The 56728-nt window shown below is 66.6% G+C and carries 51 protein-coding genes and 1 pseudogene (2 of these 52 only partly in view); 21 read left to right on the top strand and 31 right to left on the bottom strand.

Annotated elements, in window-relative coordinates; genetic code table 11:
* Both ybaL and BES08_RS32990 read left to right on the top strand, forming a co-directional pair.
* Positions 1-224, top strand: the end of a protein-coding gene (gene ybaL / locus BES08_RS16950; RefSeq protein ID WP_008833586.1) for a YbaL family putative K(+) efflux transporter. The gene continues 1456 nt to the left of window position 1, outside the view; 224 of the gene's 1680 nt are visible here — the last part of the coding sequence; the start codon falls outside the window, past its left edge; the stop codon is at positions 222-224.
* Positions 221-364: a hypothetical protein gene (locus tag BES08_RS32990; RefSeq protein WP_155986379.1), complete on the top strand. Its 144-nt coding sequence runs from the start codon at positions 221-223 to the stop codon at positions 362-364. The genes ybaL and BES08_RS32990 overlap by 4 nt, the downstream gene beginning before the upstream one ends.
* 52 nt (positions 365-416) lie before the next feature.
* On the opposite strand, the gene BES08_RS16945 is transcribed toward BES08_RS32990, so the two are convergent.
* The 7 genes from BES08_RS16945 to BES08_RS16920 all read right to left on the bottom strand — a co-directional run bounded on the left by BES08_RS16945 (position 417) and on the right by BES08_RS16920 (position 4288).
* Positions 417-719 carry a helix-turn-helix domain-containing protein gene (locus BES08_RS16945; RefSeq protein ID WP_172705224.1) on the bottom strand — a complete coding sequence of 101 codons (303 nt, stop codon included), beginning with the start codon at positions 717-719 and terminating at the stop codon, positions 417-419.
* Entirely contained in the window at positions 685-888 is a 204-nt protein-coding gene (locus BES08_RS31890; RefSeq protein WP_231958067.1) for a BrnT family toxin, read from the bottom strand. Before BES08_RS31890 ends, BES08_RS16945 begins: the two co-directional genes overlap by 35 nt.
* A gap of 132 nt (positions 889-1020) precedes the next feature.
* Positions 1021-1461: a thioredoxin TrxC gene (gene trxC, locus BES08_RS16940; RefSeq protein ID WP_037522416.1), complete on the bottom strand. Its 441-nt coding sequence runs from the start codon at positions 1459-1461 to the stop codon at positions 1021-1023.
* Between the two features lie 38 nt (positions 1462-1499).
* Positions 1500-2048 (bottom strand): pseudouridine synthase, encoded by a 549-nt coding sequence (locus BES08_RS16935; RefSeq protein ID WP_008833582.1) that lies wholly within the window; start codon positions 2046-2048, stop codon positions 1500-1502.
* Positions 2049-2052: 4 nt separating this feature from the next.
* Positions 2053-2964, bottom strand: a complete 912-nt coding sequence (locus BES08_RS16930; protein ID WP_036528044.1) for a DMT family transporter — start codon at positions 2962-2964, stop codon at positions 2053-2055.
* Positions 2965-3041: 77 nt separating this feature from the next.
* Positions 3042-4028 carry a TerC family protein gene (locus tag BES08_RS16925; protein ID WP_008833219.1) on the bottom strand — a complete coding sequence of 329 codons (987 nt, stop codon included), beginning with the start codon at positions 4026-4028 and terminating at the stop codon, positions 3042-3044.
* A gap of 77 nt (positions 4029-4105) precedes the next feature.
* The gene (locus BES08_RS16920; RefSeq protein WP_008833220.1) at positions 4106-4288 is read right to left on the bottom strand and encodes an HP1242/YdcH family protein; all 183 of its coding nucleotides are present in this window, start codon (positions 4286-4288) and stop codon (positions 4106-4108) included.
* A 404-nt stretch (positions 4289-4692) separates the two neighbouring features.
* On the opposite strand from BES08_RS16920, the gene BES08_RS16915 reads away from it, so the two are divergent.
* The 3 genes from BES08_RS16915 to BES08_RS16905 are packed head-to-tail and all read left to right on the top strand — an operon-like array spanning position 4693 to position 6084.
* On the top strand, positions 4693-5604 hold the full coding sequence (locus tag BES08_RS16915; RefSeq protein ID WP_036528040.1) for an SPFH domain-containing protein: 912 nt from the start codon (positions 4693-4695) through the stop codon (positions 5602-5604).
* Between the two features lie 7 nt (positions 5605-5611).
* Positions 5612-5815: a type II toxin-antitoxin system antitoxin gene (locus BES08_RS16910; RefSeq protein ID WP_069709010.1), complete on the top strand. Its 204-nt coding sequence runs from the start codon at positions 5612-5614 to the stop codon at positions 5813-5815.
* Between the two features lie 2 nt (positions 5816-5817).
* On the top strand, positions 5818-6084 hold the full coding sequence (locus tag BES08_RS16905) for a hypothetical protein (protein ID WP_008832624.1): 267 nt from the start codon (positions 5818-5820) through the stop codon (positions 6082-6084).
* A 213-nt stretch (positions 6085-6297) separates the two neighbouring features.
* Here BES08_RS16905 and BES08_RS16900 read toward each other — a convergent pair whose 3' ends face one another.
* The 5 genes and pseudogenes from BES08_RS16900 to BES08_RS16885 form a co-directional block, all read right to left on the bottom strand.
* Complete coding sequence (locus BES08_RS16900) at positions 6298-7161, bottom strand: dienelactone hydrolase family protein (protein WP_069709009.1); 864 nt, start codon at positions 7159-7161, stop codon at positions 6298-6300.
* 51 nt (positions 7162-7212) lie between these two features.
* Positions 7213-7479 carry a VOC family protein gene (locus tag BES08_RS16895; protein ID WP_231958065.1) on the bottom strand — a complete coding sequence of 89 codons (267 nt, stop codon included), beginning with the start codon at positions 7477-7479 and terminating at the stop codon, positions 7213-7215.
* Positions 7480-7552: 73 nt separating this feature from the next.
* Positions 7553-7615, bottom strand: a pseudogene (locus BES08_RS34630) (VOC family protein); the annotation flags it as partial.
* Between the two features lie 148 nt (positions 7616-7763).
* Positions 7764-8618, bottom strand: a complete 855-nt coding sequence (gene purU / locus BES08_RS16890; protein WP_008832621.1) for a formyltetrahydrofolate deformylase — start codon at positions 8616-8618, stop codon at positions 7764-7766.
* An 11-nt stretch (positions 8619-8629) separates the two neighbouring features.
* Entirely contained in the window at positions 8630-9655 is a 1026-nt protein-coding gene (locus BES08_RS16885) for an NAD(P)H-dependent flavin oxidoreductase (protein ID WP_008832620.1), read from the bottom strand.
* Positions 9656-9801: 146 nt separating this feature from the next.
* Between BES08_RS16885 and BES08_RS16880 the strand changes: the two genes are divergently transcribed.
* Together BES08_RS16880 and BES08_RS16875 are read left to right on the top strand one after the other, a co-directional pair.
* A complete protein-coding gene (locus BES08_RS16880) occupies positions 9802-10164 on the top strand; it encodes a hypothetical protein (protein WP_069709008.1) in 363 nt (120 codons plus the stop codon).
* Between the two features lie 147 nt (positions 10165-10311).
* On the top strand, positions 10312-11835 hold the full coding sequence (locus tag BES08_RS16875; RefSeq protein ID WP_069709007.1) for a catalase: 1524 nt from the start codon (positions 10312-10314) through the stop codon (positions 11833-11835).
* A gap of 185 nt (positions 11836-12020) precedes the next feature.
* Here BES08_RS16875 and BES08_RS16870 read toward each other — a convergent pair whose 3' ends face one another.
* Both BES08_RS16870 and BES08_RS16865 read right to left on the bottom strand, forming a co-directional pair.
* Entirely contained in the window at positions 12021-14327 is a 2307-nt protein-coding gene (locus BES08_RS16870; RefSeq protein ID WP_231958063.1) for a glycoside hydrolase family 3 N-terminal domain-containing protein, read from the bottom strand.
* 170 nt (positions 14328-14497) lie between these two features.
* Entirely contained in the window at positions 14498-15757 is a 1260-nt protein-coding gene (locus BES08_RS16865; RefSeq protein ID WP_008832616.1) for an aspartate kinase, read from the bottom strand.
* Positions 15758-15840: 83 nt separating this feature from the next.
* Between BES08_RS16865 and ubiG the strand changes: the two genes are divergently transcribed.
* Positions 15841-16590, top strand: a complete 750-nt coding sequence (gene ubiG, locus BES08_RS16860; protein WP_069709006.1) for a bifunctional 2-polyprenyl-6-hydroxyphenol methylase/3-demethylubiquinol 3-O-methyltransferase UbiG — start codon at positions 15841-15843, stop codon at positions 16588-16590.
* A 151-nt stretch (positions 16591-16741) separates the two neighbouring features.
* On the opposite strand, the gene BES08_RS16855 is transcribed toward ubiG, so the two are convergent.
* From BES08_RS16855 to BES08_RS16840, 4 genes are all read right to left on the bottom strand, one after another.
* On the bottom strand, positions 16742-17260 hold the full coding sequence (locus tag BES08_RS16855) for an ATP/GTP-binding protein (RefSeq protein WP_069709005.1): 519 nt from the start codon (positions 17258-17260) through the stop codon (positions 16742-16744).
* Complete coding sequence (gene pnuC, locus BES08_RS16850; RefSeq protein WP_069709004.1) at positions 17257-17832, bottom strand: nicotinamide riboside transporter PnuC; 576 nt, start codon at positions 17830-17832, stop codon at positions 17257-17259. Before pnuC ends, BES08_RS16855 begins: the two co-directional genes overlap by 4 nt.
* A gap of 28 nt (positions 17833-17860) precedes the next feature.
* Positions 17861-18208 (bottom strand): arsenate reductase, encoded by a 348-nt coding sequence (locus tag BES08_RS16845; RefSeq protein ID WP_069709003.1) that lies wholly within the window; start codon positions 18206-18208, stop codon positions 17861-17863.
* Between the two features lie 111 nt (positions 18209-18319).
* Positions 18320-18640, bottom strand: coding sequence for an antibiotic biosynthesis monooxygenase family protein (locus BES08_RS16840; protein ID WP_008830561.1), 321 nt, complete (start codon positions 18638-18640; stop codon positions 18320-18322).
* 156 nt (positions 18641-18796) lie between these two features.
* Between BES08_RS16840 and aroC the strand changes: the two genes are divergently transcribed.
* From aroC to ahpF, 4 genes are all read left to right on the top strand, one after another.
* On the top strand, positions 18797-19876 hold the full coding sequence (aroC, locus tag BES08_RS16835) for a chorismate synthase (protein ID WP_069709002.1): 1080 nt from the start codon (positions 18797-18799) through the stop codon (positions 19874-19876).
* 133 nt (positions 19877-20009) lie between these two features.
* On the top strand, positions 20010-20468 hold the full coding sequence (locus BES08_RS16830; RefSeq protein ID WP_069709001.1) for a YaiI/YqxD family protein: 459 nt from the start codon (positions 20010-20012) through the stop codon (positions 20466-20468).
* 266 nt (positions 20469-20734) lie between these two features.
* Positions 20735-21301, top strand: a complete 567-nt coding sequence (gene ahpC / locus BES08_RS16825; protein ID WP_008831739.1) for an alkyl hydroperoxide reductase subunit C — start codon at positions 20735-20737, stop codon at positions 21299-21301.
* Positions 21302-21497: 196 nt separating this feature from the next.
* On the top strand, positions 21498-23099 hold the full coding sequence (gene ahpF, locus BES08_RS16820) for an alkyl hydroperoxide reductase subunit F (RefSeq protein WP_069709000.1): 1602 nt from the start codon (positions 21498-21500) through the stop codon (positions 23097-23099).
* Positions 23100-23428: 329 nt separating this feature from the next.
* Here the strand turns inward: ahpF and BES08_RS16815 are convergent, their stop codons facing one another.
* The 3 genes from BES08_RS16815 to BES08_RS16805 are packed head-to-tail and all read right to left on the bottom strand — an operon-like array spanning position 23429 to position 27447.
* Positions 23429-24907, bottom strand: coding sequence for an FGGY family carbohydrate kinase (locus BES08_RS16815; RefSeq protein WP_069708999.1), 1479 nt, complete (start codon positions 24905-24907; stop codon positions 23429-23431).
* Between the two features lie 4 nt (positions 24908-24911).
* A complete protein-coding gene (locus tag BES08_RS16810) occupies positions 24912-26372 on the bottom strand; it encodes a glycerol-3-phosphate dehydrogenase (RefSeq protein WP_069708998.1) in 1461 nt (486 codons plus the stop codon).
* 7 nt (positions 26373-26379) lie between these two features.
* The gene (locus BES08_RS16805; protein WP_083274721.1) at positions 26380-27447 is read right to left on the bottom strand and encodes a YeiH family protein; all 1068 of its coding nucleotides are present in this window, start codon (positions 27445-27447) and stop codon (positions 26380-26382) included.
* Between the two features lie 166 nt (positions 27448-27613).
* Here BES08_RS16805 and BES08_RS16800 point away from each other — a divergent pair, with 166 nt between their 5' ends.
* Complete coding sequence (locus BES08_RS16800; RefSeq protein ID WP_069708996.1) at positions 27614-28876, top strand: MFS transporter; 1263 nt, start codon at positions 27614-27616, stop codon at positions 28874-28876.
* A gap of 862 nt (positions 28877-29738) precedes the next feature.
* On the opposite strand, the gene BES08_RS16795 is transcribed toward BES08_RS16800, so the two are convergent.
* Positions 29739-32042 carry a TonB-dependent receptor gene (locus tag BES08_RS16795; protein ID WP_069708995.1) on the bottom strand — a complete coding sequence of 768 codons (2304 nt, stop codon included), beginning with the start codon at positions 32040-32042 and terminating at the stop codon, positions 29739-29741.
* Positions 32043-32196: 154 nt separating this feature from the next.
* Here BES08_RS16795 and BES08_RS16790 point away from each other — a divergent pair, with 154 nt between their 5' ends.
* The 4 genes from BES08_RS16790 (at position 32197) to BES08_RS16775 (ending at position 37358) form a co-directional block, all read left to right on the top strand.
* Positions 32197-34209 carry an alpha-glucosidase gene (locus BES08_RS16790; protein WP_197524403.1) on the top strand — a complete coding sequence of 671 codons (2013 nt, stop codon included), beginning with the start codon at positions 32197-32199 and terminating at the stop codon, positions 34207-34209.
* A gap of 145 nt (positions 34210-34354) precedes the next feature.
* Complete coding sequence (locus tag BES08_RS16785) at positions 34355-35371, top strand: LacI family DNA-binding transcriptional regulator (RefSeq protein ID WP_069708994.1); 1017 nt, start codon at positions 34355-34357, stop codon at positions 35369-35371.
* An 11-nt stretch (positions 35372-35382) separates the two neighbouring features.
* Positions 35383-36288 carry an aldo/keto reductase gene (locus BES08_RS16780; protein WP_069708993.1) on the top strand — a complete coding sequence of 302 codons (906 nt, stop codon included), beginning with the start codon at positions 35383-35385 and terminating at the stop codon, positions 36286-36288.
* Positions 36285-37358 (top strand): LLM class flavin-dependent oxidoreductase, encoded by a 1074-nt coding sequence (locus BES08_RS16775; protein ID WP_069708992.1) that lies wholly within the window; start codon positions 36285-36287, stop codon positions 37356-37358. Before BES08_RS16780 ends, BES08_RS16775 begins: the two co-directional genes overlap by 4 nt.
* A gap of 142 nt (positions 37359-37500) precedes the next feature.
* Here BES08_RS16775 and BES08_RS16770 read toward each other — a convergent pair whose 3' ends face one another.
* The 4 genes from BES08_RS16770 to BES08_RS16755 form a co-directional block, all read right to left on the bottom strand.
* Positions 37501-39765 (bottom strand): NADP-dependent malic enzyme, encoded by a 2265-nt coding sequence (locus BES08_RS16770; protein WP_008832097.1) that lies wholly within the window; start codon positions 39763-39765, stop codon positions 37501-37503.
* A 235-nt stretch (positions 39766-40000) separates the two neighbouring features.
* On the bottom strand, positions 40001-41452 hold the full coding sequence (locus BES08_RS16765) for an efflux transporter outer membrane subunit (RefSeq protein WP_008832096.1): 1452 nt from the start codon (positions 41450-41452) through the stop codon (positions 40001-40003).
* 2 nt (positions 41453-41454) lie between these two features.
* Positions 41455-44643 carry an efflux RND transporter permease subunit gene (locus BES08_RS16760; RefSeq protein ID WP_036526138.1) on the bottom strand — a complete coding sequence of 1063 codons (3189 nt, stop codon included), beginning with the start codon at positions 44641-44643 and terminating at the stop codon, positions 41455-41457.
* A 6-nt stretch (positions 44644-44649) separates the two neighbouring features.
* The gene (locus BES08_RS16755; protein WP_069708991.1) at positions 44650-45822 is read right to left on the bottom strand and encodes an efflux RND transporter periplasmic adaptor subunit; all 1173 of its coding nucleotides are present in this window, start codon (positions 45820-45822) and stop codon (positions 44650-44652) included.
* Positions 45823-45923: 101 nt separating this feature from the next.
* Between BES08_RS16755 and BES08_RS16750 the strand changes: the two genes are divergently transcribed.
* Positions 45924-46538: a TetR/AcrR family transcriptional regulator gene (locus BES08_RS16750; RefSeq protein WP_069708990.1), complete on the top strand. Its 615-nt coding sequence runs from the start codon at positions 45924-45926 to the stop codon at positions 46536-46538.
* 143 nt (positions 46539-46681) lie between these two features.
* Entirely contained in the window at positions 46682-46945 is a 264-nt protein-coding gene (locus BES08_RS16745; RefSeq protein ID WP_008828719.1) for a hypothetical protein, read from the top strand.
* 44 nt (positions 46946-46989) lie between these two features.
* Here BES08_RS16745 and BES08_RS16740 read toward each other — a convergent pair whose 3' ends face one another.
* The 4 genes from BES08_RS16740 to BES08_RS16725 are packed head-to-tail and all read right to left on the bottom strand — an operon-like array spanning position 46990 to position 50808.
* Positions 46990-48141: a glycosyltransferase gene (locus BES08_RS16740; RefSeq protein WP_069708989.1), complete on the bottom strand. Its 1152-nt coding sequence runs from the start codon at positions 48139-48141 to the stop codon at positions 46990-46992.
* A gap of 11 nt (positions 48142-48152) precedes the next feature.
* On the bottom strand, positions 48153-48644 hold the full coding sequence (locus BES08_RS16735; RefSeq protein ID WP_069709314.1) for a DUF2141 domain-containing protein: 492 nt from the start codon (positions 48642-48644) through the stop codon (positions 48153-48155).
* Between the two features lie 14 nt (positions 48645-48658).
* Positions 48659-49597 (bottom strand): hypothetical protein, encoded by a 939-nt coding sequence (locus BES08_RS16730; protein WP_036526239.1) that lies wholly within the window; start codon positions 49595-49597, stop codon positions 48659-48661.
* A gap of 20 nt (positions 49598-49617) precedes the next feature.
* Positions 49618-50808, bottom strand: a complete 1191-nt coding sequence (locus tag BES08_RS16725; RefSeq protein ID WP_083274769.1) for a glycosyltransferase — start codon at positions 50806-50808, stop codon at positions 49618-49620.
* A 346-nt stretch (positions 50809-51154) separates the two neighbouring features.
* On the opposite strand from BES08_RS16725, the gene BES08_RS16720 reads away from it, so the two are divergent.
* Together BES08_RS16720 and BES08_RS16715 are read left to right on the top strand one after the other, a co-directional pair.
* Positions 51155-53497, top strand: a complete 2343-nt coding sequence (locus BES08_RS16720; protein ID WP_069708987.1) for a TonB-dependent receptor — start codon at positions 51155-51157, stop codon at positions 53495-53497.
* A gap of 92 nt (positions 53498-53589) precedes the next feature.
* On the top strand, positions 53590-55317 hold the full coding sequence (locus tag BES08_RS16715; protein ID WP_069708986.1) for an alkaline phosphatase D family protein: 1728 nt from the start codon (positions 53590-53592) through the stop codon (positions 55315-55317).
* A 91-nt stretch (positions 55318-55408) separates the two neighbouring features.
* Here the strand turns inward: BES08_RS16715 and rpoD are convergent, their stop codons facing one another.
* On the bottom strand, positions 55409-56728 hold the 3' portion of the coding sequence (gene rpoD, locus BES08_RS16710) for an RNA polymerase sigma factor RpoD (protein ID WP_036526135.1). The gene runs 720 nt beyond the window's last position; only the last 1320 of its 2040 coding nucleotides appear in the window; the start codon falls outside the window, past its right edge — the gene reads right to left on this strand; its stop codon occupies positions 55409-55411.

Genomic DNA, 56728 nt, shown 5'->3' with positions numbered 1-56728 from the left:
CCGAAGGCTTCGAGGCGGGCGCGATCTGCGAGGCCGCCCGCAAGCTGCGCCCCGACCTCTCGGTGATCGCCCGCGCCCACTCGGACGCGCAGTTCGCGCATCTGGTGGAGCACGGCTGCGACAAGGTGGTGCTGGGCGAGCGGGAGATCGCACGGCAGATGCTCGAACTGATCGGCGCCAGCGCCAGCCGCATCGCCGCCGTACCGGACGTGAAGTCGGCATGAGGGCGAGGAGAAAACCGCCCGGCTGGTTCAAATGGGCGGTCTGGGGCGGGATCGTGCTGGCCGTCGCCGTCCCCACCGCCTGCGTGATGAACCACGGGGAGGTGCCGGGCTACGGCGCCTTCCCGTCATTGCCGCACTGAAACGAGACAGGTTTGGGTCGACGTTCTCGCCGTCATCAAAGGCAGTCGTAGTCTAGGCAGGCACTCCGGCTGCCTGCGCCATGACCTTGCGCACCATCTCCGGTTCGGCCTCGATGACCGTGAGATAGGCGCGCACGGCGGGTGGCGGCATGTGGCGAGCCAGTTCGTACTGGCGCAAGTTGGCGAGCGGAATGCCATAGGCGGCCGAGAACTGCGCCTGGTCCAAGCCGAGGCGATGCCGCAGAATGCGAAACCGCCGTCCGATATGGGCGCGTTCCAGCCCGGCCACGCTTACGTCAAAATCCTCGGGATCGTTGGGGTCAGCCGGAATTGCGATCGTAGTCTCTTTGTTCACCAGCATTGCTCCGTCGAACAGATATCAGCCTGACCCGATCGTCTCTCAAGACGTACACGACCGTGAACAACTTACCGTCCACCAAGCCCACCGCCTTGTAGCGATCTTCGCCATAGACCAAGCGAAACGAAGGTAAGACCTCATGCCGCGTATCCTCGAAAATCCGCATCCCGAACGCCAGCCGCAAGCCGTGCTTGACCAGATTGGCCTCGTCCTTGGCGGGGTCGAACGCGAACTCCGTCGCCCGTGACTATGGGCATCGCATATAACACGGGAAGTTAAACCCCGTCCATCCGGCGACTTACCCAGCCGCCGCGGCCCGTGCCCAGGCGACGATCGCGCCGGGCGGCATCGCACCGGACTTGCGCGCGATCTCCCGGCCCTTGTGGATCAGAACGAGGGTCGGGATGGACTGGATGCCGTAGTGCCCGGCGATCGCCCCTTCCGCCTCGGTGTCGAGCTTGCCGAGGCGCATCTCGGGCTCCAGCTGCGCCGCCGCCGCCGCGAAGGCCGGAGCCATCTGGCGGCAGGGACCGCACCACGCGGCCCAGAAATCGACCAGCAGCGGCAGGTCGCTGCGCCCCGCATGAGCATCGAAATTCGCTGTGGTCAGGGTGACCGGCGCCCCGGCGAAGAGGGCCGCCCTGCACTTGCCGCATGTGCCGCCGGCGCCCAGCCGTTCGACCGGCACCCGGTTAGACGTCGTGCAGCGGGGACAAACGACGATTCTGTTATCGGACATGGACACGTCTCCTCACCATCGATGTAGGAGCGCGCGACTCAGACCGCCACTTCGCGCCACTCGCCCGGCGCGATGCCATCGAGGGTCCAGTCGCCAATGCGCCAGCGCACGAGGCGCAGGGTCGGGTGGCCGACGGCGGCGGTCATGCGGCGGACCTGCCGGTTACGGCCTTCGCGCAAGGTCAGTTCGATCCAGCAGTCCGGCACGGTCTTGCGGAAGCGCACCGGCGGATTGCGCGGCCACAGGTCGGGCGTGTCGATGCGGCGGGCATCAGCGGGCAGCGTCGGGCCATCGTTCAGCGTGACACCCTTGCACAGCGTTTGGATCGCGGCCTCGTCCGGCTCTCCCTCGACTTGCACGAGATAGGTCTTGGGCGTCTTGTAGCGCGGGTTCGAGATGCGCGCCTGCAGGCGGCCGTCGTCGGTCAGCAGCAGCAACCCCTCGCTGTCGCGGTCGAGTCGCCCGGCGGGGTAGACGCCCGACACCTTCACGAAGTCCGACAGCGTCGCGCGCGGGCTGGGAGACTTGAGGTCGGTGAACTGCGGCAGCACGTCGAACGGCTTGTTGAGCAGGATCAGGCGGGGCATGCGATCAATCCTTCGCGGGCTTGTCTGCGGCGCGCGCCATCGCCAGCGCCACGGCGAGCAGCACCATGCCGACCACGTCGATCGTGCCCAGCGTCTCTCCGAAGGCGAGCCAGCCGACAGTGGCCGCCAGCGCCGGCTGCGCCATCAACGCGAGGCCGATCACCAGCGGTGTGAAATGGCGCAGCGAGTAGATCAGGAAACCCTGCCCGATCAGCTGGCTCGACAGCGCGAGCGCGACCAGCGGCGTCCAGTCGCGCGGCATGATGACTTCGCCCAGCAGCACCGCGGCGAGCAGCATCACCGGCACGCTCGCGGCGGTCGAGACGGCGAGCAGCGAATATTGCCCCCTGCCCTGCCGCACGCCGTTCAGCATGATGAGATAGACCGCGTAGAAGGCTCCGCCGAGCAGGCAGAACAAGTCTCCGACGAGGTTCGTGCGGCTGATCTCCAGCGATCCGCCCATCAGCAAGCCCGCTCCCGCCAGCGCGGCGAGGATGGCGCTGACTTCCAGCACGCGCGGCGCGCGCCGGGCGGTGGCAAGACCCCAGACCATCACGATCAGACTGCCCGAATTGCCGAACAGCGAGGCATTGCCCACCTTTGTCCGCACGATGCCGAAATGCCAGGCGGCCAGGTCCAGGGCAAAGAACACCCCCGCCGCCATGACCAGCGCGATCACCCCCGGCGACATCCTGCGCTGCACCGCAGGCTCACGTCCGGCGAGCAGCACGAGCACCGGCAGCGCGAGGGTCAGGCGCCAGAACCCGGCGGCGACCGGCCCGGTATCGGCAAGCCGCACCAGCCATGCCCCCAGCGCCAGCGCGACGTTGGCGGCCAGCAGCGCGAGGAGATGGCGCGCGGTCCAGTCATGGCCGGGTCGGACTTCGGGGACGGACAGGGCGGGAGCAGTGCTCATGGCCCGCGTCCTAGCGGCATGGCGCGGGCGGCGCACCTGCTTATTGGCGCGCCGCCCGGATCGTCAACAAAGCAGGATCAATTCGGCAACTGCGCCGTCTCTTCCCCTCTTGTCTTCCAGAGCGACCAGCCCACCCCACCCGCGATCAGCGCCAGCGTGATGCCGAGGCTCGCGAGCGGCGGGAACTTCGCGCCGCCCAGCGCGAAGTCGGCGATCAGGATCTTGCCGCCGATGAACACCAGCACCAGCGCCAGCGCATACTTCAGGTAGTGGAAACGATGCACCATCGCCGCCAGCGCGAAGTAGAGCGCGCGCAGGCCCAGGATCGCCATGATGTTCGAGGTGTAGACGATGAAGGTATCGGTCGTGATCGAGAAGATCGCCGGCACCGAATCGATCGCGAAGACCAGGTCGGCCAGGTTGATCACCACCAGCGCCAGGAACAGCGGCGTCGCTGCCCAGACGAGGTGGCCCTTCGCGTTGGCCTCCTTCACGAAGAAGTGCTCGGCGTGGTGCTGCTTGGTCACGCGCATGTGGCGCGAGATCCAGCGGATCGCGGCGTTGTTGCCGATGTCCGGGTCCTGGTCGCTGGTGAACAGCATCTTGATCCCGGTGAAGATCAGGAAGGCGGCGAACAGGTACATGACCCAGTGGGCATGGGCGACCAGCGCCGCGCCGCCCGCGATCATAGCCCCTCGCAGCACGATGACGGCAAGGATGCCCCACAGCAGCGCGCGATACTGGTACTTGGGGTGGATCGCGAAGTAGCCGAAGATCATCGATATGACGAAGACGTTGTCGATCGAAAGCGCCTTCTCGATGAAGTAGCCGGTGTAATAGTCGATCGCCGGTGCGGAGCCCTTGGCCCACCAGATCCACGCGCCGAAGATCATGGCGATGCCGATGTAGAACACCGACAGTTTCAGCGATTCGGCGATGCCCATCTCCTTGTCGTCCTTGTGCAGGACGCCGAGGTCGAAGGCGGTGAGCAGCAGCACGACGGCCGCGAACGAAAGCCAGAACCAGGCGGGCGTACCCAGCCAGTCGGCGAAGAGAAATTCCATGATGACGTGCCCTGTTCAGGGGGAAACGGAGGCGCCGGCGCGCAGGATCGGGGGAGGAAAGCGCGCCGGCGCGCGGGTTACAGGCTGGCGAGTGCGCGCGCGGGCGGCAGCAGCCGCGCCATCCTGTCCCTGAGCCTGGTTTTCCGTTTCATCAGCCGGGCGACCTCCAGCGGGTCCTTGTGGCGGCCTGTCTTCATGCGGCGGATCGCGGCGTCGAGCTTCTGGTGCAGCTCTAGCAGGCGGAACATGCGTTCGGTCATTATCGTATCCCTATCGAACGGGTTGAAGTTCGATCGGATGAGCGGCGCTGGGGTTGCGTAAGAAAACAATGCTGAACCTGCACCGGTATCACCCGATGCGGTCCGACATCACGAGGCGTGAGGGAAGTTCCCGATCACGCCGCGCCAGAGGGGCCCGGCCCGCAAAGGCTCTAATACGACCGAATCGCTCCGAGTTCAACCCATCGATCCTCCCTATCGCGCAGCGATGGGGAGGTGGCAGTCGCAATGCGACTGACGGAGGGGGAACCCGCGCGCCCCTTCCCCTCCCCCTCCACCACCGCCTGCGGCGGCGGTCCCCCTCCCCATCGCTGCGCGACAGGGAGGATTGCTTCTGCCTCAAAATCCGATATTAATATGATATCACTTTTAGAGGGGTGCCACCGATGTCCGATTCGCATCTGCCCATCAACGCCAGCCGGGAGAGCATCGCCTCGACCCGGAGCGGCTACCTGATGCTCATAGTGTTCCTGGCGCTGCTCGTGGCGATCGTGTTCTGCGTCGTCACGCTGGCCGGCGGCGATCCGGGACCGGGCACGGTGCTGGGCTTCCTCGCCTTCATCCTCCCGGCGGTGATCATGAACGTTCTGATCCTCAGCGGCTTCTACATGATCCAGCCCAACCAGGCCGCCGCGATCACGCTGTTCGGCAGCTACAAGGGCACCGATCGCACCCCCGGCCTGCGCTGGGTCTGGCCGTGGATGGGCAAGACGAAAATCTCGGCCCGCGCCAACAACGTTGTCTCGGAAAAGCTCAAGGTGAACGACCTTCGCGGCAACCCGATCGAGATCGCCACCAACGTCGTCTGGCGCGTCGCCGACACCGCCCAGGCGCTCTACGACGTGGATGACTACAAGGCCTTCGTGAACGTCCAGATCGAGGCCGCCGTGCGCTCGATCGGATCGCGCTACGCCTATGACGACGTCGAGGATGCCGAGATCACCCTGCGTGGCAGCCACGAGCAGGTGAATGCCGAACTGCGCACCGAACTGATCGCCCGCCTGCAGGTGGCGGGCATCACGGTGGACGAGTGCGGCCTCACTCACCTCGCCTACGCGCCAGAGATCGCCGGGGCCATGCTGCGCCGCCAGCAGGCCGAGGCCGTCATCGGCGCGCGGCGCAAGCTGGTGGAGGGCGCGGTGTCGATGGTCGAGATGGCGCTGGCGCAGCTCTCGGAAAAGAACGTGGTCGAACTCGACGACGAGCGCCGCGCGGCGATGGTTTCGAACCTGATGGTCGTGCTCTGCGGCGAGCGGGATACCCAGCCCGTCGTCAACACCGGCACGCTCTACTCGTAACGACCCCATGGCGTCTCCCGGCAAGAAGGCGTTCGCGCTCCGTCTCGATCCGGCGCTCTACGCAGCGCTGGAGCGGGCGGCGGCGGCGGACTTGCGCTCGGTGAACGCCGAAGTCGAAGTGCTGCTGCGCGAGGCCCTCGCCCGGCGCGGCGTCAAGGTCGAGGCGGGCGAACCGGCAAGGCGCGGACGTCCGCCGAAGGATGGAGACTGATCATGCTGCACAAGCTGTTCGAGAATGATCCGTGGTTCGCCCCCAAGCGCTACGGCTACGGCGCGGGGCTGCCGATCGCGTGGCAGGGGTGGGCGCTGCTGGCGGCCTACCTCGCCATTATCGTCGGGATCGCGCTGCCGGGGACCGGCGGCACGCTGGGCGCCCGGACCGCGTCCTTCGTCGGCGTGCTGCTGGTGACGGGCGTGTTCATGGTGATCGCCGCGCGCCACACGCGCGGCGGCTGGAAGTGGCGCTGGGGCGGGGATTGAGGCGGTCCGTCGTCCCGGACCTGATCCTGGACCGCTGGCCGTGAACAGCCCATCTGTCGGCGCGCGCCGCCGCGGCTTCGACAAGCTCAGCCTGAGCGGAATTTAAAGACCTGCTCTCAAAACCGCTCAGGCTGAGCTTGTCGAAGCCCTGGCCGATAACGCCCACCTAAAGACAGCCAGCGGTCCCGGATCAAGTCCGGGACGACGTGGGCCCTACAACTTCGCGAAAACCGCCACCATCGCCTTCCACGCCCCGTCCGCCTCGCCCGGATCGTAGGCGGGGGAATCCGGCACGCACCAGCCGTGGTCGGCGGCGTAGACTTCCACCTCAGCCGGACGCTTCGCCGCATCGGCGGCCTTGCGCAGTTCGGTCTTGACCTCGGGCTGCTTGGCGTCGTCGTTGCGGGCGATGGCGAAGATGTAGCTCGCCTTCGTCTTGCCCAGAACCCGGTGCGGACTGTCCGGCGCCTCGGTCACCAGCCCCGCGCCGTGAAGCGACACCGCCGCCTTCACCCGCCCCGGCACCGCCGCCGCCGTGCGCACGGTGAACGGCCCGCCCATGCAGTAGCCGTTGCTGCCGATCCCGCGCTTGGTGTCCACCGCGTCCTGTCCGTCGAGGAACGCCACGTAGGCCGTCGCATCGCGCGTGATCGCCTCGGGCGTGAGCATCGCGCGCATCGGGCCGACTTTCGCCTGACCTTCGGGCGTACGGTACTCGGCGAAGCTCTTCATCACCGGCGCTGGGCCGGAGCGATAGTACGGGTTGACCACCAGGACCGCATAGCCCTGCGCGGCGAGATTGCGGGCCATGATCTTCTTGGCATCACGCAGGCCCGCAATGTCAGGCCACATCACGATGCCGGGATGCTTGCCCCCACCCGCTTTATGGCCCGGATGGACGAAGAACGCATCGCACACGCCGTCCGCCGTGGTGATCGAAACCATGCGCTCGGTCAGTTCGCCGCCGCTCTCCGCCGCCACCGCTCCGCACCCGGTCAGCGCAAGTCCGGCACCCAGCACCGAGAACGCGCGGCGGTCCAAGCGGCTGAAGTCGTCGGCGGTATAGTCGTCACACATGGGCTGGCCTTTCGCTGCTTTCCCGGCAGCCTAGCAGAGCTTCGCGCGACCTCAATCGCCGTTGAAGTTGAGTTCCAGGTTCACGGCATTGGGATCGGCGAGGAACAGTTGCCTGAGGCCGATGTGCGTCAGATCGTTGAACCGGTAGTCGAGGCCGAGTTCGTCCAGCTTCGCGCGGGTCTCCTCGAAGCCGCTGCAGCGCAAGGCGACGTGATGGAAACCGTTGGTTGATTCGCCCGGCAGGTAATCGTCGTAGCGCCCCGGAGCGGTGGTGCGATCGACGAGGTGAATGATCGGCAGCCCCCCTGCGTCGCGCATCCAGTAGCCCGCCGTTGCCCGCGCGGATCGAGGGGTTTTCGCTGCGGATCAGGCCCAGTACGCGTTCGTAGAACGTGGCGGTGCCTTCGAGGTCGTCGGTCAGGATGTTGACGTGATCGATGCCGCTGACCTGCATGGTGCTCTCCCTTTGTTGGGCAGGGATTAACCCACCCCTGCCCCCTCCCGCAAGCGGGAGGGGAATGCGAAACCTGCGCATAGCCCTCCCGCTCGCGGGAGGGCCGGGAGGCTTGAGAGCGAAGCGAACTAGCCGGACGGGGTGGGCCTCAGCTCCGGAACACCACCGTCCGCGCTCCGTTCAGCAGCACCCGGTCCTCCAGATGCAGCCGCACCGCCTCGGCCAGCACGCGGCGTTCGATGTCGCGACCCTTGCGGACCATGTCCTCGGGCGTGTCGGAGTGCGTCACCGGCTCCACGTCCTGATGGATGATCGGCCCTTCGTCGAGGTCGGCCGTCACGTAGTGCGCGGTCGCCCCGATCATCTTCACCCCGCGCGCGTGCGCCTGGTGGTACGGCTTGGCGCCCTTGAAACCCGGTAGGAACGAGTGGTGGATGTTGATGCAGCGCCCCGACAGGAAGCCCGCCATCTCGTCAGAGAGGATCTGCATGTAGCGCGCCAACACCACCAGTTCCGCGCGCGTCTCATCGACGATGGCGCGGATCTGCGCTTCCTGCGCGGCCTTCTCGCCCTTGGCCATCGGCAGGTGATGGAAGGGAATGTCCCCCAGCATCAGCGTGTTGATCGCCTCGCGCGGGTGGTTGGAGACGACGCCGACGATCTCCATCGCAATCTCGCCGATGCGGTGGCGATAGAGCAGGTCCGCCAGGCAATGGTCGAACTTGCTGACCAGCAGCAGGACGCGGCGCGGCCGGTCGCGGCGCTGCATCGACCAGGCCATGCCGTATTCGTGCGCGATCGGACCGAAGCCTTCGCGGATGTCCTCGCGGTCCGTAGCGCCCGGATCGAAGGCCACGCGCATGAAGAAGCGGCCCTGCTCCAGATCGTCGAACTGCTGCGCCTCGGTGATGTTGGCGCCCATCTGCGCGAGATAGCCCGTCACCCGGGCGACGATGCCCGGGCGGTCGGCACACGAAAACGCGAGGATCAGCGGCTCGGCCATACCCTTGCCCCTTACGCCGCGACGGCGCCGCGATTGGTCAGCGCGGCCTCGCTCTCGGCCATGAGCGCGGCGATGATCTCGGCCACCGGCTCCTCCTTGCCGACCATGCCGACCGACTGGCCCGCCATGATCGAGCCGCTCTCGACGTCGCCGTCGATCACCGCGCGGCGCAGCGCGCCGGCCCAGAAGTGCTCGATCTTGAGCTGCGCCTCGCCCATGTCGACCTCGCCCGCGTCCAGTAGGCGCGCGACTTCGATCTGCTTGGCGGTGAACTCCTCGGTGCCCTTGTTCTTGAGCGCGCGCACCGGGATTACCGGCAGGCGCGGATCGACCTGCACCGATGCCACCGCATCGCGGGCCGAGGCGCGGAAGAACGCCTTCTTGAACGCTTCATGGGCGATCGATTCGCTGGCGCAGGCGAAGCGGGTGCCAAGCTGCACGCCGGCCGCGCCCATCTCCAGGTATCCGGCGATCGCCTCGCCCCGGCCGATGCCCCCCGCGACGAACACGAGGTTGTCGGCGGCGAGGCTCGGCAGGATTTCCTGCGCCAGCACCGAGGTGGAGACGGGGCCGATGTGGCCGCCCGCTTCCGAACCCTCGATCACCAGCGCGTCCGCGCCCGAGCGCAGCAGTTTCTTGCCCAGCGCCAGCGTGGGCGCGAAGCAGATGACCTTGGCGCCATTGGCCTTGATCGCCTCGACGCTGCCCTTGGGCGGAATGCCGCCCGCAAGCACCACATGCGTCACGCCGTGCTTCGCGCAGACGTCGATCAGGTCGAACAGCATTGGGTGCATGGTGATGAGGTTCACGCCGAAGGGCTTGGACGTCAGCGCCTTGGTGGCGGCGATCTCGGTGTCGAGCAGTTCCGGGGTCATCGCCCCGCAGGCGATCACGCCGAAGCCGCCCGCGTTGCTGATCGCGGAGACGAGGTTGCGCTCGGAAACCCAGGACATGGCGCCGCACAGGATGGCGGTCTCGGTGCCGAGGAATTCGCAGCCGCGCGCCATCAGCGCGGAAGTCTTGGTGAAGGCGGTCATGAAATTCCCATAGCCCGGATTTTTGTTCAGCCGTGCGCCATAGGGTGACGAGCCGCACCGCACAAGCGGCGAGCGACGGAACCAAATGGCGACAAGTTCGTTCAGGTGAGGCACAGTTACATGGAAATCAGGGGGTCATTTCCAACATGCAACACGACGACGAACCGCTGAATGCCGCAGCCACGACACCGTCGGGCCCGGAAGCGGTCGCCGCGCAGGGCGTAACGATCGACGAACATCTGTTCGAGGACATTCTGGATCTCGAAGGCGCATTGCGGTTGAGTACGCAGGCCACCGCCGGTCTCGGCGCCCCGCGCGCCACGGAAATCGTAATGCTCGGCCGCAAGTTGCCCGAACCTTCAGCCGCGAAGATGCAGGTCCTTGCCGATGAAGTGCGCAAGGCCACGCAGGCCGGCGATCTGGCGCGGGTGCGCGAGTGCCATCTGCACGTCATCGACACGCTGGTTTCGCTGCGCACGACGTGCTGGGCCGTAAAATCCGAAGAATAGATCAAGTTTCATCGGGTTTCCCGATTACTCTTACATGTTCGTATAGCTTCTCCGCCTTGGCGGGCTTCGTTAGGTCTACAGCAGAGCCGCCAAAGGGCAGCACACGCCAATCCATGACCACAGGCCCATGACCAAAGGAGAGCCGACATGCACGGATCCAACTCAGACGAGCCCAAGTGCCCTTACGGCCACGGCGCCGCTACCCCGCTGACCACGCAGTTCGGCGCTCCGGTCGTCGACAACTCCAACTCCTACACCGCCGGGCCGCGCGGGCCCCTGCTGATGCAGGACGTCTGGCTGATCGAGAAGCTGGCCAACCTCAACCGCGAAGTGATCCCCGAGCGTCGCATGCACGCCAAGGGTTCGGGCGCATTCGGCACCTTCACCGTCACCGGTGACGTCTCGAAGTACACCCGCGCGAAGTTCCTCGCCGAAAAGGGCAAGCAGACCGAGCTGTTCGCCCGCTTCACCACCGTCGCCGGAGAGCGCGGCGCGGCCGATGCCGAGCGCGACATTCGCGGCTTCGCGGTGAAGTTCTACACCGAGGAAGGCAACTGGGACATGGTCGGCAACAACACGCCGGTCTTCTTCGTGCGTGATCCCCGCCATTTCGCCGATCTCAATAAAGCGGTGAAGCGCGATCCGCGCACCAACATGCGCAGCGCGCAGAACAACTGGGACTTCTGGACCCTGCTGCCCGAAGCCTTCCACCAGGTCACTTACGTGATGGGCGATCGCGGCATCCCCAAGTCGTACCGCCACATGGACGGCTTCTCCAGCCACACCTACTCGTTCTACAACGAGGCGGGTGAGCGGTTCTGGGTGAAGTGGCACTTCAAAACCCAACAGGGCCACGCGCACCTGACCGACGCCGAAGCCGCCGAAGTCGTCGCCGGCGACCGCGAGAGCAACCAGCGCGATCTCTACGAGGCGATCGAGCGCGGCGAGTTCCCGAAGTGGAAGGTCATGGTCCAGATCATGGACGAGGCCGAGGCCGAGACGTGCGGCTTCCATCCCTTCGACCTCACCAAGGTCTGGTCGCAGAAGGTCTATCCGCTGATCGAGGTCGGCATGATGGAGCTGAACCGCAATCCGGAGAACTTCTTCGCGGACGTGGAGCAGAGCGCCTTCAGCCCGTCCAACCTTGTCCCCGGCATCGGCGTCTCGCCCGACAAGATGCTGCAGGCCCGCCTGTTCGCCTATTCGGACGCGCAGCGGTATCGTCTGGGGGTCAACCACCACCAGATCCCGGTGAACGCAGCGCGCTGCCCGGTGTTCAACAACCACCGCGACGGCCAGGGCCGGGTCGACGGGAACTACGGCGGACTGCTGCACTACCACCCGAACTCGTTCGACCAGTGGCAGGGCCAGCCCGAATTCCGCGAGCCCCCCTTGCGCCTCTCGGGCGCTGCCGACTTCTGGAACTTCCGCGAGGATGACGACGACTACTACAGCCAGCCGCGCGCGCTGTTCCAGCTGATGGACGATGCGCAGAAGGAGCGCCTGTTCGGCAACACCGCGCGCGCCATGGGCGACGCGCCGGACTTCATCAAGCAGCGCCACATCGACAATGCCACCCGCTGCGATCCGGCTTACGGTGCGGGCCTGGCGGCTGCGCTGGGGATGAGCGTGAGCACCGAACTCTCGCCGGTGCCCGAACTGGCAGACTGACCTGACGGTCGAATGAAAAGGCCCCGTGTGCGGATGTCCGCGCACGGGGCCTTTTTCGTGATTGTTCCGTCACCCTTTAACAGTCATCCCCGCGAAGGCGGGGACCCATCTGATGACCGTGCAACACGAGAGAACCGGAGATGGGTTCCCGCCTTCGCGGGAATGACTGTCAAAGGGTCGGTGTCCTACTTCGCCACCGTGAACGTCGTCGCCATGTCAGCCTTCGAATCGCCGCCGACCCACACGTCGAACGCGCTGTCGTCCTGCACCCAGCCCTTGGTCGCCGCGCTCCAGTAGCGCAGGTCGTCGGCCGTCAGGGTGAACTGCATATGCTTCGTCTCGCCCGGCGCGAGGGCGACGCGGGCGAACTTCTTGAGCTGGCGCACCGGACGCGAGGACGTGCCCACGCGCTGGTGGATGTAGAGCTGCGCCACCTCGTCGCCCGCACGCTTGCCGGTGTTGGTGAGGTCGAACGACACCGTGACCGGCTCGCCCAGCTTCACCGAGGCGCGGTCCACCGCCAGCTTGCCGTAAGCGAACGTGGTGTAGCTCAGGCCATGACCGAAGGGCCAGGTCGGCGAATTGTCCTCGTTCCAGTAGCGCTTGTCGGCGCTTCCGGGCTGGTGCGAGGGCAGGTAGGCGTAAGTGTAAGGCGCCTGTGCCGCGCTGCGGATCCAGCTGAAGGGCAGCTTGCCGCCGGGGTTCGCATCACCGAGCAGCAGGTTGGCGACGGCATTGCCGCCCTCGGAGCCGGGATACCACGCCTCCAGCACCGCGCCGGGCTTCGCATCGCCGAGGCTGAGCGGACGGCCGTTGACCAGCACCACGACGACCGGCTTTCCGGTGGCGATCACCGCGTCGAGCAGTTCCTGCTGACGGCCCGGCAACTTCAGGTCCGATCGCGAGGCGAATTCGCCCGCCATGTTCTGCGCCTCGCCCAGCACCATGACCGCGACGTCCGACTGCTTCGCAAGCGCGATCGCCCTGGCCAGTTCCGCCTTCTCGTCGATCGCGGGATGCTCGCCGGGCTTGTTCATCGCGTCGAAGAAGGAGGGGTTCTTACGAGTGGGCCATGCCGTTCCCATCGCATATTCGACCTTCACGCCCGCGCCCAGCTTGGCGCGTAGGCCCGCAAGGACGCTGACGCCCTCAGGCTTGTTGGAGGAGAACACCCAGGGACCGAGCATGTCGTGCCCCGCATCGCCGAGCGGCCCGATCACCGCCACCGACTTGAGCTTGCTGCGGTCCACCGGCAGCAGCCCGCCCGCATTGGCGAGCAGCACCGCCGACCGCTCGGCCGCGATCCGCGCGACTTCACGGTGAGCGGGATCGTCGAAGGTCCTGGGCACCGCCTTGGGATCGACATAAGGCTTGTCGAACAGGCCAAGGCGATACTTGGCCTCGAGCAGACGCAGCACCGGGCCGTCGAGCGCGCTTTCGGCCACTTCGCCGCCCTTCACCGCATCGACCAGCGACAGCATCGGCGAGGGGTTGCTCGGGACCGTCATGGCAAGGTCCATGCCCGCCTCCAGCGCGCGCACCGCGGCCTGCTTCGGGCTGCCCGCCATGCCTTGCTTCTCCAGCGAATCGACGCCGTTGGCATCGCTCACCACGAAGCCCTTGAAGCCCCATTCCTTGCGCAGCACATCGGTCAGCAGCCACGTGTTCGCCGCCGCCGGAACGCCGTTGAGGCCCATGTAGGCGCTCATGATATTGCCCGCGCCTGCATCGAGCGCGGCCTTGAACGGCGGCAGGTAGGTGTTGCGCAGCTGGCTCTCCGACAAGTCCACCTCGTCGTAGTCACGCCCGCCGAAGGAGGCGCCGTAGCCGACGAAATGCTTGGGGCCGGACAGCACATGCCCCGGCGTGCCGATGGCACCGCCCTGGAAGCCGCGCACTTGCGCCGCCGCCATCGCCGCGCCGAGCACCGGGTCCTCGCCCGCGCCCTCGACCATGCGGCCCCAGCGCGGGTCCATGGTGATGTCGACCATCGGCGCGAAGGTCCAGTTGATGCCCACCGCGCGCGCTTCCGATGCCGCGACGGCCTGGCCGCGCTCGGCCGTCGCCGGGTCCCACGACGCGGCCATCGCGATCGGCACCGGCATGATCGTGTGCAACCCGTGGATCACGTCGTAGCCGATCAGCAGCGGAATGCCGAGGCGCGTCTTCTTCACCGCCAGTTCCTGCAGCGCGTTGATGCGGACCGGATCGGTGACGAACAGCATCGAGCCGACCTCGCCCTTCGCGATCGCGGCGTCGATGTTCACCGCCGTCGCCTTGGGGTTCGCCACGGTAGCCCCGCCGAAGTCGAAGTACTGGACGAGCTGGCCCGCCTTCTCCTCCAGCGTCATCCGCTGCAGCATCGCCTCGGCGCGCGACCGTGCCTCGGCCTCGGTCATGACTTTCGCCTCTTTGGCAACGACCGGTGCAGCCGCAAGCGGAGCCAGCGACGACGTCAGGGCCAGAGCGAGTACCATTCGGGAAAGGCGCAAGGTCGATTACTCCGTTGGAATGCTGATCAGCATACTTGTGCACGCGCACTATCGCGGTTTCGCGGCTTTGACAGCGCTGTATCCGACGTGTGGATAGCGTAAACGAAAAAAGGCGGCGCTTGGGGCGCCGCCTTTCTCTAATCCTTCGCGGGTACGCGAGAGCGCCGCGATCAGGCGGCCGCGTCGAGCCCGTAAGCGGTGTGCAGCACGCGCACGGCCAGTTCGGTCTCGTCGGTGTCGATCAGGACCGAGACCTTGATCTCGCTGGTCGAGATGGCGATGATGTTGATGCCGCGATCGGCGAGCGTCTTGAACATCGTCGCCGCGACGCCCGCGTGGCTGCGCATGCCGACGCCCACGACGCTGATCTTCGCCACGTTGCCCTCGGCGATCATGCGGTAGTAGCCGATGGCCTCCTTGCGCTCTTCCAGCAGCGCCTGCGCGCGGGCGAGGTCGGCCTGCGGGACCGTGAAGGTCACGTCGGTCTCGCCTTTGTCCTTGGCGACGTTCTGGATGATCATGTCGACGTTGATGTTCGAATCCGCGAGCGGCGCGAAGATCGACGCCACCGCGCCCGGACGGTCGGCGATGCGGGTCAGGGTGATCTTGGCTTCGTTCTTGTCGGCGGCGATGCCGGTGATCAGCTGGCGTTCCATGTCGCTTCCTTCAAGCTCTTCGTCACTGACGATCAGGGTTCCGGGGATGGTATCGGCGGCGGGCGCGTTCTCGTCGATGAACGAGGACAGCACCTGCACGCGCACGTTCTCCTTCATGGCGAGGGAGACCGAGCGGGTCTGCAGCACCTTGGAGCCGACCGAGGCCAGTTCCAGCATTTCCTCATAAGTCACCAGCGGCAGCTTGCGCGCCTTGGCGACGATGCGCGGGTCGGTGGTGTAGACGCCGTCGACGTCGGTGTAGATGTCGCAGCGGTCTGCCTTCACCGCCGCCGCCACGGCCACCGCCGAAGTGTCCGAGCCGCCGCGCCCCAGCGTGGTCACACGGTTGTCGGGCGAGACGCCCTGGAAACCGGGGATCACCGCGATCTGGCCCGACGCCATCGAGGCGATCAGCGCCTCGGCGTCGATGTCCTCGATACGGGCCTTGGCGTGAGCGTCGTCGGTCTTGATCGGCACCTGCCAGCCCAGCCACGAGCGCGCCTTGCAGCCCATCGACTGCAGCGTCAGCGCGAGGAGGCCGGACGTGACCTGCTCGCCCGAGGCGACGACGACGTCGTATTCGGCGGGATCGTAGAGCGCATCGGCTTCACGGCAGAAGTTGACGAGGCGGTCGGTCTCGCCCGCCATCGCGGAGACGACCACGGCCACTTCGTGCCCGGCTTCCTGCTGGCGTTTGACGATACCCGCCACGCGCCGGATGCGCTCGGACCCGGCCATGGAAGTGCCGCCGAATTTCATCACGATACGTGCCAAGGCGCCGTTGCTCCCCTGCGTAAAAGACCCGCGCGGGGTGCGCGAGTGTGGATAAGAGTCGGCGGCGCTGTTAGGGGGGGATCATGGACAATGCAACTGCCTCTCTTCCCGCTTCGCGCGCAACAATCGATCCGAAGGAGGCCGCGCACTTCGGCGCCCTCGCCGCCGAGTGGTGGGATCCGAAGGGCACTTCGGCGATGCTGCACAAGCTGAACCCGGTGCGCCTGGGCTTCATCCGCGAGGCGATCGACGGACATTTCGGCACCGATTCGCGCGGCCTGAAGCCGCTGGCGGGCAAGCGCGCGCTCGACGCCGGATGCGGCGCGGGGCTGCTGTGCGAGCCGCTGGCGCGCATGGGCGCGGCGGTGACGGGCGTGGACGCCGCACCCGAAAACGCCGCCGCCGCGCGCGCCCATGCCGAGGCGGGCGGGCTGGCGATCGACTACCGCGCGGGCGAACTGGGATCGCTGGGCCTGACGGGCTACGACCTCGTCTGCTCGCTGGAGGTGATCGAGCACGTCACCGACAAGGCCGCGTTCATCGGTGACCTGTCCGCTGCGTTGGCGGACGACGGGTTGATGATCCTATCGTGCCCTAACCGCACCGCCCGCTCGCGCGTGCTGCTGGTGGAGGCGGCGGAGCGGCTCGGCCAGGTGCCCAGGGGCACGCACGAGTGGAGCCAGTTCGTGACGCCTGATGAACTTCGCGAGCTTGCGGACGGCGCCGGACTGGAACTGGGCATGCCGCGCGGGATTGCGTGGTCGCCGCTCAAGGGGCTGCACCTGTCGGACGATCTGGCGCTGAACTTCATCGCGACGGCGCGGAAGAAGTAAGCCACCACTCATGCGCAAGGTTGCGCGAAATTAACCCGTCATCCCCGCGAAGGCGGGGACCCATCTGATGACGGCTCAACAGGCACTGTCAGGAGATGGGTTCCCGCCTTCGCGGGAATGACAGCAATAAAACTCGCGCGGGGTGGGCCTCTCACCGCGCCAGCAACCCCTCGATCGCCGCCACGGCCTTCGCCTCGCGCTCGCCCCAGGTTCCGGCGATGCGCACGAAGGTCACCCCGGCACGCACCAGCATGTCCTCAGCCAGCGCGGCGAAGCGGGCGCGGGTATCAGCGGTCCCGAAAAAGCGGGTGCCGTCCTCCTGCCAAGGCACGTCGGGCTCGAACAGGAGGTAGAGGTCGGCCTTGGGATAGGCCAGCAGGGCTTCGGGCACTTCGCCGAACAGCATCTGCGCCCAGGCAGCGGTCATCAGTTGGTCGGTGTCGAACAGCAGGACCGGCGCGCCGTCGTCGTCCGACAGCGCCCGGCGATTGTGCCGGGCCTGCCCCTCGGCGATGACGAGAAGGTCGGTCATCGTCAGGTCGGTGCCGTTTTCCTCGCAGTAGGTGCGGCCATATTCGGGCACGAACGGCCAGCCGCGCGTGACGAGCAGGCGCTCGCACAGCACCGACTTGCCGGTGCTCTCGGCGCCGTGGAGGCAGACGGTCTTCATGCCTGCGTCCTGTAGGCGACGATCCATTCCCGCAAGGCCAGCACCGACATCAGGAGAAATACGACGTAGAGCCCCGCCGTCGCCCACAAGTCCTTGTGAACATAGACCGCGATCGAGGCCACATCGACGGCGATCCACAGCACCCAGTTCTCTATGCGGCGAAACGCGAGCAGGATCTGCGCGGCGATGCTGGCCCCGGCAATCGCGGTGTCGGCGTAAGGCAGCGAGGCATCGGTAAAGCGGTGCATCACCCAGCCGAGGTTGAGCGCCAGCGCCGCCGTCGCCGTCAGCCAGACGACGCGACTGAGGTTGCTCAGCAGGCGAACGGGCACGCGGTCGTCGCCCTCGCCGCCGGTCTTCGCCGCGCGCAGCCAGAGCACCCAGCTCCACCCCTGCGCCACGAAGAAGAAGACCTGCAGCCCCGCCTCTCCGTAGAGCTTCGCCTCGAAGAACACGGCGACATAGAGCGCCACCATGGCCATGCCGAACGGATAGTTCCACACGCTGCGCCGCACCAGCAGCGCAATGTTGGCAAGACCGAGCGCGGCCGCGATCCATTCGACGGTGTTCATTGCCCCGGCCCCCGAAACAGTCCCCGAATCAGGCCAGCGCCGCCGCCCATTCCGGCTCCTTGAAGCCGACGAGGATGCCGCCGGGATGTTCCACCACAGGCCGCTTGATCACGCTGGGATTGGCGGCCATCAGCGCAGTCGCCTTCTCGGCGTCGAGGTCGGCCTTGTCGGCATCGGGCAGCTTGCGGAAGGTGGTCCCGGCGCGGTTCAGCACCTTGTCGAGCCCGGCGGCGTCGATCCACGCCGCGAGCTTTTCCGGGTCCGCGCCTTCCTTCTTGTAGTCGTGGAACGTGTACGCGATCCCCTTCGCGTCAAGCCAGACACGCGCCTTCTTCACCGTGTCGCAGTTGGGGATGCCGTAGAACTCGATCGCCATGCCGTACCTATCGCCCTGAAACGCAGGCACAAGTTACGGTAAGGAGCCTGCTTCACGCGCGGCGATACACCAAGCCGCGCGCGATGCATACCGGCAAGAACATGGGGCCGATCAGCCCGGCAGCCTTGCCTTCATGTCGAAGCGCTGCACCTTGGGCATGTCGCACGTGTAGAGCGTGTAGCTCTCGTAATATTCCTTCATGCCGCGACGCTGGACCATGAGATGCTCGGCATTGCGCGCCCAGGCGGCGGCGTGCTCCGCGCTCTCCCATTCCGACATCGACAGCACTTCGCCGTCGTCCGCCGTATAGCTGCGGAACAACAGGAATCCCGGCTGCTCGGCGGCCATCGCCTCCATGGCGACGGCGTCGTGGATATAAGCGTCAACGTCGATGTCGGCGCGCTTGCGGTTGCGGAAAAGGACAAGGAACATTTGCGCTCCCTGCATCGCCGCAATCGGTTGTACAAGTGATCAAAAGCGCCATTATGACCTGCGATTTGTCCCGCTTCGGGAAGATCGCAGCCGCTTCGACCACAATCAGCGCTCCACTGGACAAATCGCGCGATTCCCGACAAGGCGCGAGGCACCATGAGCATGAACAGCTTCGGCCGCCTCTTCCGCTTCACCACCTGGGGTGAGAGCCACGGACCCGCCATCGGCGCCGTCGTCGACGGGTGCCCGCCCGGCCTCGCGATCGACGAAGGCCTGATCCAGCCCTTCCTCGACGCGCGCCGCCCCGGCCAGTCGAAGTTCACCACGCAGCGGCAGGAGCCGGACCAGGTCCGCATCCTCTCGGGCGTTTTCGAAGGCAGGACGACAGGCACCCCGATCAGCCTGATGATCGAGAACGTCGACCAGCGCTCGAAGGATTATTCCGAGGTCGCCGTCGCCTATCGCCCCGGTCATGCCGACTACGCCTATGACGCCAAGTACGGTTTCCGCGACTATCGCGGCGGCGGGCGCTCCTCGGCGCGCGAGACCGCCAGCCGCGTGGCGGCGGGCGCGGTGGCGCGGCTGGTGATCCCCGAGGTCAAGATCCTCGCCTACGTCTCCGAGATCGGCGGCGACATGATCGATCCGGGCAAGTTCGACGAGGCCGAGATCGCCAACAACCCGTTCTTCTGCCCCGACGCGGCCGCTGCGGCGCGCTGGGAGAAGATCGTCGATGACGCGCGCAAGAGCGGCTCGTCGGTCGGCGCGGTGGTGGAATGTTATGCCAGCGGCGTGCCCGCAGGCTGGGGCGCCCCGCTCTACGCCAAGCTCGACGCCGACCTCGCGGCAGCGATGATGGGGATCAACGCGGTCAAGGGCGTCGAAATCGGCGACGGCTTCGCCGCCGCGCGCCTCTCCGGCGAGCAGAACGCTGACCCGATGCGCCCGAATGCCGAAGGGCCGGACGGCGCGCCGGAGTTCCTGGCGAACCACGCGGGCGGCATCGCGGGCGGCATCTCCACCGGCCAGCCGGTGACCTGCCGCGTGGCGTTCAAGCCGACCAGTTCGATCCTCACCCCGCAAGCGACCATCAACCGCTCCGGCGAGGCGACCGAGATGTTCACCAAGGGCCGCCACGACCCCTGCGTCGGCATCCGCGGCGTGCCGGTGGTCGAGGCGATGATGGCGCTGGTGCTGGCCGATCACAAGCTGCTCCACCGCGGGCAGTGCGGTTGAGTGGGCCGAATCCTCCCTGTTGCGAAGCAATGGGGAGGTGGCAGCCCGCAGGGCTGACGGAGGGGTCGTCTCCCCCTCCACCACCGACTGCGTCGGCGGTCCCCCTCCCCGAGCAAGCTCAGGGAGGATTTGCATGCGCATCCTGATAGACGCCGACGCCTGCCCGGTGAAGGAGGAGACCTACAAGGTCGCCGCTCGCCACAAGGTGCCCGTCGTCGTCGTCAGCAACAGCGCGATCCGCGTCCCGCAAAGTTCGCTGATCTCCCGCAAGGTGGTCAGCGACGCCTTCGACGCGGCGGATGACTGGATCGTGGACAATACTGACGCCGCCACGGTGGTGATCACCGCCGATATCCTCCTGGCCGATCGCTGCCTCAAGCTGGGCGCCAGCGTGGTTGCTCCCAACGGCAAGCCTTTCACCACCAGTTCGATCGGCAGCGCCATCGCCACCCGCGCGATCATGGCGGACTTGCGCGCGGGCGGAGACATCATCGGCGGGCCGCCGCCGTTCGCGAAGCAGGACCGCTCGCGGTTCCTCTCGGCGCTGGACGAAGTGCTGGTGCGGTTGCTGAGGTCGTCGTCCCGGACTTGATCCGGGACCGCTGGCAAATCTTCAGGCGGTAGCTTGCAGGTGCGCGCGGCAAGGTGGGCTGGTCACGGCCAGCGGTCCCGGATCAAGTCCGGGACGACGTACGCGCCCTCCTCTCTTGCACATCTCATCGACAGAGCCGCACAATCCATCTCCGATTGATCGCCTGAACCGATGAGGCCAATCGGATCATCGTGCTTACAATCGTCACACCCCCGGCCTATCTGAGCTTCACCAGTTTCAACCACCCAACTGAGGGAACTACATCCATGGGTATCGTCGGCAGCACCATCAAGCCGTTCAAGAACACCGCCTTCCAGGCCGGTAAGGACTTCTTCGACGTCACCGAAGGCGACATCGCCGGCAAGTGGGCCGTCTTCTTCTTCTACCCGGCGGACTTCACCTTCGTGTGCCCGACCGAGCTGGAAGACCTCGCGGGCGAATACGCGACGCTTCAGGGCCTCGGCGTCGAAGTGTTCGGCGTTTCGACCGACACGCACTTCAGCCACAAGGCATGGCACGACACCTCGGACGCCATCGGCAAGTGCACCTACGCCTTCCTCGGCGACCAGAACCACAACCTTGCCAACAACTTCGGCGTGCTGCGCGAAGGCGTCGGCCTGGCTGATCGCGCGACCTTCGTGGTCGATCCGGACGGCGTGATCCAGCTGGTCGAAATCACCCCCGAGGGCGTGGGCCGCAACGCCAAGGAACTGGTCCGCAAGATCAAGGCCGCCAAGTACTGGCGCGAGCACCCCGGCCAGGTCTGCCCGGCCAAGTGGGAAGAAGGCGAAGCCACGCTGGCTCCCTCGCTCGACCTCGTCGGCAAGATCTAAGTAACTGACCCAAATCCTCCCCGTGGCCGCAGGTCATGGGGAGGTGGCAGCCCCGCAAGGGGCTGACGGAGGGGGCGGGCCGCAGGGCCGCAGACGTCGCATTGCAGACGGGACCGCCCCGCCCCCCTCCACCATCCTTCGGATGGTCCCCCTCCCCGCTTCGCAGGGAGGATTCCCAACAAAGGAAACCTGACTCATGCTCGACGCCAACCTGAAGCAACAGCTCTCGCAATACCTCGGCATGCTGCGCGAGCCGATCGAGCTCGTCGCCTCCCTTGGCGATGACGCAAAGTCCACCGAGACCCGCGAGCTGCTGACCACCATCGCCTCGCTCTCGGACAAGGTCACCGCCACTTTCGACGGCGACGATGCGCGCCGCCCCAGCTTCATCATCCGCCGCGCCAGCGACGCGAGCGCCTGGGTACGTTTCGCCGGCCTGCCGCTCGGCCATGAATTCACCTCGCTCGTCCTCGCCCTGCTGTGGACCGGCGGCCACCCGCCCAAGGTCTCGGACGAAGTTCTGGAGCAGGCGAAGGCGCTCGAAGGCTCGCTGACGTTCGAGATGTACTTCTCGCTCTCGTGCCACAACTGCCCCGACGTGGTGCAGGCGCTGACGCTGATCGCGCTCAACAACCCGCACGCCGACGTGACGCTGATCGAAGGCGGCACGTTCCAGGCCGAGGTCGAGGAGCGCGGCGTCATGGCCGTGCCCGCCGTCTTCCTGAACGGCGCGATGTGGGGTTCGGGCAAGATGAGCATCGAGGAAATCCTCGGCAAGCTCGACACCGGCGCCGACGCCAAGGCCGCCGCCAAGCTGGCCGAGAAGAAGCCTTTCGAGGTGCTCGTCGTCGGCGGTGGTCCCGCTGGTGCCGCCGCGTCGGTCTACACCGCGCGCAAGGGCTTCAGCACCGGCATCGCCGCCGAGCGTTTCGGCGGCCAGGTGCAGGACACCATGGGCATCGAGAACTTCATCTCGGTCCCCTACACCGAAGGCCCGAAGCTCGCCGCCGCGCTGGAATCGCACGTCGCTGAATACGACATCGACGTGATGAACCTGCAGCGCGCCGAGAAGCTGATCCCGGCCAGCGAAGTGGGCGGCTATCACGAGGTCGTGTTCGCCAACGGCGCCTCGCTGAAAGCCCGCTCGGTGGTGCTGACCACCGGCGCGCGCTGGCGGAACCTCGGCGTGCCCGGCGAGGCCGAGTACAAGAACAAGGGCGTGGCTTATTGCCCGCACTGCGACGGCCCGCTGTTCAAGGGCAAGCGCGTGGCCGTGATCGGCGGCGGCAACTCGGGCGTCGAGGCGGCGATCGACCTGGCCAACATCGTCGGCCACGTGACGCTGATCGAATTCGACGCCAAGCTGCGCGCCGACCAGGTGCTGGTCGACAAGCTCAAGTCGATGAAGAACGTCGACATCTTCACCAGCGCCCAGACCACCGAGGTCGAAGGCGACGGCGAGAAGGTCAACGCGCTGGTCTACAAGGACCGTAATTCGGGCCAGGAGCGCAAGGTCGAACTGGAAGGCGTGTTCGTCCAGATCGGGCTGGTGCCCAACACCGAATGGCTGAAGGACTCCGGCGTGGAACTGACGGCCCGCGGCGAGATCGTCATCGACGAGAAGGCCGCCACCAACCTGCCCGGCGTGTTCGCGGCAGGCGACGTGACCACGGTGCCTTACAAGCAGATCATCATCGCCATGGGCGAAGGGTCGAAGGCGGCGCTGTCCGCATTCGATTACCTGATCCGCAACGAGGCTCCCGAGGAGATCGCGCAGGCGGCTCAGCAGGCGGCCTGAGCTTCAGCGTTCCAACGAGAGGCGGGCGGGGATCGCGAGATTCCCGCCCGTTTTTCGTGTGCGGATGGGGCTTCGACAAGCTCAGCCTGAGCGGAACTGAAAACAGGTCTTCAAAACCCGCTCAGGCTGAGCTTGTCGAAGCCCCATGAGCAGAGCGCCAACGCTTGCTTGCAACACCCCCCGTCATCCCAGCGAAGGCTGGGACCGCTGGCCTGTTACGGCCAACTCTCGTCAGAACGCCCTGCCGAGGGTTGGGCTTTGCGCGGCCAGCGGTCCCAGCCTTCGCTGGGATGACGGGGGGTTTAAACGACGGGCGTTTGAACGAAGCCTCACCCCACCCCGTCGATATGCCGCTTCAGCCCCGCCTCCCACATCGCGATACGCCCCGAGCGCACCGCCCCGTCCATATCCGGCGCGAACCGCTTCGACGCGCTGCCCATCGCCACCGCGTCCTCCAGCGAGGCATGGAGGCCAACCCCGACCCCCGCCAGCATCGCCGCGCCCAGAGCGGTCGTCTCGATATCCGCAGGCCGCTCCACGGGCAGCGCGAGCACGTCGGCCAGATCCTGCGCCATCCAGTCGTTGGCGCTCATCCCGCCGTCGATGCGCAGCGAGGTCCACGCCGCGCCGTCGGCGGCGAAAGCGGCCTGCAGATCGTGGCACTGGTGCGCCATCGATTCCATCGCCGCGCGCACGATATGCGCCCGGCTGGTCCCTTGCGTGAGCCCGGTGACGACGCCCTTGGCATCCGGCTGCCAGTGCGGCGCGCCCAGCCCCGCCAGCGCGGGCAGGAACAGCACCCCGCCATTGTCCGCCACCGCGCGCGCCAGCGTCTCGCTTTCCGCCGCCGTTCGGATCACGCCGAGTTCGTCACGCAGCCACTTGATGAGGCTCCCCGCCACGAAGATCGAGCCTTCCAGCGCATATGTCCGCCGCCCGCCCTGCTGGCACAGCACCGTGCCGAGCAGCCGATGCGAGGAACGCGGCAGGGTCTCGCCCATGTTGGTGAGGATGAAGGCCCCGGTGCCGAAAGTGGCCTTGGTCTGACCCGCCTTGAGGCAGTGCTGGCCGATCGTCGCCGCCTGCTGGTCGCCCGCAAGCCCGCTGATCGGGATCGGCGCGCCGAGCAGTTCGGGATCGCAAGTGCCCACCGTCCCCGCCGTATCGACGATCCGGCCCAGCGCGCTGCGCGGCACCCCGAACAGGCCGAGCAGGTCGTCGTCCCAGTCCGCGCCGTCGAGCGCCATCAGCTGTGTGCGGCTGGCATTGCTGGCATCGGTGACATGCAGCCCGCCGGTCAGCTTCCAGACCAGCCAGCTCTCCAACGTGCCCAGCGCCAGCCGCTCGCCCAAGGCGCGCGCCTCGGGCACATTGTCGAGCACCCAGCGCATCTTGGTGCCGGAGAAATAGGGATCGACGACTAGGCCCGTCCGCTCCTGGAGCATCGCCTCATGCCCGCCATCGCGCAGCGTGGCGCACATCTCGGCGGTGCGGCGGTCCTGCCAGACGATGGCGCGGGTGATCGGCTCGCCGGTCTGGCGGTCCCAGGCCACCACCGTCTCGCGCTGGTTGGTGATGCCGAGCGCGGCGATGCGGTCCGCGCCGCCGACTTTCCCGATCACCTCGCGCGCGCAGGCGAGGGTCTTGTCCCAGATCTCGGCGGCATCGTGCTCGACGCGGCCGGGGGCGGGATAATGCTGCGTCAGTTCCTTCTGCGCGACGTGCAGGACCCTGCCGTCCGCGCCGTAGACGATCGCCCGCGTCGAGGTGGTCCCTTCGTCGAGGACCAGAATGTGTTCGCCGTTCACGTGCTCACTCACCCATGTATGTTTTCAGTCGCGCGGCTTGTGCCGCGTCGAGCCGGAGGCCCAGCTTCGTGCGGCGCCACAGCACGTCCTCGGCCGTCCGCGCCCATTCGTTGGCCTTGAGGTAATCGACCTCCGCCCCGGTCAGGCCGTGGCCGAAATCCTCGCCCGGGTCCACCGCCAGCCATTCGCGCGCCTTCGTGCCGTAAGCCCGCGCCACGCGGTCCAGCGTCGCCGCATCGAGGCGCGGGTATGCGCGCGCGAGGCCGGCCTTCAGCGCATCGATCGTGCCCATCGCGAAATCGCCGCCGGGGAGCGGCGCGGTGGCGGTCCAGTCCTTGCCGGACAGCGCCGGGACCAGCGGCTGCAGCTTCTCCACCGCATCCTTGGCGAGATGGCGATACGTCGTGATCTTGCCGCCGAACACTGAGAGGAACGGCGCGCCGCCCTGCCCGTCCAGATCGAGGTCGAAGTCGTAGCCGCGCGTCGCCGCCTCGGGCTTGCCGGAGCCGTCGTCCACCAGCGGCCTCACGCCGGAGTAGGTCCACACCACGTCGGCGGGGGTGATCGACTTGGCGAAGTAGGCATTGGCCGCCTCGCACAAGTAGGCGATTTCCTCCTCGCTGGCCTTCACCTCACTGAGCGGGCCGGTGTGGTCGCGGTCGGTGGTGCCGATCAGGGTGAAGTCGTGCTGGTAGGGGATCGCGAAGAAGATGCGCCCGTCGGGGATCTGGAAGAAGTAGGCATAGGGATGCTCGAACAGGCGCGGCACGACGATGTGCGAGCCGCGCACCAGCCGCATCGCGCGTTTCGTGCGCTCACCGGCGCGGCCGACGAGGTCGAGCACCGATGGCCCGGCCGCGTTCACCACCGCCTTCGCGCGGAACGTGCCGCCGGACGTGTGGATGGTCCAGACGCCACCCTCGCGCTCCAGCTTCTCCACGCCGGTGCGGGTGAGGATCGTCGCGCCCCGGTCCGCCGCGTCGCGGGCGTTCAGGACCACCAGCCGCGCGTCGTCCACCCAGCCGTCGGAATAGACGAAAGCCTTGCCGAACCCCGGCTTCAGCGGCTTGCCCGCCGGGTGCCGGTGCAGGTCGATGGACTCCGTCGCGGGCAGCGCCTTGCGGCCGCCGATGTGGTCGTAGAGGAACAGGCCGAGACGCAGCAGCCAGCGCGGGCGCAGGCCCTTCACATGCGGCAGCACGAAGCGCATCGGGTGGATGATGTGCGGAGCGATCCGCCACAGCCGCTCCCGCTCGGTCAGCGCCTCGCGCACGAGGGCGAACTCGTAGTGCTCCAGATAGCGGAGGCCCCCGTGGATCAGCTTGGTCGAGGCGGACGAGGTGCCGCCCGCCAGATCGCCCTGCTCCAGCACCAGCACCTTGGCGCCCCGCCCGGCGGCATCGCGCGCGATGCCGCAGCCGTTCACGCCGCCGCCAATGATCGCGATGTCGTAGATTTCGGTCATTAAAAGCTCACAAGATCATCATGCTGAAGGCCATGGCGACCACCAGCGAAGCCAAAGTCGCCGCCACCACCGGCATCGCCGCGCGCCAGCCCATCTGCATCACCAGATCGAGGCGCGAGCGCATCGCAGTGGCCGTCACCGCCAGCAGCAGCAGCGTCTTCGACAGCGTCAGGTTCAGGTGGACCACGAAAGCCGGGATCGTCACCAGCGAATTGAGCACCACCACCGCCAGAAACAGGGTAATGAACCAGGGCATCGCAAGTTTCCGGATCCAGTGGCGCTCCCCGGCATCCTCGTCCGTGTACATCAGCGAGACGACCGCGACGATCGGCGCCAGCAGCGCCACGCGGGAGAGCTTGACGATGGTGGCGTAGCTGCCCGCGATGTCCGAATAGGCATAGCCGCCGCCGATCGCCTGCGCGACGTCGTGAATCGAGGCGCCGATCAGGAACCCCGCCTGCCGGTCGTCGAGGTGCATCAGCCCTGCGAGCGGCGGATAGAACGACATGGCGATCGCGCTCGCCATCGAGATCACCACCAAGGTCAGCGCGAACTGCGCCTGGCTGATCCGCTTCGCCCCCAGAACGCCGAACAGCGCCAGCGCGGCGGAAGCCCCGCAGATCGCCGTCGCGCCGCCTGCAAGGATGCCGATCGCGGTCGAGGCGCCGGTCGCCCGCGCCACCAGCAGCGCCGCACCCATTGCGGCGGCCATGACCATCAGCAGCGCCAGGAACGGCACCGGGCCGAGCGCCACGATCTGCGCCAGCGTCACTTGCGTGCCGAGCACGACGATGCCCCAGCGCAGACAGGCCTTGGAGGCGAAATCGAGCCCCGGATGCGTGCGCTTCTCGCTGGTCACGAAGTTCAGGGCGAGGCCGATCAGCAGGCCCATCAGGATGATCGGCGCGCCGTAGTGCTCGGAAAGCCAGGCGGCGGCGATGCTGGCGATGCCGCAGATGGCGAGGCCCGGCCAGAGAGTCTTCCATATCTCGATACGGCTCGGCTTCGCGGCGGGGCCGTCGATCTGGGCGAGGAACATCTCGCCGTAAAGGTCGCCTGCGTGTTCTGCGCTCACTGGTCCCCGTCCTTTCGCCGCATCTCTCATTTGACGAAGATGCTTGCCGTATGTCCTACGTTGTCATATCCGTCTTTATGACCACCCACGCAGCGGAGCAAGAGCTTTGCGCGAGGGGGCAGGAAGAATTGCCGCCGACGAAACGGCGGGATAGGGGAGAGCGAGAATGACCATCCATCAACAGACGGCCGTGCCCGAGCACGCCCCTCCCCCTGACCGCGCCGCTATCCGCGCGCAGAACATACTGATTGCGCTGATCTTTTTCGCGACGGCGCTGAACTACGTCGACCGGCAGGTGCTGGCGCTGCTCAAGCCGATGCTGGAGGCGGAGTTCCACTGGGACGACCAGCAGTTCGCGCATCTCGGCTCGATCTTCCAGCTGGCGGCGGCGGCTTCGCTGCTCGGCGTGGGCTGGTTCGTCGACCGCTTCGGCGTGCGCTTCGCGTACGGTTTCGCCGTGGCCTTGTGGAGCCTTGCGGGGATGGCCCATGCGCTGGCCGCCAGCGTGCAGCAATTCGTGATCGCCCGTGCCGTGCTGGCGACCGCCGAATCGGTCAACACCCCCGCCGCGATGAAGACCGCCGCGATCTACCTGCCCGCCGCGCGCCGCTCGGTCGGCATCGGCATCATCAACACCGCGCCCAACATCGGCGCTATCCTCACCCCGCTCATCATCCCGCCTTTCGCGATGGCGTTTGGATGGAAGGCCGCGTTCCTCGTCACCGGCGGGCTGGGCCTTGTGTGGCTGGCCTTGTGGAAGCTCAACACCGCGAAGCTGACGCCCATCGCCGGACAGGCCGCGACGACACGCGGCAAGGTCGAATGGGGCGCGATCCTGTCCGACCGCCGCAGCTGGACGGTCATCGGGGCCAAGGCCTTCACCGATCTCGTCTGGTGGTTCGTGCTGTTCTGGACGCCCGATTTCTTCGCGCGCCAGTTCAATCTCAGCCAGGGCGAGCTGGGCTGGCCGATCGCGGTGATCTTCATCCTCGCGGCGCTCGGCGCGGTATCCTCGGGCGCGCTTTACCCGGCACTGCTGCTGCGCGGGGTCTCGATGAACCTCGCGCGCAAGGGCTCGATGCTGGCTTATGCCCTCGTCGTGCTGGTGATGCCGCTGGCGCTGCTGGCGAGCAATCCGTGGGTGGCGGCCGTGTGCATCGGGCTGGGCCTGTTCGCGCATCAGGGCTTCTCGACCAACATCTTCGGCATGGCGACCGAGATCATCCCGGCACGCCGCATGGCCACCGTCATCGCGCTGGGCGCGGTGGCGGGGAACCTCACCGGGACCGGGATCATCGAGTTCGCGGGCTGGTCGCTGAAGTCGGGCCTCGGCTACGGCCCGCTGTTCGTGGTGTGCGGCGCGGCCTATCTGGTGGCGACGGCCTACATCCACCTGATGCAGCCGAAACTGGCGGCGGCCGAGGGTTGACGTCATCCCGGCGAAGGCCGGGATCGCTGGCAGTGCTTGAGGCGATCGCTTTCGTTGGGGCGCCCTGACGCGAGGTGGCCAGTTCACGGCCAGCGGTCCCGGATCAAGTCCGGGATGACGAGGTTGCGTTTGTGCGATCTTGACATTTATAACCACATAGGTTATATGGCCCAGCATCCGATCCGGCGATGATCACGTTGGAAAGGTGTATCGGGTCGGCGTCGTGGGCCGGGATGCGGTTTCAGCCGTGATCACGCACCCCACGCGTCCGTTCGAAGACCCGGACTGTCTCTGCGCTACCGGAAACGCCGTCCATACGATCCTTCGACACGTCGTTGGGCATGGGACGGCCATCCCGGATAGCCTTCGGCCGATAACGCTGCGAACCCTAACGACGGCCACATGGGACTTTCCGATGGAATACAGGTCGAGCCGGGCTGCACCGTGAGTTACCCGGCCGCTCGCCAGAGCTTCACGGAAAACAAAACCCCGCGTCCCTGCTTGGACGCTCCCGACGCCGACCCGATGTTCACTTCGGATGCGTTAATTTCCCCGGCGTAATGGCCCGCACTCGCCAGCGGGCGTTTCCGCGTGCGCTGACTGCACGCACACCCCCGTCATCCCAGCGAAGGCTGGGACCGCTGGCCGCGCAAAGCCGAGCCCTCGGCAGGGCGTCCTGACGATAGTTGGCCGTAACAGGCCAGCGGTCCCAGCCTTCGCTGGGATGACGGGGGTGGAGGGACGACGCGCGCGCATCCTCCCCGGCACGGGGAGGGGGGAGGAATAAAAAACCCCCGGCGGGGAGGAGATCCGCCGGGGGTTCTTTGTGCGAGCATTCAGCGAAGGACGTTTGCGCCCGTCCTCAGTTGAACTTCGCCCGCAAGTTCAGGCCGGCATAGCGATCCGCGTCGCGCGGGATCATCAGGCGCTGGCCGTTCGTGGTGTTGAGCAGCACGTAGCTGTCGTCGAGGATGTTGCGGACCATGAAGGTCAGGCGATACTTGTCCTCGGCGTCCGACACGCCGATGCTGGCGTTCCAGATGCCGTAGGGGTCGATCTCGCCGCTCTCGCCAAGGTCCGAAAACTGCTTCGAAACATGGTGCCAGTCGCTCGACAGGTACAGCTTCACCGGGCCGACCGGGACGTCGTAGTCCGCGCCGATGGTGTAGCTGAACTTGGGCGCCAGCGGCAGGCGCGTGCCGTCACGCGCGTCGGGCGCGTTGGTCAGCGGGTTCGGGTTGAACTTGCGCACCTTGGCATCGGCATAGGCCGCATTGGCACGGAAGGTCAGGCCCTCGGTCGGGGCGACGGTGAGGTCGGCCTCGAAGCCCTTCGAGCGAACCGAACCGGCGTTGGTCAGGCTGGTGGTCGTCGCGCCGTTGATGAGCACGAAGTTGTTCGCCTGGAAGCCCTTGTAGTCGACCAGGAACGCGGCCGCATTCAGCTGCACGATGCGGTCGAACCACTGGCTCTTGAAGCCGACCTCGAAGCTGTTCGACTTCTCGGGATCGATCGGTTCGGCGTTGTTGGGCGCGGTGTGGTTGAAGAAGACGTTGAACGCCGGGCCCTTGTAGCCGCGCGTGTAGCTGCCGTAGACCATCACGTCGTCCATGACGTCGTACTGCAGCACCGCCTTGCCGGAGAAGTTGTTGGCGCTGGTTTCCCCACGCGAAGTATCGGTGCCGTTGCCGCCGCTGGCGATCGTGCCGCCCGCGCCATAAGGCAGCAGGCCCGAAGCGGCCATCGGCAGACCGGTGGCGGCATCGATCGCGGCGCCGCGCACGTGGGTGAAGCTCACGCTGTCATGCGTGTAGCGGCCGCCCAGCGTCAGGCGCAGTTCCGGCAGGAAGGCGTAAGTCGCCTGACCGAACAGCGCCCAGTTGCGGAACGAGACGTCCGAGCGCGAGGTCGCCGAGACATAGTGCGTGTTGACGGTGTCGGCCAGGTTGCACGGCCGCGCGCCCGTCGCCGCATCGATCGGCGAGGTCGAAGTGGTGCAGGTCACGTCGCTGCGGGTGAAGTCCTGCGTGTTCTTGGAATACCACAGGAAACCGCCGACCTGATACGTCAGCGCCTGGTTCTGCGGCGAGGCGAGGCGGACTTCGGCGGAGACCTGGTCGGTCTCCACGGTGCCGCGGTCGTGCAGCTGCGGGGTGCCGACGATCGCGCGCGGCAGGAAGTCGCCGTCGCGGATTTCGGTGTTCTTCCAGTTGCGATAGCCGGTGACGATCGAGAGCGTGTGATCGGCGAAGGTATCGATGTCCGCGCTCATCGTCAGGCTGTACTGGCGGTCGAGCGAGCGGGTGATGAGGTTCTGGTTGACCTCGCGGGTGTCTTCGCCCTGCGGAACGATGCCCAGTTCGTTGTCGATCACGGTGCCGCGCGACACGCCGGTCACTTCGGCGCAGCAATCGTCGTTGGCCTTGAAGTAGTCCGCGATCAGGCGGAAACGGCCGCCCTCGCCGTCATAGTCGATCAGGCCGCGCGCGCCGTAGTGCTCGTAACCGTTGACCGTCTTGTCGTAGTAGGTGTTCTTGATGTTGCCGTCGAAGTTTCCGTAGAAGCCGGTGAGGCGGCCGGTCAGGTTCTCCGAGATCGGGCCGGAGACGGTCATCTTGGCGCGGTATTCGTCGTCGGTGGTGCCCGAAACGTTGGCCTCGGCCTCGAAGTCCCTGGTGCCGCCCTTCGACACGATGTTGACCAGACCCGCCGAGGCGTTCTTGCCGAACAGCGTGCCCTGCGGCCCGCGCAGCACTTCGAGGCGGTCGAAGTCGAAAAGGTCGAGGAACGACTGGCCCGAACGGCTCAGCACGATGCCGTCGACAACGGTGGACACGCTGGGTTCGGCCGCGACCGAGAAGCTGATCGTGCCGACGCCGCGCATGACGATCGCGCTGTTGGCGTTGGTCGTACCCTTGCGGAAGGTGACCGAGGGGACGATCGAGGTGATGTCCTCGAGGCTCTTGGCGCCGGCGCGGGCCATGGCCTCTCCGGTGACCGCGCTGATGGCGATCGGCACGTCCTGGACGTTCTGGCGAACCTTCTGCGCGGTAACGATAATCTCGTCGACCTGTGCGTTGGCCGGAGTCGCGGCGACAAGCGCGACGGCCGACGCCGAAAGCGCCAGCGCGGTGCGCGCAAGCGTGATGGTGGCGTGCGAAATCATATGTTTTCCCCTCCTGCTTATGCGGAGCCTGAGTGTTTGAGCCTCAGGTCGTCCTGTCGGTTGCACCCCTCTTGATTGGGTCGAACATTTCTGTCAAGCGTTGTCATATCGGGACAGCACGACGGCGACGAGCGTGCTGCAGAATAACAACAACATGGCTCATGGGACTGGAAACGTGTCGCTGACTTTCGACGTTCGGGAAGATGGATTCGCCTGCCTTCTGGCTGGCCGCGCGGTTCTGCGTGGATCAGCGGACAGCCCCGCTTTCGCGGTGGCGCACGGCGCGGCCGAGGTGGAGATGGTGCGCGGCAACTTCGCCATCAGCGATGCGCCGACCGGCCGTGTGGAGCTGGGCTTCGCCGCGCTGGACGGCGCCGACATCGTCCTTTCGGCCAGTGCCGGGGCCGCGCCGATGCTGCGCGTTTCGGTGAAGGGCGATTCGCTAGACATCGCGGTGCTCGATCCCGCGTACGACCGCGTCTGGGTCGATCTGGCGGCGCAGCCGGGCGAGCATGCCTGGGGCGGCGGGGAGCAGATGAGCTACCTCGACCTCTCGGGCCGCCGCTTTCCGATCTGGACCAGCGAGCCGGGCGTCGGCCGCGACAAATCCACCGAACTGACCCGCCTGATGGACCAGAACGGCATGGCAGGCGGCGATTACTGGTGGACCAACTATCCGCAGCCGACGTTCCTGACCTCCGGCCTGTGGGCCTGCCATCTGGGCAGCAGCGCCTATTCGGTGCTCGATTTCACCGATGCCGCACGCCACCGGATCGAGGTCTGGGAGGGCGCGTTCACCCTCGAATTCTTCGCTGCCGACGATCTGCCCGCGCTGGTCGGCGCGCTTTCCAGCCGCTTCGGCCGCCAGCCTGCCCTGCCCGACTGGGCGATTGGCGGCGCCATTGTCGGCCTCAAGGAAGGCGACGTCAGCTTCGCGCGTCTCGAGAAGATCATGGACGCGGGCGCCGAAGTCTCCGGCCTGTGGTGCGAGGACTGGATCGGCATCCGCCAGACCAGCTTCGGCCGCCGCCTGTTCTGGGACTGGTCGTGGAACGAGGCGCGCTATCCCGAACTGCCCGCCCGCATCGCCGCGCTGGCGGAGAAAGGCGTGCGCTTCCTCGGGTACGTGAACCCCTACCTCGCCAATGACGGCAAGCAGTACGCCGAGGCCGAGGCGCTGGGCTATCTCGCGCTGCGGCAGGATTCGGACGCGGTCTACCTCGTCGATTTCGGCGAGTTCGACTGCGGCGTGGTGGACTTCACCAACCCCGCCGCGCTCGACTGGTTCGCCGACCGCGTGATCGGGCGCGAGATGCTGGACTTCGGCCTTTCGGGCTGGATGGCGGACTTCGGCGAGTACCTGCCCGTCGATCTGCGCCTCCACGACGGCAGCGACCCGATGCTGATGCACAACCGCTGGCCCGTGCTCTGGGCCGAAGCGAACGCGCGCGCCGTGGCATCGCGCGGCAAGACCGGCGAGGCGGTGTTCTTCATGCGCGCCGGGTTCTCGGGCGTGCAGGCCCATTGCCCCTTGCTGTGGGCGGGCGACCAGTCGGTGGACTTCACAAGGCATGACGGCATCAACACCGTGCTCACCGCCGCGCTGTCGGCGGGGCTGGTCGGCAATGCCTATTCGCACAGCGACGTGGGCGGCTACACCAGCCTTCACGGCAATGTCCGCACCGCCGACCTGATGATGCGCTGGTGCGAACTGGGCGCGTTCTCGCCGGTGATGCGCAGCCACGAGGGCAACCGCCCGGACGACAACCTGCAGATCGATTCCAGCCCGGAACTCCTCGGTCAGTTCGCAGCGATGTCGCGCGTCCACAAGGCGCTGGCGCCTTATGTCCGCCACCTCAGCGACGAGGCCGTGGCGACCGGTCTGCCCGTGCAGCGCCCGCTGTTCCTGCACTACTTCGAGGACGCGCTGTTCAGCGTGCAGGACCAGTACCTCTACGGTGCCGACATGCTGGTGGCGCCGATCGTCGAGGCCGAGGCGACGCAGCGCAAGGTCATCCTGCCCGGCGACACACCGTGGCGTCACCTCTGGACCGGCGAGGACTTCGCCCCCGGCACGCATACCGTGGCCGCGCCCTATAGCCAGCCGCCCGTTTTCTACTTGCCCAGCAGCAAGTTCGCGCCTCTCTTCGCGTCGTTGAAGGCATGACGACACCTCCCCCCTCCCTCGTCATTGCGAGCCCCGCAGGGGCGAAGCAATCCAGCGCGTGCGCAAGCCGCCCTGGGTTGCTTCGCTTCGCTCGCAATGACGGACGATGGGGCGGGATACCTGCGTCGTGCACGGGGGAGAGCACATGAGCGAACGGTCCAACATCAAGGACGTCTCGGCGCTGGCGGGCGTATCGATCAAGACGGTCAGCCGCGTGCTGAACGGGCACCGCTACGTCAGCACCGACACCAAGGAGCGCGTCGAAAAGGCGATGCAGGAACTCGGCTTCCGGCCGAGCGTCGCCGCGCGCATTCTGGCGGGCACCAAGTCGGGCCAGATCGCGCTGATCTACGACAACCACAGCCCCTACTACATGAACCAGATCCAGATGGGCTGCTGGGAAGCCTGCCAGCAGAACGGCTCGCGCCTCCTCGCGCAGCCGGTGGACGTGGCCGACCCGCTGGTGGGCGAGCAGGTGCGCGGCCTCGTCACCGAAACGCATGTCGACGGCATCGTCCTGTCCTCCCCCGTGACGGACTGCGTGCCGGTGCTCAAGGCGCTGGAAGGCATGGATATTCCCTTCGTGCGCATCTCGCCGGGAACCAACCATGCGATGACCTCCTCGGTCTTCATGGACGATGCGCAGGCGGCGGACGACATGACCAGCTACCTCATCGCGCGCGGCCATCGCCACATCGGCTTCGTGAAGGGGCACTCCAACCACATGGCCTCGGAGGAGCGCCTGTTCGGCTACCGCCGCGCGCTAGACCGCGCGGGGCTGCCGTTCGAGCCCGCGCTGATCGCTCCGGGCGAGTTCGATTTCGACAGCGGCGTCGCCGCGGCGCAGCGGTTCCTCAAGGGCAAGCGCCGCCCCACCGCGATCTTCGCCAGCAACGACGACATGGCAGCGGGCGTGCTCTCCGTCGCGCACGACATGGGGCTGGGCGTGCCCGACGACCTCTCGGTGGTCGGCTTCGACGACACCATGGTCGCGCGGATGGTCTGGCCGCAGCTGACCACGATCCGCCAGCCCACCCGCGAACTGGCGCATGCCGCCACGCAGCTTCTTCTCGAAGGGGCGCAGGCCACGCACCGGCGCCTTCCCCACGACCTGATCGAGCGTGCCTCGGTCGCCCGCATCAATCCCGATCTTCTCTCCTGACAGGAACACCCATGACCTACCTCCCCTCCCCGGCCGCCCGCCGCCAGCTTGGCAAGAGCGGCATCGAAGTCTCCGCCCTCGCCTGGGGCAACTGGCGCATGGAAGGCGAAGCCGCCGATGCCGTGCGCCTGCTCCATGCGGCGCTCGATGCCGGGATCGACTTCATCGACACCGCCGACATCTACGGCTTCGACGGCAAGGGCGGCTTCGGCGATGCGGAAGCGCTGCTGGGCAAGGCGCTCGCCAGCGAACCGGGCCTGCGCGAGAAGCTGGTGATCGCCACCAAGGGCGGCATCATGCCCCCCCTGCCTTACGATTCGAGCGCCGAATACCTCACCAGCGCCATCGACGCCTCGCTCAAGCGCCTCGGCACCGACACCGTCGAGCTGTGGCAGATTCATCGTCCCGACATCCTCACGCACCCTTCGGAAATCGCAAAGGCCGTCGAAGCGGCACATAAGGCGGGCAAGATCCGCAGCTTCGGCGTTTCCAACTTCACCGTCAGCCAGATCGCCACGCTGCAGCAGTTCGTGAGCCTGCCGATCGTCTCCACCCAGCCGGAAATCTCGGCCCTGCGTCTCGACACGATCGAGAACGGCGAACTGGACCAGGCGATCGCCATGGACATGGCCGTGCTGGCATGGTCGCCGCTGGGCGGTGGCCGCATCGCCAACCCGGAAGACGCGCGCACGAAGGAAGTCGCCGCGCTGCTCGATTCTGCCGCGGAAGAGTTCGGCGTGTCGCGCACGGCGGCCGCCTACAGCTGGATCATGGCGCACCCGGCGCGCATCATCCCCATCGTCGGATCACAAAAGGCCGACCGGATCGCGGAAGCCACTGACGCACTCAAGGTCCGCTGGACCCGCGCCAGCTGGTACGCGGTACTGGTCGCATCGAAAGGAGAGCCCCTGCCGTGAGCACTACTGACAAGACCTGTGAGGTAAGCTGGTTTTCGGCGCTGTGCGACGATGACTACGAGTTCCTTGGCCAGCCCGATCCGGCGCTGGCCTCCAGCTGGGAGCATTGCCGCAACATCGTGCTGCAGGCCGAAAAGGGCGGGTTCGACAACATCCTGCTCCCCTCCGGCTATGCGCTGGGCATCGACACCACCATGTTCGCGGGCGCCATCGCCCCGCTGGTGGAGAAGATCCGCCTGCTCTGGGCGGTGCGCATGGGCGAGGACTGGCCACCGCAGCTGGCGCGCCGCATCGCCACGCTCGACCGCATTCTGGGCGGCCGTCTGACGGTGAACATCATCTCGTCCGACCTGCCGGGCGAGAAGCTGGACAGCCGCGCCCGCTACCAGCGCACGCTCGAGGTGATGCAGATCCTCAAGATCATGCTGAACGGCGAGCACCTGAAGTACGAGGGCGAGTTCTACAACCTCGACCTGCCCCCGGCGCGCATCACCACGGTATCGGGTAAGTGCCCGCCGCTCTACTTCGGCGGCCTGTCCGAAGACGCGCGCGAGGCGGCGGCCAAGGGCTGCGACGTCTACCTGATGTGGCCCGACACGATGGACAAGGTGCGCGAGACGATCGCGGACATGACCGCACGCGCGGCGAAGTACGGCCGCACGCTCAAGTTCGGCTACCGCGCTCACGTCATCGTGCGCGAGACCGAGGACGAGGCGCGCGTCTATGCCGATCGTCTGCTGTCCAAGCTGGACGATGCGGCGGGCGAGGCGATCCGCCAGAAGTCGCTCGACACCGCCAGCGTCGGGGTGACCCGTCAGGCCGAACTGCGCGGCGCGGCAGGCGGCGACGGCTTCGTGGAAGAGAATCTGTGGACCGGCATCGGCCGCGCACGTTCGGGCTGCGGGGCCGCCATCGTCGGCGATCCGGATCAGGTGCTGGCGAAGATACGCGCCTATCAGGCCGAGGGCATCGATGCCTTCATCCTGTCGGGCTATCCGCATGCGGCGGAGGCGGACCTGTTCTCGCGGCACGTGCTGCCGCAGATCAACCACGCGCCGCTGGTGCTGTAAGATGCGTATCCTCCCTGTTGCGAAGCAATGGGGAGGTGGCAGCCCCAAGGGCTGACGGAGGGGGCAGTCCACCCCCTCCACCACCTGCTACGCAGGCGGTCCCCCTCCCCATCGCTGTGCGACGGGGAGGATTTGGCTCAACTCAATGCCCGTCGGCGGCGCAGACCGCGATGCTGGTCAGGTTCAGGATGCCGCGCGCGGTGACCCCCGGCGTCAGCACGTGGATCGGCTGCGACAGGCCCAGCAGCATCGGGCCGACCGTCGGCGAGCTGGACGAGGCCGAAAGCGCGGTCAGCGTGATGTTCGCCGCATCGAGGTTCGGCATGACCAGCAGGTTCGCCGCGCCCTCGAAGCCCGAATCCGGCACCAGCTTCTCGCGCAGCGCCTGGCTGAGCGCGGCGTCGGCGTGCATTTCGCCGTCCACGCGCAGTTCCGGCGCGACCTTGCGCACCAGCTGCGCCGCCGAGCGCATCTTGCGGGCGCTGGGGCTGTTCGAAGAACCGAAGTTCGAGTGCGACAGCAGCGCCACCTTCGGGTCGAGGCCGAAGCGGCGCACCGCATCCGCCGCCAGCACCGTCATCTCGGCGATCTGCTCAGGCGTCGGATCGGGCACCATGTGGGTGTCGGTCAGGAACAGCACGCCCGCATCGAGGATCAGGCCCGACAGCGCATAGACGCGCTTCACGTCGGGCGCGCGGTCGATGATGCGCAACACGTGCTCGATCTGGCCCCAGTACTCCGAGTTGCCGCCGACCAGCGCCGCATCGACCTTGCCGGTGCGCAGCAGCATCGCGGCGGTGACGGTCGGGCGGCGGTAGGTGTGGCGCAGCACTTCGGCGGTCGGCACGCCCTTGCGGCTGGCGATGGCGCCATAGGCCGCGACCAGTTCGCCCATCAGTTCGTGGTCGGTCTCGGGATCGACGAGATCGACGTGCTCGCCAAGGCGGAACGACAGGCCGAGTTCGGGCAGCTTCTGCTCCAGAATCCGGCGGCGGCCCACCAGCGTCGGGCGCACCATGCCTTCGTCGAGCGCATCCTGCACCGCGCGCAGCACGCGTTCGTCCTCGCCCTCGCCATAAGCCACGCGCTTCATCGCCCCGCGCGCGGCCTGGTAGACCGGCAGCATGAGCTGGCCCGAGCGGGTGTTCATGTTCGCCAGCGACCGCTTGTACTCGGCGATGTCGAGCGTCTTGGTCGCGACGCCCGAATCCATCGCCGCCTTGGCGACGGCGCCGGCGATCTCGACGATCAGGCGCGGGTCGAACGGGGTGGGGATGATGTACTCGGGGCCGAACACCAGCTTGCGGCCGCCGTATGCCTGCGCAACGCTGTCATGCGCGGGCATGCGCGCCAGACCGGCGATGGCCTCGGCGGCGGCGGCCTTCATCGCCTCGTTGATCTGCGTCGCGCCTGCGTCCAGCGCGCCGCGGAAGATGTAGGGGAAGCACAGGACGTTGTTGACCTGGTTCGGATAGTCCGAACGGCCCGTGGCGATGATCGCATCGGGGCGCACTTCGCGGGCGGCCTCGGGGCGGATTTCCGGCTCGGGGTTGGCGAGCGCGAAGATCAGCGGCTTGTCGCCCAAGAGCGGCAGCCACTCCGGCTTGAGCACGCCCGGCGCCGAGAGGCCGAGGAACACGGTGGCGCCCGGCAACACGTCGGGCAGCGAACGCGCGTTGGTATCGCGGGCATAGCGCGCCATGTTGGGCAACATGCCCTCGCGGCCGGAATGGATCACGCCGTCCTTGTCGGTCAGCGTCACGTTCTCGATCGGCAGGCCCATCGAGACGAGCAGATCGACGCAGGCCAGCGCCGCCGCGCCCGCGCCCGAGGTGACGAGCTTGGCATCGGCCAGCGTGCGGCCCTGCAGCACCAGCGCATTGCGCACGGCGGCGGCGACGACGATCGCGGTGCCGTGCTGGTCGTCATGGAACACCGGGATGTTCATGCGCTTCTTCAGCTCGGCCTCGATGTAGAAGCACTCGGGCGCCTTGATGTCTTCGAGGTTGATGCCGCCGAAGGTCGGCTCCAGCAGCGCCACCGCCTCGATGAACTTGTCGGCGTCGGTGGTGTCGACCTCGATGTCGAACACGTCGATGTCGGCGAACTTCTTGAACAGGACGGCCTTGCCTTCCATCACCGGCTTCGAGGCCAGCGCGCCGATCGCGCCAAGGCCGAGCACGGCGGTGCCGTTCGAGATCACCGCGACGAGGTTGCCGCGCGCGGTATAGTCCAGCGCCTTGGCGGGATCTTCGGCGATTTCCATGCAGGGCACGGCGACGCCGGGCGAATAGGCCAGCGCAAGGTCGCGCTGGTTCACCATGCGCTTGGTCGGTTCGATGGTCAGCTTGCCGGGCCGAGGCAGGCGGTGGTAATCAAGTGCGGCGCGGCGCAGCGTCTCGTCCATGTGTTCGTCCCGTGGTCAGTGGCCAAAGTCAGCGTGCGATCCCATCGTCGAGGCGATAGGATTCGCTGCTCCCACAACACGGTTCGGGCGCGCCTGTCGAGTGCCTAAGGCGCAAAATCGGGACGATCGACACACTTCGTCATGCCCAGCGGGCACGGACGGCCCTCGCACACCGGCTCGGTGGGGTGGTGCGCAAGGACCGTCCGCGATCCCGGCTCTCACCGGGACCAAGGGGTTAACGGGCGGGCTGTTCGCCGCCGACCGGGGTGGTTTCCTCCAGGCCGCCGCCCAGCGAGCGATATAGCTCCACCAGATTGCTGGCCTGCGTCAGCCGCGTGGTGACCAGCGCCTGCTCGGCCCCGTAGGCGGTGCGCTGCGCGTCGAGCGTGGTCAGGAACGAGTCCACGCCCGAACGGAACCGCGCGTCGGACAGCTTTGCCGCCACGCCCGCAGCTTCGGCGCGCGTGGTCTGCGCACGGATCTGGTCGCCAATGCGGCCGCGCTGGGCAAGCGCGTCGGAGACTTCCTTGAACGCGGTCTGGACCGCCTTCTCGTAAGTCGCGACGGCCACCTTCTGCGACGCCTTGGCGTATTCGAGATTGCCCGAACGGCGGCCGAAGTCGAACAGCGGCAGCGAGGCGCTGGGCGAGCCGGTGTAAGTGTAGCTGCCGTCCTTGAACAGACCGCCGAGCGCCGTGCTCAGCGTGCCGAGCGTGCCGGTCAGCGAGATCGTCGGGAAGAACGCCGCACGGGCCGCGCCGATGTTGGCGTTCTCCGCGATCAACTGGTGTTCGGCCTGCAGCACGTCGGGGCGGCGCAGCAGGACTTCGGAGGACACGTCACCCGGCAGTGCGTCACGGGTCATCGGCTCGGTGCCGAAGCCGGTGGGGAGCTGTTCCGCCGCGACGGTGGTGCCGACCAGCAGGTTGAGCGCGTTCTGATCCCGCGCCACGCTGGTTTCCAGCGCGGCGATGTCGTTGACGGCACTCTGGTAGCTGGTCTCCGCCTGCCGCACTTCCAGTTCCGAGCCGGTGCCGATGCGGAACTGCGCGCGGGTGAGGTCCAGCGTCTTCTCGAACGCCTTCGCCGTCTCGCGCGAGAGGCGCAGCTGTTCGCTGTCCGAGGCCATCGTCAGCCAGGCATTGGCGATCTCGGCGATGAGGCTGATGCGTGTCGAACGCTGGGCTTCCTCGCTGGCGAAGTATTGCTCCTGCGCGGCGCGCGACAAGTTGCGGACACGGCCGAACAGGTCGAGTTCGAAAGCCGAAAGACCCACGGTCGCCTGATAGATCTCGATGTCCGAGCTGCCACCCGTACCACCGGCCGCGCCCGCGCCCATCAGGTTGTTGGTGTAAGTCGCGGTGCCGGTGGCATTGACCGTGGGCAACCGGTCGGCGCGCTGGACGCGGTACTGCGCCCGCGCCTGCTGGACGTTGCCCGCCGCGATCCGCAGATCTCGGTTGTTGGCAAGGCCCGCCTCGATGACCTGCCGCAGCCTGTCGTCGAGGAAGAAGTCCCGCCAGCCGATGCGCGATACGTCCTGCGCATCGGTCGGGGCGGCCGGATAGACGCCGCCTTGCGGCAGCGCCACCGGGACGGCGCCCGCCGGTCGCTCGTACTTGGGAGCAAGGTTGCACCCGGCGAGCAGCGTGGTGCCGGCGAGCAGGATGAGGATCGACTTTTTCATGTTCAGCTTTCCTGCGGTGCCGCGCCGTGGGCGCCGTCAGCGTGAGGCTCATCGTCGGTGTTCGTCGGCTTGCGGTCGGTCTGCCCGTGCTTGAACAGGCGGGCGACGACCACGAAGAACATCGGCACGAAGAAGATCGCGAAGATCGTGGCGGAGAGCATGCCGCCCACCACCGCGCGGCCGATGGCATTCTGGCCGCCCGCGCCCGCGCCGGTCGAGACTGCCAGCGGCAGCACGCCGAAGACGAAGGCCAGCGAGGTCATCAGGATCGGGCGAAGACGCAGCCTTGCCGCTTCCATCGCCGCGTCGAAGGCGTTCATGCCGGACTGTACACGCTCCTCCGCGAACTCGACGATGAGGATCGCGTTCTTGGCCGAGACGCCGATCGTGGTGATCAGGCCGACCTGCAGGTAGATGTCGTTGCCGAGCCCCGTAAGCCAGGCGGCGAACAGCGCGCCGACGACGCCCAGCGGCACCACCAGCATGACCGCGATCGGCACCGACCAGCTCTCGTACAGAGCCGCGAGGCAAAGGAATACGATCGCCAGCGACAATGCATAGAGCATCGGCGCCTGACCGCCCGAAAGGCGCTCCTCGTAGGACAGGCCGGTCCATTCGATGCCGGTGCCTGCGGGCAGCTTCTGCTGCATCTCCTCGATCGCCTGCATCGCGCCGCCGGTGCTCAGGCCCTGGCCCGGCGCGCCCTGAAGCTGCATGGCGGGACGGCCGTTATAGCGCGTGAGAATCACCGGCGCCTTCTTCCACGACAGCTCGGAGAAAGCACTGAACGGCGCCATCTGGCCGCTGGTGCCTCGTACGTAGAGGTTCGAAAGAGCCTCCGGCGAAGAGCGATACTGCTGGTCCGCCTGGATATAGACGCGCTTGGTACGGCCACGGTCGAGGAAGTCGTTGACGTAGGAACCACCCCAGGCGGTGCCGATCTCGGAATTGATCGCGGCAAGGTCAAGGCCAAGCGCAGCTGCCTTGTCCTGATCGATCTTGACGTCGAGCTGCGCCGCATCGTCGAGGCTGACCGGACGGACCTGCGCCACGCGCTTGTCCTGCGACGCCATGCCGAGCAGCTGGTTGCGCGCTGCCAGCAGCTTGTCGTGACCCATGTTGGTCTCGTCGACCAGCCACATGTCGAAGCCGGTGGCGTTGCCCAGTTCCTGCACCGCAGGCGGGGTCAGCGCGAAGATCATCGCGTCACGGTACTTGGAGAAAGCCCCCATCGCGCGCCCGACGATCGCCGGTGCGCGGTTCTCCGCCCCGCCTCTATCCTTCCAGTCACGCAGCATCACGAAGGCCATGCCTGCATTCTGGCCCTGACCGGAGAAGGAGAAACCGTTGATCGTGAACACCGATACGACGTTCGCCTTCTCATCCTCGAGGAAGTGCTTGTTGACGAGGTCGAGGCCCTTCTGCGTGCGTGGCAGGGTTCCGCCCGAAGGCCCCTGGACGAGCGCGATGACCACGCCCTGGTCCTCGTCCGGCAGGAAGCCGCCGGGCAGGCGCGTGAACAGGAACACCATGCAGCCCACGATCAGCAGGTAGACGAGGCCAGAGCGCTTCCAGCCATTGGCGGTGCGACGTACGCCGCCCCGGTACTTCTCGGTGCCGCGGTCGAACTTGTCGTTGAACCAGCGGAAGAAGCGCGCCAGCAGCCCCTTGCCCTGATGCTCGTCGTTCCGGTGCGGCTTGAGGATGGTGGCGCAAAGCGCCGGCGTCAGGATCAACGCGACCATGACCGAGAGCGCCATCGACGAGACGATGGTGATCGAGAACTGGCGATAGATCACGCCGGTCGATCCGCCGAAGAACGCCATCGGCAGGAACACCGCCGACAGCACCATGCCGATGCCGACCAGCGCGCCGCTGATCTCGTCCATCGACTTGCGCGCCGCCTGCTTGGGGGAAAGATGCTCTTCCTGGATCAGTCGCTCGACATTCTCGACGACGACGATAGCGTCATCGACCAGCAGACCGATGGCGAGCACCATGCCGAAGAGGGTCAAGGTGTTGATCGAGTAGCCGAGCACCGACATCACGCCGAAGGTGCCGAGCAGCACCACCGGCACCGCGATCGTCGGGATCAGCGTCGCGCGCCAGTTCTGCAGGAACAGGAACATGACGAGGAACACTAGCACCACCGCCTCGACGAGGGTGTGCACCACCTGCTCGATCGACAGCCGCACGAACGGCGTCGAGTCGTAGGGGAAGGCCACCTTCACATCCGACGGGAAGTTCTTGGCGATCTTCTGCACTTCGGCCTTGACCGCATCGACGGTATCAAGCGCGTTGGCGCCGGAGGCGAGGCGAACGCCGAAGCCCGATGCGGGCTTGCCATTGAACTGGGTATCGAAACCGTAAAGCTCCGCGCCGAGTTCGACGCGGGCGACGTCGCGCAGGCGCACGGTCGCGCCGCCCTGGGTCGAGCGCAGGCGGATGTTGCCGAATTCCTCGGGCGTCTGCAGGCGCGACTGAACCGAGACGGTAGCGTTGAGCATCTGCTCCTTGGGCGCCGGCAGAGCGCCGATCTGACCCGCCGAAACTTGCGCATTCTGGGCGGAGATCGCGGTGGTGACATCGGCGATGGTCAGGTCGTAGCTGCGCAGCTTGAGCGGATCGACCCAGATGCGCATGGCGTACTGGGTGCCGAAGATCTGCAGTTCACCCACGCCGTTGATGCGGCTGACCGGGTCCTGCACCTGGCTGACGAGGTAGTCGGCAAGGTCGGTGGCTGAGTGGCTGCCGTCCTCGGAATAGATGGCGGTGACGAGCAGGAAGCTCGCTGCCGACTTCTGCACCTGCACGCCCTGGCGCTGCACTTCCTGCGGCAGCAGCGGCGTGGCGGCCTGCAGCTTGTTCTGGACCTGCACCTGCGCGATGTCGGGATCGGTGCCCTGCTCGAAGGTCAGGGTGATCGTCACCGTGCCCGCCGAGGAGGACGCGGCCGAGAAGTAGCGCAGGTTGTCGATGCCCTTGAGCTGCTGCTCGATGATCTGCGTCGTCGTACGCTCGAGCGTTTCCGCATCGGCGCCGGGATAAGTCGCGGAGATCGAGACCGTGGGCGGTGCGATCTCGGGGAACTGGGCCACGGGCAGGCTGCGGATGGCGATGATGCCCGCCATCATCAGAACGATGGCGATGACCCATGCGAAGATGGGCCTGTCGATGAAATAGCGTGACATGGCGGCTTACTGCCCCTTGTTGGCAGGAGCGGCGGGCTGCCCACCAGCGGGCTTGCCGCCCTGCTGGGCCTGCCCTTGGGGTGCGACCGGCTTCACCGGCACGCCCGGACGCAGCATCTGCGCGCCGTCGACGACGACCTTGTCACCCGCCTTGAGACCGGAAGTGACCAGCCAGTTGTCGCCGACGGTACGCGGGGCGGTGATCGGGCGCATCTCCAGCTTGTTCTGTGCACCGACGACGAGGACGGTGGGATTGCCCTTCTCGTCACGCGACACGGCGACTTGTGGGACCAGCAGGCCATTCGCCTTGGTCGCCTGCGCGAACTCGGCCCGCACGTACATACCGGGGAGCAGCAGGCCCTTGGGGTTGGGGAACTGCGCGCGGATGATCTGGCTGCCGGTCGTCGGATCGACGGTCACGTCGGTGAACTTGAGCACGCCTTCCTGCGGGTAGGTGCTGCCGTCTTCCAGCTTCAGCTTCACCGCGACATTGCCGCTGGCGCTCGTCAGGTCTCCGGCGAGAAGCTGCTGACGCAGGCGCAGGACGTCGGCGCTGGACTGCTGGATGTCGACGAAGATCGGATCGAGCCGCTGGATCGTGGTCAGCGCATCGGTCTGCGAGGCCGAGACAAGCGCACCTGTGGTGTAAGTCGAGCGACCGATCCGGCCGGAAATCGGCGCACGGATGGTCGTGCGCGCAAGGTCGATCTCGGCGGACCGCAAAAGCGCCTGCTGCGCCGAAACGTCCGCGCGCGCCTGCTGCGCGGTGGTCACCGCGTTCTCGTAGTCCTGCCGCGAGATCGCGTTGATCTTGACCAGTTCACCATAGCGGCGGGCTAGCGCCTCGCTCGATGCGATCGCTGCGCGCGAGCGGGCCAGCGCCGCACGCGCATTCGCCGCTGCCGCTTCATAGGGCGCACCGTCGATGCGATAGAGCGGCTGACCGCCCCTCACCTGGTCCCCCTCGGTGAACAGCCGCGCGACAATCAGGCCATTGACCTGCGGGCGCACATCCGAACTTTCGTAAGCGCTGGTACGCGCCGGCAGTTCATTGCTGAGCGTGACGGACTGCTCGCGCACGGTAACCACGCCGACCTCGGGCGGTCCTGCCGGAGGCTGCTCCTGTCCTCCCCCACAGGCGGAGAGAATCAGCACTAGGGCCGGAGCGATCTTTTTCATGGAGTTAATCCGCCAAGAGGGTTAAAGCGTGAGTGAGCGTTCACTCATGATTCGCGCGACTGGTATTGCGTCGCAGCATAAAAAGCAAGCCGGACAGGGAAATGACCAACGAGACTGCACTGGATCGCCCCCGAGCCGCCAAGTCGGCCGCACGTCGAAAACACCTTCTCGACACCGCGCGTAACCTTTTTGTCGACCAAGGGTTCCATCAGACCGGAATGGCGCAGATCGCGGCCGCCTCGGGCATCGCCGTAGGGCAAATCTACCGCGACTTCGCGAACAAGGAGGCGATCATCGCCGCCATCTGCGAAACGGAGATTACGGCTTGGCTCGATGAAGAGACGCTGAGCGCCGCCGTTGCAGCCAATGATCGCGATGCCATTCTCGCATGGATCGAGCGCGTCGGGTTCGAGGAGCCGGACTGCGACGACCGCAGGCTCATGTGCGAACTGCTTGCCGAAGCAGGCCGCAACCCGGCGATCAACCAGATGCACACCAAGGTCGACATGCGGCTTCGCGACAGTCTTGGCGCAGCACTGGGGTCGCTGGCACCTGCTGCGACGGCGCAGCGCCATGCTACCGTGGCGGACTTCATAATCGCCATGTCGTGGGGCATGGTTGCGCTGCGCGAACTCTCGCCCGACAGCGATCACGAGACGCTGCATGCCCGCCTTTCCGCACTGCTCAGGCAGGAGGTTGCCGCGCTGGAAGACTGATCCGCCGGCCTTTGCGAATATTGCGGCGCACAATCGTTTGCGACAGCAGAATACTGCTCTTTTGATGCGCTGGACATTGTTTCGTGGTTGTATCATCCTGTCTTCAATGTCGGCCGAACGGCCGCTTGAGAGGACGGGATGTGATGATCGAGAACAGTGAAGTCGATTCAGGTGAAAAGGCCATGATCCTGCTGCAAAGCCTGATCTGCTATCTGCGTGAAAAGAACGTACTGTCGCGTGCCGACATCGAGGAACTGCGCGACCGGGTCGAGGCGCGAATCGCTACCGGCGAAAAGAACCTGCCCTGCACCGCCGCGATGGCCGCCGCCGCCGCGACCGAGATGCGCGAACTCGACGATTACTGTGGCAAGACTTACGGCGGCAAGCATCGTCGCCGGGTGAACTGATCACCCTCATCGTAAAGGGCTGTGACGGGCAGTAACCTTCCCTCTCAGGCTGCGCGCCGCTCGCGCCGCACGCTCGTCTCGTAGAGGGCGAAGAGGTCGGCGAAGTGATCGTCGCTGGTGCGGGCGGCTTGCGGGTAATGCTCGCGCTCGAACAGCACCTCGACGATGGCGCGCGCCGCTGCAGCCGGGTCACAGGCGGTGTACGTGAGGCCGCCGCCGTTCGCGGCATGATCGACCGCGCCGCCCTCGTCCGGGACCACGATCGGCACGCCGCTGGCGCGGGCTTCGGCGGCGACCATGCAGAAAGTCTCCGCCTCGCTGCCGTGGACGAGCGCGTCGGCGCTGGCGATGACCCGTGCGAAAGTGTCCGGATTGCGCTCGGGTTCAAAGAGGCGGACGTGCGGATTGCCGGCTATGTGTTTGAGCACGGTGCGCTGCTCGCGCCCCTCGCCGAACAGCACGAAGCCGACCGGCCGGTCGCGCGAGACCGAGGCCACCGCGTCCAGCACCAGGGGCCAGCGCTTTTCCGCCGCCAGTCGGCCGACGCCCAGCAGCAGGCGCGCGTCTTCGGGCAGGTCGCAGGCGGCCAGCAACTGCGCGCGCAGGGCCGGATCGCGGTTCTGCGGGGAGAAGCGGCCGGGCTGCACGCCCATCGGCACCGTCACCGTATTGGCGACGCCCCCGTCCGCCAGCCGCCGCGTCAGGCTGGAATTGGCGCAGACGACATGGTCGAAGCTGCGGCTGTGGCGGCGCAAGTGGTCCCAATAGACCGAAAACTGCCAGTCGATCGTTCGCCGCGCAAACACCTGTCCGAACCAGCGGTAGGCATAGGCGGAAAGCGGATCGGCATGCATGATCATGCTGCGCGGCGCATCGCCCGCCCAGTCGGCGACGAGACGCGCGCTGCGCCAGGGTGAGGCGGCCTCGACGAAGTCCGGCTGCAGTTCGTCGAGCGCGGCGTGAAGCTGTGGCGCCGAGGCGAAGTACCAGTACTTGCGGTCGAGCGGGAAGCGCGGGTTCTTCAGGGTGATGATGCGGGCATTGGGGCCGCACTCGATCACCGCGTCCTCGTCCCCCGGTGCGAGGATGATGATCTCGTGGCCCAGCGCCGCGCCGACGCGCAGCTTCTGCTCCACATAAGTGCGCACGCCGCCGCCCTTGGGCGTGTAGAAGGCGCAGACGTCCACGATCCTCATGCTTTGGCCCCTTACTTCGATGCCAGCGGGGCCACGCCCAGCCCGCGACGGTAGTTCATCACGATGGAGATCGTCTTCGGCCCGCTGCCGACCGACGCGCTGGCCTTCTCGGCGCTCGGCTTGCTGAAACCCAGTCGGGGATTGCCCGCAAAACCGATGCCGTCGATACGCCAGCCGAACTTGCGGTTGCCGTCCCGGTCGTGGAGCAGGCTCACCGCGTAGTCGCCGGGGCCGGGCACGCGCACGCACAGGCGCACCGGGCCGCTGGCGGGGACCGGCACCTCGACGCGGCGGAACGTCTTGCCCGCGCTCACCAGCACATTGTCGTCGGCGAGAAAATCGGTGTTGTTGGCCGGATAGACTTCCAGCTTGAGGGTGCCGATGCGGTCCTTCAGGCCCTTCACCTGCACTTCGAAGGACGAGCCCGCCTCATCCGGTCGGCAGCGGCCCTCGGCCTTGCCGAGATCGGGCGTGGAGGGAATGGTCGCAGCGTTCGCCAGCATCAGCAGGGACAGAATCACGGGCGTTTCTCCGGATTGGCGAGGTCGTTGAAGGCGATGAGCGCGCCCAGCACGAGGTGCGCGGCGGTGATCAGCCCGGCCATGAGCGCCATGAGCGTGCCGATATCCCGCTCCTCGCCCAGCACCACGACGGTTATCCCTGCGAACAGCAGGTCCTTGTTCGGCACCAGCGGCAGGCGCGAGACGAGCAGGCGCAGGGTCGAAAGGTAGAGCCACCAGCTCAGCGCGACATCGGGCAGCACGATGTGCCACAGCAGCGCGAGGAACACGGTCGAGACGACGATGCGCGCGAAATGGACGCGGGTGATCATCCAGAGGTCGTCACGCGAGAGGCTGAAGACCTTGCGGCGGAAGGCCATGGCGCCCAGCGAGATCGCAAGAATGACGCCCAGCGACCCGGTCAGCAGGCGCCCGTCGATGCCCAGCTTGTCGAAGCCGAGCGAAGGCACTGCGAAGACCAGCAGCGCCATCGTCACCACGTTGCCGGTGACGGCCGAGAGGATCGACACGTCCTTGACCGTGCCGAACGGCGCGGCGGTCAGGGTGACGCGGCTGCGCGCCCAGGTGTAGAAATACGCCTCGCCGAGATAGCCGAGCAGCAGTTCGTTGTAGATCTTCTTGCGCAGCAGCGCGAGCACGCCGCTGCCCGGAATGCGCCACAGCTTCCAATAGATCAGCCACTCGCTGGCGGGGGTGATGAGGTAGTAGCCCGCGAAGATCAGCCAGAACCCCGGCGATGTCGGGATCATCTGCGGCAGACGGCGCAGCTCGACGCTGTTCGTCTCGTGCAGCACGGCGGCGATGACCGCCAGTGACAGCAGGATGGAGAATACCGCATTGCGCCCGCGCTTCGCGGTGCGATCCTGAGGGGTCAGTGCGATGGCCGCCAGATCGACGCCGTCTACGGTAGCAGCCACGGTTGCAGATTGAGACAAGGTGATCTCCGGGGTGACAGTCACTGGGAGCGCCGCAGCGACCGGCAGGGCGCCAGCGTGCTGAGGGCAAGGTCGCGGCGGCGCTCGGCTTCGCGGCGCGAGACGACCGCGCGCATCAGGTCGAGGTAGCGGCGCGCGGCGCCTTCGAGTTCGTAGTGCGCGGCGACGGCGCGGGCGCGCGTCGGATCGCCGCGCAAGTCGCGCAAGGCCGCGATCCCTTGCGCGAAGCCATCCTGGCAGCGCACCGGGACCATCAGGCCGGTGCGACCGTGGTCGAGCAGGCTCGCCATGCTGACGCAGCAGTCGGTGGCGAGGATCGGCATGCCTGCCGCCAGCGCCTCGACCACGACGCCGGGCAGGCCCTCGTAATCGGAGCTGAGCAGCAGCGCGTCGTGTTCGGCCAACAGCGGGTCGATCGTCGCGACATGGCCGAGAAACGCGACCTGCCCGGCGATGCCCAGCGAACCGGCGAGCGCTTCGAGAGGACCGCGTTCGGGGCCGTCCCCGGCGATGGTCAGGCGGTCACCGGCGCGGGCTCCGGCGGCGAAGGCCCGCAGCATCAGCGCAAAGTTCTTCTGCGGCGCGAGACGCCCCGCCGCGAGGTAGCGCATGCCCCAGGCCGAAGGCGCGCGCCGTTCGATGCGGCCAAGCTGGATCAAACGGCGACGATTGAGGATCGGATTGGCAATCACCTCGACTTGACGCGGCTGCGCCAGCATACACTCGCGCACTTCGCGGCGCATCGGCTCGGACAGCGCGACCAGCGAATCGAACAGCCCGCCTTGCGCCCGCAGCCAGGCGCCGTAGCCCCGGCGCATGGCCCCTGACATGTCGGGACGGTGCAGCGCATTGCTGATCTTGAGCAGCATCGGCGGGGCGTGGTGGCCCATCAGCAGCTTCATGGCCGCGCCGATCACCGCGTACGTATTGCCGGGGCAGAACACCACGTCGACACGGTTTTCGATCAGGAAACTGTAGAGCGTGTGGACCATCCACGGCGTTCGCCACGATGCCGTTGCCTGCTGGAACCTGGGCCGCGTGGGCAGGCTCCAGTAATCGAGCGCGGGCGCACTGCACAGGCCCGCGCCGCCCGGACGGCCGAGAACCACGGTAACCTCGTGCCCCGCTTCGCGCCATTGCGCAGCCAGGCCGAGGGCGACGCGCTCGACGCCGCCCGGCTCAAAGCTGTGAATGGGGATCGCTATGCGCAATGGTTCCTGCATGTCCTTCCGACGCCGCCAGCCGTCTCGTTGCGGTGGCCTCTATGGACGGGTCATTTCGGGTTTGTGACGGTGATGCAGCCCGTCACGCAGCGGACATGCCAGCGACTTCGAAACGCCATGAAGCGGCTCTCTCGTACGCAGACGCACAAAGTCGGGTCTATGCGGCGTGTAACTTTCGATCATCGCCCCGAAACCTGGGACGGCTGGCGCTTTCACGTCACAAAGGTGTCGCGAAACCGACTGTAAAACGTCTCCGAATTGACTGCAGGGCGTCAGAATAAGCGCGCAGATGCTGCGCCGCACAAGCTTAACGCTACAGGGGGTTCACCAAGCCATGCGCGCCATTTCGATCCGCCGTATCTACATTCTCAGCACGAGCCTTGCCGCCATCGCCGCGAGCACTCCGGCGTTTGCAGACGAGGCAGCCGCCGACGCCGCGGCCTACGACAGCGCGGACACCGCCGACGCCATCGTCGTCACCGGCCAGCGCACCACCTACAACAACGCCGCGCTCGACGAGACGCTGATCGACGACAAGTCGCCGATCGCCTCGGCCATCGACCTCATCGGCACCCTGCCCGGCGTGCAGGTCAACGAGGGCGACGCCTTCGGCTTCGACGACTGGTCGACGACCTACTCGATCCGCGGCTACCAGACCAACCTCGACACCCAGCAGGTCGGCATCACCATCGACGGCCTGCCCAACGGTGGTTCGGGCTACGGCGGCGGCTCCAAGGCCAACCGCTTCATCGACACCGCCAACATCGGCACCGTCGAGGTGTTCCAGGGCACCGCCGACATCGCCTCACGCTCGAACGAGGCGCTGGGCGGCACCATCAACTTCGTCACCGCCGACCCCATCGACGACATGCGCGTGCGCCTGTCCGGCTCGGTCGGCGACTATGACGCCAGCCGCTACTACGGCCGCTTCGACACCGGCCTGATCGGCGGCGTTGCCAAGGCCTGGTTCTCCTACGGCCACCAGCAGGCAACCGACTGGATGGAAGGCTCGGCCAAGAACACGCGTGACAACTTCGCGATGAAGTTCATCGTCGATACGCCCGTCAAGTTCACCGGCTACGCCAGCTACGATGATGCCTACGAGAACAATTACGACCAGATGTACTCGCCCGAGCAGTACGCCGCGAGCCCGCACCAGGACGGCCTCAACGGCGTGTGGACCGGCGTTCCGGCGGTGGACCAGAACTATCGCGGCGTCTGGGGCACCACCCGCAAGAACTTCTTCGCTTACCTGAAGGCCGAGACGAAGATCGCCGACGCGCTCGATCTCAAGGCCTCGGTCTACTACCATGACATGGCCGGGCGCGGTGACTGGGCGCCGCCCTACATCGTCAACGTCGGACAGGACACCTCGGGCGTCCAGAGCGAGATCAACGGCACCTCTACGGTGAAGGGCACGCCCGCATGGTGGGCCACCCTGCCCGCCGGTTCGGGTACGCCGACCTACTTCGCGACCAACGCCGCCGGCCAGATCGTCGCGCCGACCGCGGCTGGCGCCATCCAGCAGCAGTCGTTCCGCCACACCCACTACCGCAAGGACCGCCTCGGCGGCACCCTCGACAGCGCCTGGACCATGCAGTTCGGCGCGCTTGAGAACACCCTGCGCGGCGGCGTCTGGTACGAGGACACCCACCGCCGCGAATGGCGCGACTGGCACCACGTCAGCGACACCCGCGTCGGCCCGGCCTATGACGCCACGCCCTACTGGACGCAGTACGACCGCAAGTATCCGCAGACCACCTTCAAGTGGTACGCCGAGGACCAGGTCCAGTTCGGCCCGGTCACCGCGAACTTCGGCGTCAAGCAGTTCATCAACCACCTCGACCGCGAGGACCTGTTCGGCGAGAGTTCCAACGTCGGCGTCAAGTCGAAGTCGAAGGTGCTGCTCTCCGGCGGCGTCCAGGTCGAGCCGATGACCGGCCTCGACCTGTTCGGCGGCTACTCGGAGAACTTCAAGGCGCTCTCCGATACGCTGCTCGAATACAGTGCTGACGCGTTCTCCAGCATCAAGCCCGAGACCGCCGAGAACTGGGAAGCCGGTGCGCGCTACTCCAACGGCATGTTCAACGCCTCGGCTACATGGTTCAAGAGCAAGTTCTCCAATCAGGTGATCTTCGTGCCCAGCTCGACCTCGGCCGGACCGGATTACCTGAGCGAAGGCGACGGCCGCTTCTTCAACGCGGGCGGCATCGACTCCGAGGGGTTCGAACTGCTCGCCAACGTCCGCCCGGTTCACGGCCTGACCCTCTACGGTTCGTACACCCACATCGATGCCAAGTACCGCGGCACCGGCAATGCCGAACTGGACGCGGAACAGGGCGTGACGGCGGGCAACCGCGTCGCGGGCATTCCCAAGGACATGTGGGTGCTGTCGGGCACCTACAACTACGGCCCCGTCACCCTGGGCCTGACCGGCAAGTACACCGGCAACCGCTTCGTCAATGCGAGCAACGCCTGGACCGCAAAGAACTCCTTCATCACCGACCTTTCGGTCGCGGTGAAGGGCGAGGGCCTGACCGATACGCTCAAGGACCTGACCTTCGCACTCAACATCACCAACCTGACGGACGAGGACTACCTCGGCGGCATTTCGGGCAACTACGCCTGGATCGGCACTCCGCGCACGATGGTCTTCAGCGTCACCGCCGACTTCTGACGGTAGCGCGAGGGGCGGGTCGGCGTTCGGGGGGACGCCGGCCCGTCCTTTTCCTTTGCAGCACAGCACACCAGAACACAGGATTGCCCGCCATGACCATGCTCCAAGCCCATCAGGTTTCCCGCCGCGCCCTGCTGGCCGGTATGGCAGGAGGAGCGGCGATCATGGCGCTGCCGATTTCCGCCCTCGCCGCCACAGCGGTGAACCCGGTGTTCCGGCACGGCGTCGCCGCCGGTGACCCCGACGCTTCGAGCGTGGTGCTCTGGACCCGCGTGACTGTGCCCGCCGCCACCGATGTGCAGTGGGAACTCTCCGATAGCCCCGCCTTCGTGAAGATCCTGAAGTCCGGCACGATGCGCACGGACGCGGAGCGTGACTTCACCGTCAAGGCGCTCGCCACCGGCCTTCCGGCGGGCGGTACGTTCTTCTACCGCTTCCGCATGGGCAAATCGGTGTCGCCGATCGGCCGCGCCCGCACCTTGCCCGAAGGCCGGGTCGATACGCTCGGCATCGCCCTCGCCTCGTGCTCCAACTATGCCTTCGGCTTCTTCAACGCCTACGATGCGATCGCGAAGGATCCGGCGATCGACTTCGTGCTCCATACCGGCGACTACATCTACGAATACGGCGGCAAGGACGGCTGGGGTGAAAACATCGCCCGCACCATCGGCCGCGAGCACGCCCCCGCGCACGAGATCGTCACCCTCTCCGACTACCGCACCCGCCACGCGCAGTACAAGACCGACGCCGGATCGCTGGCGATGCACGCGCAGCACACCCTGCTCGCCTGTTGGGACGACCACGAGAGCGCGAACAACCCCTGGACCGGCGGCGCCCAGAACCACCAGCCCGAAACCGAGGGCGACTGGGCCACGCGCCGCGCCGCCTCGATCCGCGCCTATTACGAATGGATGCCGGTGCGCGAACCGGAATGGCTCGACGTCAAGGGCCGCACCCGCATGCAGTTCTGGCGCGCCTACCGCTTCGGCGACCTCGCCCTGCTGCACACGCTGGAGACGCGCCACACCGCGCGGGCGAAGCAGATCGAATACCTCGACCATGCGCAGGAAATCGTCGACGACGCCTCGGCCGAGAAGTTCAAGCGCGACGTCCTCGGCGCCCCGAACCGTCCGCTGATCTCGCCCGAACTGGAAACGGACCTGGAGGCCGCTCTCGCCCGTTCGGTGAAGGACGGACAGCCCTGGCGCGTGATCGGCTGTCCGATGGTGATCGGCCGCCTCAACGTGCCCGACCTTGCGAAGCTGGGCGTGCTGCCCGACCCGTTCCCCAAACTCGCCGCTGCGAAGACGAAGGAGGAACTGGCGAAGCTGGCAGCCGACCCGCATGTCTCGCTGGCGTGGCGCGGCCGCTGGAACCTGCCCGACTACACCGACGCCTGGGGCGGTTACCCTTGGGCCCGCGAGCAGTTCTATGCCCTGTCGCGCCGCGCAGGTGCGGGCGATCTGGTGTTCCTCTCGGGTGACAGCCACAGCTTCTGGACCAACGACCTGGCCGATGCACAGGGACGCCCCACGGGCATCGAGTTCGGTACGGCGGGCATTTCCTCCCCGGGCGATTTCATGGACAGCGGCTTTGGCGAGGACATGTCGCCCAAGCTCGATAAGGCCTACGCCGATCACATGCCTGAGGTGGTATGGACCGACAACATGCATCAGGGCTACGTCCGCATGCAGTTCGGCCGTAAGACCGGCACAGCCAACTTCGTCGCGGTCAGCACCGTCCTGTCGCGCGACTACACGACAAGCGTGATTCGCAAGGACGACTTCCGCCGCGACGGCAACCGCGTACGCTTCGCCTGATCTGAACCACGAACGATGCCAACCGACACGGACGGGGGGATCGCCCTGCGTCCGTATCGGCCGCGTGCCTGTGATGTTGAACGGCCTGTGCTTAGTCGAGGAACGCTCGCATGATGCGTGAACGGCTCGGATGCTTGAGCTTGCGCAGCGCCTTGGCCTCGATCTGTCGGATACGCTCGCGAGTCACCGAAAACTGCTGTCCGACCTCCTCCAGGGTATGGTCCGTTGGCATCCCGATGCCAAAGCGCATGCGCAGCACACGCTCCTCACGCGGGGTCAGCGATGCCAGCGTGCGAGTTATCATTTCCTTCAGGTTGGCCTGAATCGCCGCGTCCACCGGGATTACGGCGTTCTCGTCCTGGATGAAGTTGCCAAGGCTGCTGTCTTCCTCATCGCCGATCGGCGTTTCGAGCGAGATAGGCTCCTTCGCGATCTTCAGAACCCGCTTCACCTTTTCGAGCGGCATCGACAGTTTCTCGGCCATTTCCTCGGGCGTGGGCTCACGGCCCTGGTCATGGAGGAACTGACGGCTGGTGCGCACCAGCTTGTTGATCGTCTCGATCATGTGGACCGGGATGCGGATCGTGCGAGCCTGATCCGCGATCGAACGCGTGATCGCCTGCCTTATCCACCAGGTCGCGTACGTCGAGAACTTGTAGCCGCGGCGGTACTGGAACTTGTCGACCGCCTTCATCAGCCCGATGTTGCCTTCCTGGATGAGATCCAGGAACTGCAGACCGCGGTTGGTGTACTTCTTGGCGATCGAGATCACCAGACGCAGGTTCGCCTCGACCATTTCCTTCTTGGCGATGCGCGCTTCACGCTCCGCCTTCTGGACCATGTTCACGATGCGGCGGAACTCGGGGAGCGCCATGCCGGTGGCAGTGGCGATGTCCGAGACTTCCAGACGGATGCGCTCGGCAGGTTCAGCCTCGTTTTCTGCGAAGGCAGCCCACTTCTTGTCCTTCCCGGCCACTTCTGCGACCCAGGCGTCGTCCAGTTCGCGGCCCGTGTAGGCTTCGAGGAAATCGGCGCGCTTCACCTTGTGCCGCTCGGCCAGACGCAGCATCTGCCCGCCCAGCGTCGTCAGGCGGCGGTTGAAGGTGTAGAGGTTGTCGACCAGATACTCGATCTTGGCCGCATGGAACTGCACCGATTCCACCTGCGCGGTGAGATCCTCGCGCAGTTGCAGGTACTGGTCTTCCTTGGCGACCGGGAAATCGATTCCCAGCGCCAGCGCGTCGAGCCGATCGCTCTGCAGGCGCTCGAAGGTGCGGAACAGTTCGGTGATAAGCGCGAACTTCTCCAGCGCCTCCGGCGTAAGCGCGGCTTCCATCTGACCGAGGGAGAGGGTGTTGTCCTCTTCATCGTCCTCGACCTGCCGCTTGGGGATCGGATTGCCGTCCTCGTC

Source organism: Novosphingobium resinovorum (assembly GCF_001742225.1).
In the GTDB taxonomy this organism is placed as follows: Bacteria; Pseudomonadota; Alphaproteobacteria; order Sphingomonadales; family Sphingomonadaceae; genus Novosphingobium; species Novosphingobium resinovorum_A.
This window is presented reverse-complemented; position numbering and strand designations above follow the sequence as displayed.

What these genes read in the sequence shown, in the direction of transcription:
- BES08_RS32990 (WP_155986379.1), top strand. Translation starts at nt 221, where the DNA reads ATGAGGGCGAGGAGAAAACCGCCCGGCTGGTTCAAATGGGCGGTCTGG.
- BES08_RS31890 (WP_231958067.1), bottom strand. Translation starts at nt 888, where the DNA reads ATGCGGATTTTCGAGGATACGCGGCATGAGGTCTTACCTTCGTTTCGC.
- trxC (WP_037522416.1), bottom strand. Translation starts at nt 1,461, where the DNA reads ATGTCCGATAACAGAATCGTCGTTTGTCCCCGCTGCACGACGTCTAAC.
- BES08_RS16935 (WP_008833582.1), bottom strand. Translation starts at nt 2,048, where the DNA reads ATGCCCCGCCTGATCCTGCTCAACAAGCCGTTCGACGTGCTGCCGCAG.
- BES08_RS16930 (WP_036528044.1), bottom strand. Translation starts at nt 2,964, where the DNA reads ATGAGCACTGCTCCCGCCCTGTCCGTCCCCGAAGTCCGACCCGGCCAT.
- BES08_RS16925 (WP_008833219.1), bottom strand. Translation starts at nt 4,028, where the DNA reads ATGGAATTTCTCTTCGCCGACTGGCTGGGTACGCCCGCCTGGTTCTGG.
- BES08_RS16920 (WP_008833220.1), bottom strand. Translation starts at nt 4,288, where the DNA reads ATGACCGAACGCATGTTCCGCCTGCTAGAGCTGCACCAGAAGCTCGAC.
- BES08_RS16915 (WP_036528040.1), top strand. Translation starts at nt 4,693, where the DNA reads ATGTCCGATTCGCATCTGCCCATCAACGCCAGCCGGGAGAGCATCGCC.
- BES08_RS16910 (WP_069709010.1), top strand. Translation starts at nt 5,612, where the DNA reads ATGGCGTCTCCCGGCAAGAAGGCGTTCGCGCTCCGTCTCGATCCGGCG.
- BES08_RS16905 (WP_008832624.1), top strand. Translation starts at nt 5,818, where the DNA reads ATGCTGCACAAGCTGTTCGAGAATGATCCGTGGTTCGCCCCCAAGCGC.
- BES08_RS16900 (WP_069709009.1), bottom strand. Translation starts at nt 7,161, where the DNA reads ATGTGTGACGACTATACCGCCGACGACTTCAGCCGCTTGGACCGCCGC.
- BES08_RS16895 (WP_231958065.1), bottom strand. Translation starts at nt 7,479, where the DNA reads ATGCGCGACGCAGGGGGGCTGCCGATCATTCACCTCGTCGATCGCACC.
- purU (WP_008832621.1), bottom strand. Translation starts at nt 8,618, where the DNA reads ATGGCCGAGCCGCTGATCCTCGCGTTTTCGTGTGCCGACCGCCCGGGC.
- BES08_RS16885 (WP_008832620.1), bottom strand. Translation starts at nt 9,655, where the DNA reads ATGACCGCCTTCACCAAGACTTCCGCGCTGATGGCGCGCGGCTGCGAA.
- BES08_RS16880 (WP_069709008.1), top strand. Translation starts at nt 9,802, where the DNA reads ATGCAACACGACGACGAACCGCTGAATGCCGCAGCCACGACACCGTCG.
- BES08_RS16875 (WP_069709007.1), top strand. Translation starts at nt 10,312, where the DNA reads ATGCACGGATCCAACTCAGACGAGCCCAAGTGCCCTTACGGCCACGGC.
- ubiG (WP_069709006.1), top strand. Translation starts at nt 15,841, where the DNA reads ATGGACAATGCAACTGCCTCTCTTCCCGCTTCGCGCGCAACAATCGAT.
- BES08_RS16855 (WP_069709005.1), bottom strand. Translation starts at nt 17,260, where the DNA reads ATGAAGACCGTCTGCCTCCACGGCGCCGAGAGCACCGGCAAGTCGGTG.
- pnuC (WP_069709004.1), bottom strand. Translation starts at nt 17,832, where the DNA reads ATGAACACCGTCGAATGGATCGCGGCCGCGCTCGGTCTTGCCAACATT.
- BES08_RS16845 (WP_069709003.1), bottom strand. Translation starts at nt 18,208, where the DNA reads ATGGCGATCGAGTTCTACGGCATCCCCAACTGCGACACGGTGAAGAAG.
- BES08_RS16840 (WP_008830561.1), bottom strand. Translation starts at nt 18,640, where the DNA reads ATGTTCCTTGTCCTTTTCCGCAACCGCAAGCGCGCCGACATCGACGTT.
- aroC (WP_069709002.1), top strand. Translation starts at nt 18,797, where the DNA reads ATGAGCATGAACAGCTTCGGCCGCCTCTTCCGCTTCACCACCTGGGGT.
- BES08_RS16830 (WP_069709001.1), top strand. Translation starts at nt 20,010, where the DNA reads ATGCGCATCCTGATAGACGCCGACGCCTGCCCGGTGAAGGAGGAGACC.
- ahpC (WP_008831739.1), top strand. Translation starts at nt 20,735, where the DNA reads ATGGGTATCGTCGGCAGCACCATCAAGCCGTTCAAGAACACCGCCTTC.
- ahpF (WP_069709000.1), top strand. Translation starts at nt 21,498, where the DNA reads ATGCTCGACGCCAACCTGAAGCAACAGCTCTCGCAATACCTCGGCATG.
- BES08_RS16810 (WP_069708998.1), bottom strand. Translation starts at nt 26,372, where the DNA reads ATGACCGAAATCTACGACATCGCGATCATTGGCGGCGGCGTGAACGGC.
- BES08_RS16800 (WP_069708996.1), top strand. Translation starts at nt 27,614, where the DNA reads ATGACCATCCATCAACAGACGGCCGTGCCCGAGCACGCCCCTCCCCCT.
- BES08_RS16795 (WP_069708995.1), bottom strand. Translation starts at nt 32,042, where the DNA reads ATGATTTCGCACGCCACCATCACGCTTGCGCGCACCGCGCTGGCGCTT.
- BES08_RS16790 (WP_197524403.1), top strand. Translation starts at nt 32,197, where the DNA reads ATGGCTCATGGGACTGGAAACGTGTCGCTGACTTTCGACGTTCGGGAA.
- BES08_RS16785 (WP_069708994.1), top strand. Translation starts at nt 34,355, where the DNA reads ATGAGCGAACGGTCCAACATCAAGGACGTCTCGGCGCTGGCGGGCGTA.
- BES08_RS16780 (WP_069708993.1), top strand. Translation starts at nt 35,383, where the DNA reads ATGACCTACCTCCCCTCCCCGGCCGCCCGCCGCCAGCTTGGCAAGAGC.
- BES08_RS16770 (WP_008832097.1), bottom strand. Translation starts at nt 39,765, where the DNA reads ATGGACGAGACGCTGCGCCGCGCCGCACTTGATTACCACCGCCTGCCT.
- BES08_RS16765 (WP_008832096.1), bottom strand. Translation starts at nt 41,452, where the DNA reads ATGAAAAAGTCGATCCTCATCCTGCTCGCCGGCACCACGCTGCTCGCC.
- BES08_RS16760 (WP_036526138.1), bottom strand. Translation starts at nt 44,643, where the DNA reads ATGTCACGCTATTTCATCGACAGGCCCATCTTCGCATGGGTCATCGCC.
- BES08_RS16755 (WP_069708991.1), bottom strand. Translation starts at nt 45,822, where the DNA reads ATGAAAAAGATCGCTCCGGCCCTAGTGCTGATTCTCTCCGCCTGTGGG.
- BES08_RS16750 (WP_069708990.1), top strand. Translation starts at nt 45,924, where the DNA reads ATGACCAACGAGACTGCACTGGATCGCCCCCGAGCCGCCAAGTCGGCC.
- BES08_RS16745 (WP_008828719.1), top strand. Translation starts at nt 46,682, where the DNA reads ATGATCGAGAACAGTGAAGTCGATTCAGGTGAAAAGGCCATGATCCTG.
- BES08_RS16740 (WP_069708989.1), bottom strand. Translation starts at nt 48,141, where the DNA reads ATGAGGATCGTGGACGTCTGCGCCTTCTACACGCCCAAGGGCGGCGGC.
- BES08_RS16735 (WP_069709314.1), bottom strand. Translation starts at nt 48,644, where the DNA reads ATGCTGGCGAACGCTGCGACCATTCCCTCCACGCCCGATCTCGGCAAG.
- BES08_RS16720 (WP_069708987.1), top strand. Translation starts at nt 51,155, where the DNA reads ATGCGCGCCATTTCGATCCGCCGTATCTACATTCTCAGCACGAGCCTT.
- BES08_RS16715 (WP_069708986.1), top strand. Translation starts at nt 53,590, where the DNA reads ATGACCATGCTCCAAGCCCATCAGGTTTCCCGCCGCGCCCTGCTGGCC.